General features: G+C 33.6%; 49 protein-coding genes and 1 pseudogene (2 of these 50 running past the window's edge). 30 read left to right on the plus strand and 20 right to left on the minus strand.

The genetic code is table 11. The features are described 5' to 3' along the window. Positions 1-192, minus strand: partial view of a 30S ribosomal protein S7 gene (gene rpsG / locus ABTV69_RS01995; protein ID WP_026727879.1) — the beginning only. 285 nt of this gene lie to the left of the window's left edge; 192 of the gene's 477 nt are visible here — the first part of the coding sequence; its start codon is at positions 190-192; the stop codon falls past the left edge of the window. Between the two features lie 24 nt (positions 193-216). Further along, positions 217-600, minus strand: coding sequence for a 30S ribosomal protein S12 (rpsL, locus tag ABTV69_RS02000; RefSeq protein WP_007136570.1), 384 nt, complete (start codon positions 598-600; stop codon positions 217-219). Between the two features lie 182 nt (positions 601-782). Here rpsL and ABTV69_RS02005 point away from each other — a divergent pair, with 182 nt between their 5' ends. The 5 genes from ABTV69_RS02005 to ABTV69_RS02025 all read left to right on the plus strand — a co-directional run bounded on the left by ABTV69_RS02005 (position 783) and on the right by ABTV69_RS02025 (position 8,958). Next, the gene (locus tag ABTV69_RS02005) at positions 783-2,483 is read left to right on the plus strand and encodes a hypothetical protein (RefSeq protein WP_433833781.1); all 1,701 of its coding nucleotides are present in this window, start codon (positions 783-785) and stop codon (positions 2,481-2,483) included. Between the two features lie 84 nt (positions 2,484-2,567). Continuing rightward, entirely contained in the window at positions 2,568-5,693 is a 3,126-nt protein-coding gene (locus tag ABTV69_RS02010) for a SusC/RagA family TonB-linked outer membrane protein (RefSeq protein ID WP_433833783.1), read from the plus strand. Positions 5,694-5,705: 12 nt separating this feature from the next. Continuing rightward, positions 5,706-7,280: a SusD/RagB family nutrient-binding outer membrane lipoprotein gene (locus ABTV69_RS02015; RefSeq protein WP_433833785.1), complete on the plus strand. Its 1,575-nt coding sequence runs from the start codon at positions 5,706-5,708 to the stop codon at positions 7,278-7,280. A gap of 87 nt (positions 7,281-7,367) precedes the next feature. Further along, complete coding sequence (gene rlmB, locus ABTV69_RS02020; RefSeq protein WP_433833787.1) at positions 7,368-8,102, plus strand: 23S rRNA (guanosine(2251)-2'-O)-methyltransferase RlmB; 735 nt, start codon at positions 7,368-7,370, stop codon at positions 8,100-8,102. 52 nt (positions 8,103-8,154) lie between these two features. Further along, entirely contained in the window at positions 8,155-8,958 is an 804-nt protein-coding gene (locus ABTV69_RS02025) for a DUF2490 domain-containing protein (RefSeq protein WP_433833789.1), read from the plus strand. A 1-nt stretch (position 8,959) separates the two neighbouring features. Here ABTV69_RS02025 and ABTV69_RS02030 read toward each other — a convergent pair whose 3' ends face one another. Both ABTV69_RS02030 and ABTV69_RS02035 read right to left on the minus strand, forming a co-directional pair. Then, complete coding sequence (locus tag ABTV69_RS02030; RefSeq protein ID WP_433833791.1) at positions 8,960-9,463, minus strand: hypothetical protein; 504 nt, start codon at positions 9,461-9,463, stop codon at positions 8,960-8,962. Positions 9,464-9,510: 47 nt separating this feature from the next. After that, positions 9,511-10,287, minus strand: a complete 777-nt coding sequence (locus tag ABTV69_RS02035; protein ID WP_433833793.1) for a rhomboid family intramembrane serine protease — start codon at positions 10,285-10,287, stop codon at positions 9,511-9,513. A gap of 172 nt (positions 10,288-10,459) precedes the next feature. Between ABTV69_RS02035 and ABTV69_RS02040 the strand changes: the two genes are divergently transcribed. After that, positions 10,460-11,737, plus strand: a complete 1,278-nt coding sequence (locus tag ABTV69_RS02040; RefSeq protein WP_433833795.1) for a replication-associated recombination protein A — start codon at positions 10,460-10,462, stop codon at positions 11,735-11,737. A gap of 14 nt (positions 11,738-11,751) precedes the next feature. Here ABTV69_RS02040 and ABTV69_RS02045 read toward each other — a convergent pair whose 3' ends face one another. Genes ABTV69_RS02045 through radC form a run of 3 tightly spaced genes read right to left on the minus strand, consistent with a single transcriptional unit; the run spans position 11,752 to position 13,946 of the window. Further along, positions 11,752-12,564, minus strand: a complete 813-nt coding sequence (locus ABTV69_RS02045; RefSeq protein ID WP_433833797.1) for a hypothetical protein — start codon at positions 12,562-12,564, stop codon at positions 11,752-11,754. Positions 12,565-12,566: 2 nt separating this feature from the next. Beyond that, entirely contained in the window at positions 12,567-13,253 is a 687-nt protein-coding gene (locus tag ABTV69_RS02050; RefSeq protein ID WP_433833799.1) for a YjjG family noncanonical pyrimidine nucleotidase, read from the minus strand. A gap of 3 nt (positions 13,254-13,256) precedes the next feature. After that, on the minus strand, positions 13,257-13,946 hold the full coding sequence (gene radC, locus ABTV69_RS02055) for a RadC family protein (RefSeq protein ID WP_433833801.1): 690 nt from the start codon (positions 13,944-13,946) through the stop codon (positions 13,257-13,259). Between the two features lie 106 nt (positions 13,947-14,052). On the opposite strand from radC, the pseudogene ABTV69_RS02060 reads away from it, so the two are divergent. Then, positions 14,053-14,681, plus strand: a pseudogene (locus ABTV69_RS02060) (DUF1287 domain-containing protein). Positions 14,682-14,772: 91 nt separating this feature from the next. On the opposite strand, the gene ABTV69_RS02065 reads toward ABTV69_RS02060, so the two are convergent. Beyond that, complete coding sequence (locus tag ABTV69_RS02065; RefSeq protein ID WP_433833803.1) at positions 14,773-16,128, minus strand: UDP-N-acetylmuramate--L-alanine ligase; 1,356 nt, start codon at positions 16,126-16,128, stop codon at positions 14,773-14,775. Positions 16,129-16,343: 215 nt separating this feature from the next. Between ABTV69_RS02065 and ABTV69_RS02070 the strand changes: the two genes are divergently transcribed. Beyond that, positions 16,344-19,142 (plus strand): MG2 domain-containing protein, encoded by a 2,799-nt coding sequence (locus ABTV69_RS02070; RefSeq protein ID WP_433833805.1) that lies wholly within the window; start codon positions 16,344-16,346, stop codon positions 19,140-19,142. Positions 19,143-19,210: 68 nt separating this feature from the next. Then, positions 19,211-22,843 (plus strand): alpha-2-macroglobulin family protein, encoded by a 3,633-nt coding sequence (locus ABTV69_RS02075; protein WP_433833807.1) that lies wholly within the window; start codon positions 19,211-19,213, stop codon positions 22,841-22,843. A gap of 187 nt (positions 22,844-23,030) precedes the next feature. Here the strand turns inward: ABTV69_RS02075 and ABTV69_RS02080 are convergent, their stop codons facing one another. The 5 genes from ABTV69_RS02080 to hpt all read right to left on the minus strand — a co-directional run bounded on the left by ABTV69_RS02080 (position 23,031) and on the right by hpt (position 29,161). Next, positions 23,031-25,175, minus strand: a complete 2,145-nt coding sequence (locus ABTV69_RS02080) for a S46 family peptidase (RefSeq protein ID WP_433833809.1) — start codon at positions 25,173-25,175, stop codon at positions 23,031-23,033. Between the two features lie 236 nt (positions 25,176-25,411). Then, positions 25,412-26,413 carry a GTPase ObgE gene (gene obgE / locus ABTV69_RS02085; RefSeq protein WP_433833811.1) on the minus strand — a complete coding sequence of 334 codons (1,002 nt, stop codon included), beginning with the start codon at positions 26,411-26,413 and terminating at the stop codon, positions 25,412-25,414. Between the two features lie 104 nt (positions 26,414-26,517). Beyond that, positions 26,518-27,792, minus strand: coding sequence for a hemolysin family protein (locus tag ABTV69_RS02090; protein WP_433833813.1), 1,275 nt, complete (start codon positions 27,790-27,792; stop codon positions 26,518-26,520). Positions 27,793-27,991: 199 nt separating this feature from the next. Then, positions 27,992-28,564: an adenylate kinase gene (locus ABTV69_RS02095; RefSeq protein WP_433833815.1), complete on the minus strand. Its 573-nt coding sequence runs from the start codon at positions 28,562-28,564 to the stop codon at positions 27,992-27,994. 66 nt (positions 28,565-28,630) lie between these two features. Next, complete coding sequence (hpt, locus tag ABTV69_RS02100) at positions 28,631-29,161, minus strand: hypoxanthine phosphoribosyltransferase (RefSeq protein ID WP_433833817.1); 531 nt, start codon at positions 29,159-29,161, stop codon at positions 28,631-28,633. Between the two features lie 187 nt (positions 29,162-29,348). On the opposite strand from hpt, the gene ABTV69_RS02105 reads away from it, so the two are divergent. The 9 genes from ABTV69_RS02105 to ABTV69_RS02145 all read left to right on the plus strand — a co-directional run bounded on the left by ABTV69_RS02105 (position 29,349) and on the right by ABTV69_RS02145 (position 39,097). After that, on the plus strand, positions 29,349-30,623 hold the full coding sequence (locus ABTV69_RS02105; RefSeq protein ID WP_433833819.1) for a PQQ-dependent sugar dehydrogenase: 1,275 nt from the start codon (positions 29,349-29,351) through the stop codon (positions 30,621-30,623). A 399-nt stretch (positions 30,624-31,022) separates the two neighbouring features. Next, positions 31,023-33,014: a TonB-dependent receptor gene (locus ABTV69_RS02110; RefSeq protein ID WP_433833821.1), complete on the plus strand. Its 1,992-nt coding sequence runs from the start codon at positions 31,023-31,025 to the stop codon at positions 33,012-33,014. A gap of 22 nt (positions 33,015-33,036) precedes the next feature. Continuing rightward, positions 33,037-33,588 carry a hypothetical protein gene (locus tag ABTV69_RS02115; protein WP_433833823.1) on the plus strand — a complete coding sequence of 184 codons (552 nt, stop codon included), beginning with the start codon at positions 33,037-33,039 and terminating at the stop codon, positions 33,586-33,588. A gap of 219 nt (positions 33,589-33,807) precedes the next feature. Continuing rightward, a complete protein-coding gene (locus tag ABTV69_RS02120) occupies positions 33,808-34,962 on the plus strand; it encodes a 5-(carboxyamino)imidazole ribonucleotide synthase (RefSeq protein ID WP_433833825.1) in 1,155 nt (384 codons plus the stop codon). A gap of 108 nt (positions 34,963-35,070) precedes the next feature. Then, positions 35,071-35,556 (plus strand): 5-(carboxyamino)imidazole ribonucleotide mutase, encoded by a 486-nt coding sequence (gene purE, locus ABTV69_RS02125; RefSeq protein WP_110305564.1) that lies wholly within the window; start codon positions 35,071-35,073, stop codon positions 35,554-35,556. Between the two features lie 159 nt (positions 35,557-35,715). Beyond that, positions 35,716-35,943 carry a hypothetical protein gene (locus ABTV69_RS02130; protein WP_433833827.1) on the plus strand — a complete coding sequence of 76 codons (228 nt, stop codon included), beginning with the start codon at positions 35,716-35,718 and terminating at the stop codon, positions 35,941-35,943. Further along, on the plus strand, positions 35,943-36,230 hold the full coding sequence (locus ABTV69_RS02135) for a type II toxin-antitoxin system RelE/ParE family toxin (RefSeq protein WP_433833829.1): 288 nt from the start codon (positions 35,943-35,945) through the stop codon (positions 36,228-36,230). Before ABTV69_RS02130 ends, ABTV69_RS02135 begins: the two co-directional genes overlap by 1 nt. Before the next feature lie 36 nt (positions 36,231-36,266). Beyond that, on the plus strand, positions 36,267-38,294 hold the full coding sequence (locus tag ABTV69_RS02140; RefSeq protein WP_433833831.1) for a M3 family metallopeptidase: 2,028 nt from the start codon (positions 36,267-36,269) through the stop codon (positions 38,292-38,294). A 143-nt stretch (positions 38,295-38,437) separates the two neighbouring features. Beyond that, positions 38,438-39,097, plus strand: a complete 660-nt coding sequence (locus ABTV69_RS02145; RefSeq protein WP_433833833.1) for a SanA/YdcF family protein — start codon at positions 38,438-38,440, stop codon at positions 39,095-39,097. A gap of 101 nt (positions 39,098-39,198) precedes the next feature. Here ABTV69_RS02145 and ABTV69_RS02150 read toward each other — a convergent pair whose 3' ends face one another. Further along, positions 39,199-40,461, minus strand: a complete 1,263-nt coding sequence (locus tag ABTV69_RS02150; RefSeq protein ID WP_433833835.1) for a cation:proton antiporter — start codon at positions 40,459-40,461, stop codon at positions 39,199-39,201. A 138-nt stretch (positions 40,462-40,599) separates the two neighbouring features. Between ABTV69_RS02150 and ABTV69_RS02155 the strand changes: the two genes are divergently transcribed. The 6 genes from ABTV69_RS02155 to ABTV69_RS02180 all read left to right on the plus strand — a co-directional run bounded on the left by ABTV69_RS02155 (position 40,600) and on the right by ABTV69_RS02180 (position 44,636). Further along, positions 40,600-41,103: a GbsR/MarR family transcriptional regulator gene (locus ABTV69_RS02155; RefSeq protein ID WP_433833837.1), complete on the plus strand. Its 504-nt coding sequence runs from the start codon at positions 40,600-40,602 to the stop codon at positions 41,101-41,103. 63 nt (positions 41,104-41,166) lie between these two features. Beyond that, positions 41,167-41,907 carry a YqjF family protein gene (locus ABTV69_RS02160; RefSeq protein WP_433833839.1) on the plus strand — a complete coding sequence of 247 codons (741 nt, stop codon included), beginning with the start codon at positions 41,167-41,169 and terminating at the stop codon, positions 41,905-41,907. Between the two features lie 27 nt (positions 41,908-41,934). Continuing rightward, positions 41,935-42,192, plus strand: coding sequence for a hypothetical protein (locus ABTV69_RS02165; RefSeq protein WP_433833841.1), 258 nt, complete (start codon positions 41,935-41,937; stop codon positions 42,190-42,192). Continuing rightward, complete coding sequence (locus ABTV69_RS02170; protein WP_433833843.1) at positions 42,168-42,752, plus strand: hypothetical protein; 585 nt, start codon at positions 42,168-42,170, stop codon at positions 42,750-42,752. Before ABTV69_RS02165 ends, ABTV69_RS02170 begins: the two co-directional genes overlap by 25 nt. A 243-nt stretch (positions 42,753-42,995) precedes the next feature. After that, positions 42,996-43,901, plus strand: a complete 906-nt coding sequence (locus ABTV69_RS02175) for a TIGR01777 family oxidoreductase (RefSeq protein ID WP_433833845.1) — start codon at positions 42,996-42,998, stop codon at positions 43,899-43,901. A gap of 246 nt (positions 43,902-44,147) precedes the next feature. Next, positions 44,148-44,636, plus strand: coding sequence for an SRPBCC family protein (locus ABTV69_RS02180; RefSeq protein WP_433833847.1), 489 nt, complete (start codon positions 44,148-44,150; stop codon positions 44,634-44,636). Positions 44,637-44,996: 360 nt separating this feature from the next. On the opposite strand, the gene ABTV69_RS02185 is transcribed toward ABTV69_RS02180, so the two are convergent. Further along, positions 44,997-45,812, minus strand: coding sequence for a hypothetical protein (locus tag ABTV69_RS02185; protein ID WP_433833849.1), 816 nt, complete (start codon positions 45,810-45,812; stop codon positions 44,997-44,999). Positions 45,813-46,005: 193 nt separating this feature from the next. Between ABTV69_RS02185 and gcvP the strand changes: the two genes are divergently transcribed. From gcvP to ABTV69_RS02215, 6 genes are all read left to right on the plus strand, one after another. After that, positions 46,006-48,855 (plus strand): aminomethyl-transferring glycine dehydrogenase, encoded by a 2,850-nt coding sequence (gene gcvP, locus ABTV69_RS02190; RefSeq protein WP_433833851.1) that lies wholly within the window; start codon positions 46,006-46,008, stop codon positions 48,853-48,855. 447 nt (positions 48,856-49,302) lie between these two features. Further along, on the plus strand, positions 49,303-50,361 hold the full coding sequence (locus ABTV69_RS02195) for a 3-oxoacyl-ACP synthase III family protein (protein WP_433833853.1): 1,059 nt from the start codon (positions 49,303-49,305) through the stop codon (positions 50,359-50,361). Positions 50,362-50,643: 282 nt separating this feature from the next. Further along, complete coding sequence (locus tag ABTV69_RS02200; protein ID WP_433833855.1) at positions 50,644-51,165, plus strand: methyltransferase; 522 nt, start codon at positions 50,644-50,646, stop codon at positions 51,163-51,165. Positions 51,166-51,258: 93 nt separating this feature from the next. Next, positions 51,259-52,107, plus strand: a complete 849-nt coding sequence (locus ABTV69_RS02205) for a glycosyltransferase (RefSeq protein WP_433833857.1) — start codon at positions 51,259-51,261, stop codon at positions 52,105-52,107. A gap of 79 nt (positions 52,108-52,186) precedes the next feature. Then, positions 52,187-52,933: an MlaE family ABC transporter permease gene (locus ABTV69_RS02210; RefSeq protein ID WP_433833859.1), complete on the plus strand. Its 747-nt coding sequence runs from the start codon at positions 52,187-52,189 to the stop codon at positions 52,931-52,933. Beyond that, a complete protein-coding gene (locus ABTV69_RS02215; protein ID WP_433833861.1) occupies positions 52,933-53,694 on the plus strand; it encodes an ABC transporter ATP-binding protein in 762 nt (253 codons plus the stop codon). The genes ABTV69_RS02210 and ABTV69_RS02215 overlap by 1 nt, the downstream gene beginning before the upstream one ends. 120 nt (positions 53,695-53,814) lie before the next feature. Here ABTV69_RS02215 and ABTV69_RS02220 read toward each other — a convergent pair whose 3' ends face one another. The 5 genes from ABTV69_RS02220 to ABTV69_RS02240 all read right to left on the minus strand — a co-directional run. Next, entirely contained in the window at positions 53,815-54,411 is a 597-nt protein-coding gene (locus ABTV69_RS02220; RefSeq protein ID WP_433833863.1) for a SprT-like domain-containing protein, read from the minus strand. A gap of 19 nt (positions 54,412-54,430) precedes the next feature. Further along, positions 54,431-54,799 (minus strand): four helix bundle protein, encoded by a 369-nt coding sequence (locus ABTV69_RS02225; protein WP_433833865.1) that lies wholly within the window; start codon positions 54,797-54,799, stop codon positions 54,431-54,433. Between the two features lie 29 nt (positions 54,800-54,828). Continuing rightward, positions 54,829-55,506: an SDR family NAD(P)-dependent oxidoreductase gene (locus ABTV69_RS02230; protein ID WP_433833867.1), complete on the minus strand. Its 678-nt coding sequence runs from the start codon at positions 55,504-55,506 to the stop codon at positions 54,829-54,831. 35 nt (positions 55,507-55,541) lie between these two features. Next, positions 55,542-56,519: a M20/M25/M40 family metallo-hydrolase gene (locus ABTV69_RS02235; RefSeq protein WP_433833869.1), complete on the minus strand. Its 978-nt coding sequence runs from the start codon at positions 56,517-56,519 to the stop codon at positions 55,542-55,544. A gap of 136 nt (positions 56,520-56,655) precedes the next feature. After that, positions 56,656-57,671, minus strand: partial view of an acyl-CoA dehydrogenase gene (locus ABTV69_RS02240; RefSeq protein ID WP_433833871.1) — the 3' portion only. The gene runs 127 nt beyond the window's last position; the window shows 1,016 of its 1,143 coding nt (coding positions 128-1,143); its start codon lies beyond the right edge, outside the window; it ends in the stop codon at positions 56,656-56,658.

Consider the following 57,671-nt stretch of genomic DNA (forward strand, 5'->3'; position numbering starts at 1 on the left):
CCAGATCTCTAATGAAGTTTTCTCATCATTTTGCTTTTTAGTTTCAATGATATCAATAGCATCATAAAATACTTTAAAAGCTGTAGATTTCTTACCATCCCACATTAAGTTGTTCACAAAACGTGTTACTAATTGGTCATTAAACCTTGGATCCGGTAAAAGTGGTCTTTTCTTTGCCGCTCTTTTTCTCATGTCTTTTTCTTAAAAGTTTTTAAATTACTTTTTTGCTTCTTTTGGGCGTTTAGCACCGTACTTAGATCTTCTTTGCGTTCTTCCTGCAACACCTGACGTATCAAGAGCTCCACGAACGATATGATATCTAACACCTGGTAAATCTTTTACCCTTCCACCTCGCACTAATACTATCGAGTGCTCCTGTAGATTATGTCCTTCTCCTGGGATGTAAGCGTTCACCTCATTACCATTTGTCAAACGTACACGCGCAACTTTACGCATTGCAGAGTTTGGTTTTTTTGGTGTAGTAGTGTAAACACGCGTACAAACCCCTCTTCTTTGAGGACAAGAATCTAAAGCAACCGATTTACTCTTCTTAGTGATCTGAGTTCTTCCTGTTCTTACTAATTGTTGAATTGTTGGCATAATTAATACTAAAAATTATTATGTTTATTAAATTCCCGCTTTTTACGGGGTTGCAAATGTATAAAATATTTTTCACTATACAAACGTTAAATCATTAATTTTCAACAACATTATTTATATCTATGATTTCACAGAGAAACATTAGATATTTGCTTTACATTTAACTAACAAAACAATTGCATTTGAAACAATTACATTACATACTCATTTTACTCTTCTCATCAAATTGTTTTGCACAATCTTTCTACCTTAATATAAATGGAATTGACAAAAAACAAAAACAAACCATTGATTCGATTCTTTACACAAAAAAACACCCAAACATCAAATCATTAAATAACGAAATTTCATCCGTCACAAATAGACTTGCAAAACAGGGCTTTACCGACTCTAAAATACTAGCAAACAAACAGATAAACGACAGCACATTCAACATTTTATTAGACTTAAAAACTAGAATAAAAGAAGTACATATATATATAGGTATAAATAGTTTTTTTTATGACGCAAAAAGCACAGCAAAAGACAGCATAATCATACCTTATTCAGAACTTGAAAATTTCTTAAATAACAAAATAGCAGACAATGAAAAAGCTGGATTTGCATTTTCGAAAATCAAACTAGAAAACATCAAAAAAAAGAATTCAATAATTTACGCCGACTTAAATCTTGATTCCGAAAAAAAAAGAACACTAAATTCCATTATTGTAAATTACACAAATCCGGCTTTAAAAGATTATTTCCCCAAAGGAGCACTAAAACAATTAAACAAAAAGTATCTAAACAAAACTTTTAACCAAGAAACCGTAAGGCAACTTTACGACGACATTAACAGATTTGAATTTGTTTCCCAATCAAAATACCCAGAAATTCTATTCGCCCCAGATTCAACTAAAGTCTTCACCTATTTAGAAAAAAGAAAAGCAAACAATTTTGATGGTTATATTGGCTTTTCTAATGATGAAAATAAAAAGCTTATCTTAAATGGATATCTGGATATTTCATTAACCAATATTCTTCGAGCTGGAGAAAAATTTTCTTTATACTGGAAAAGCGACGGAAATCAGCAAAAAACTTTCAATACAAAACTTGAAATCCCATACCTATTTCAATCTTCATTAGGAATAAAGGCGCAATTAAATATCTTCAAACAGGACAGCACATTTCAAAACACAAAAACAGACATCAATCTTGGCTATTACCTCAATTACAATTCCAAAATCTACCTCGGTTATCAATCAACCGAATCAAGCGATATTCAAAACATCAACAATTCATCCATTAGTGATTTCAACAACTCATACCTCACCTCGACATATGAATACCGAAGAATAGATTCGAACAACAATCTTATGCCCGGAAAAGCATTTCTAAATTCTACTATAGGATTTGGAAACCGAGACACAAATAGCGATCCTGAAACGGCAGATCCGAGCAAACAATTTTACATAAATTTAAATGCCGTCTATAATTTTGAGCTTAATAACAAGAATTTCATTAACATAAATTCTCAAAATTTCTATTTAGACAGCAAAAATTACATTTTGAATGAATTATTTCGATTTGGCGGAATGAACTCAATTAGAGGATTTTCAGAAAATAGTCTTCAAGGGAACTTTTATTCTGCAATTCTTACAGAATACCGATATATGTTTTCAAAAAGCGCTTACATCCATTCTATTGCGGATTACGCTATATATCAAGACTTAACCAATGTTTCAAATCCTAAAAAAATTAAGAATTTAATAGGAATTGGAATAGGTGCAGGAATACAAACAAAAAACGGAATTTTGCGAATTATTCTCACGAATGGCCACCAAAATCAGCAAGAAATACAATTATATAACACTATCGTAAACATATGTTATAATGTTAAATTTTAAAGTTTGCCAAAAAAAGATTTTTATTTATTAGGAAAGTTAACAAATTATTAAGAGTTTTGCGATACTAATTCAAAATATTTAAAAATGAAACTAAAGTTCAATGGATTCTTAGTACTTTTCTTAGTACTAGTTGCGCAACTTTCTTTTGCGCAAGAAAGAGCTGTTTCGGGAACAGTTTCTGACAATGCAGGAATGCCTCTTCCAGGTGTTAGTGTATTAGTTAAAGGAACTAAAGCTGGAACGCAAACCGATTTTGATGGTAAATTTTCTATCAAAGCATCACCAAGCCAAGTATTGGTATTTAGCTACATTGGGATGAAAACTCAAGAGATAGCTGCAACTTCAACTACAGTAAACGTTAAATTAGCTGACGCTTCTGTGGAATTAGAGAGTGTAGTAATTACAGCTGCACTTGGTATTAAAAGAGAGAAAAAATCTATTAGTTATGCTGCTCAAGATTTAAAAGGTAGCGTTATTAGCGAAGGAGGACAAACTAACGCGGTATCAGCTTTATCTGGTAACGTTGCAGGTTTACAAGTAACTGCTCCTTCTACAATGGGAGGTTCTACAAGAGTTGTAATGAGAGGTGTTGGATCTGTAACAGGTGAAAACAGACCTTTGATCGTTATTGATGGTATCCCATTAGATAATGGTAACTATAACACTTCAAACACTCAAAGAGGTGCTGGTGGTAGAGATTATGGTGATGCTTCTGCAGATATTAATCCAGATGATATCGAATCTGTAACTGTACTTAAAGGAGGTCCTGCTGCTGCTCTTTACGGAAGTAGAGCTGGTAACGGTGCTATTTTGTATACTACTAAATCTGCCAAAAAAGCTGGAGGAAAAGCTGAAATTGCTTTCAATACAGGTATTACATTCGAAAATGTATACATCATGCCAAACTTACAGCATGAATACGGAGGAGGTAGCTCTTCAACTATGCAACAACAAGTTATTAATGGACAAACTTACAACATTGCTGACTATGCTACTGACGAAAGCTGGGGACCAAAATACGATGCTAACTTAAAGTATTTACCTTGGAATGCATTTGATCCAGAATTTTCTAATGATTACTTAAAAGAAAAATCTTGGGTAAATCCACAAAATGATGTAAGATCATTCTTTAATACTGGTATTACAAGAAACAACTCTATCTCTTTCTCAAAATCTACGCAAGATGCAGGAGTTAGATTCTCTTTTGCTAACCAAAAAACAGAAGGTATTGTTCCAAATTCATCTTTAACAAAAAATACTTTCTCTATCAATGCTAACGCTAAATTAAGTGACAAACTTAAAGTAGAAGGGATGGCAACTTACGTTCAAACAAGAGGTTTCAACAGACCTGAGGTTGGATACGGTGACAATGGTTTAGGTCAAAAATTCTTCCAATGGGGTCAAAGACAATTGGATTACAATGAATTAAAAGACTATAAATTAGCAAATGGCGCTCAAAGATCTTGGAACAGAATTGCTTGGGATGACGCAACACCTAACTACTCTGACAACCCTTACTGGATCATCTATGAGAATACATCTAATGATACTAGAAATAGAATTTACGGTAATGGAAAACTTACATACAATTTCACGCCAGAATTATACGCTGTAGGTAACGTTTACGCTGACGTTTACAGCTTGAATATCACAGAAAGAGTTGCAATTGGCTCACAAGCAACTGCAAGCTATACTCAAAACGCTAGAACTTTAACAGATTTCAACTACGAAGCTCGTTTACACTACGACAAAAAATTCGATAAATTCAGTATCAATTCTTTCGTTGGAGCTAACCGAAGAAACTATAACTTTTCAAGACTTACTGGTCAAACTGTAGGAGGTTTAGTACTTCCTAACATCTACAACTTATCAAATAGTGCAAGCCCTGCTCAAGCAAGTAACTTTGATGAGAAAAACAGAACTAACAGTGTATACGGTTTTGTGTCTTTAGGGTATGATGATTTCTTATTCTTAGAGGTTACAGACAGACAAGATTGGTTTAGTACGGTTATAAAACCAGTAAACTATGCTTCTGTTACGGGTAGTTTCATTTTCTCAGAATTAACTAACATATCTTGGTTAAACTATGGTAAAATTAGAGGAGGTTGGGCTCAAGCAGGTAATGCTGCTGCAACTTACGCTCAAGCTAGTTACGCAGTTATTGGAACATCTTTCCAAAACGACCCTAGATACAGCCAGCCAAATACAGCTGGAAACCCAGATCTTAAACCAGAGTTAAAAACGACATCTGAGGTAGGTTTAGAGTTAAGCTTATTTGATAGAAGATTGGGAATTGATTTCACTTACTATGATGTAGTTACTACAGACTTAATTACTCCTATCGAATTTGACGCATCTACAGGTTACCCTTTTAAAACATTCAACGCTGGTAAATTAGAAAACAAGGGTATTGAGACAACTGTAACAATCAACCCTGTTAGAACTCAAGATTTCAGATGGGATATTACTTGGAACTTTGCTCATAACAAAAACAAATTGTTAGAATTAGTTGATGGTACTAACGAATTAACTCTTGCAAACGCACCATTCCAAGCTAGATTATTAGCTGTTGTTGGTCAGCCATACGGTCAAATCTACGGAACTGACTTTACATATGACGCTAACGGAAACAAAGTTGTTGATGCAGATGGAGCATATATTCCTTCAGCTCAAAAATCTTTAGGAACAGTTACTCCTAAATACAACATGGGACTTAGAAACAACTTTAAGTATAAAAACTTAAACTTCGGTTTCTTAATCGATATGCAAGAAGGTGGAAGCTACTTCTCAACTTCACACATGTGGGGTCACTATTCTGGTATGTTAGAGCCGACAGCTGCTAACGGTATCAGAGAGAATGGTATCGTAGTTGATGCAGTTTACGAGGATGGAACAAAAAATACATCTGTATTACCTGGTCAAGCTTGGGCACAACAACACTACGGACTTGACAAATTAAACGTTTTTGACGCTAGTTATATCAAATTAAGAGAGGTAACTCTTGGGTACCAACTACCTAAAAAAATCATTGGACCATTTGCTGACATAAGATTCTCTCTTTTCGCTAGAAACTTATTTACTTGGGGCTTAGATTGGAAAGGAATGGATCCAGAGATGGCTTCATATGGTAGTGGTAACACACAAGGTCTAGAAGGAGGTTCTTTACCATCAACTAGAACATACGGAATGAATCTAGAATTAAAATTCTAAAACAAAATTAAGATGAAAAAAATATTCATATCAATATTATCAGCTGTAGCATTACTTACCACTACGGTAAGTTGCGATGATAACTTAGAAGAAATCAACAAAAACCCAAATGCGCCAGATATTACTCAGGTTACAACTTTCGGGCTTTTTAATGGTGCTAATTACAACTTAATGACAGACTCAAGAGGAAGCTTTTCTTCGGGTAGAATGGCATTACCTTGGGTACAATATTCTGCTCAAAGAAACTATACTGAGGAAGATCGTTTTCAGTTTAGAGAAACTACAAATAAAAGTTTATGGACTAACTATTATATAAGTGCTCTTGATTATAAAACCATTATCGATCTAAATACTGATCCTAAAACTAGAGCAACGAACGAAGCTTACGGAAATCCGAACAACCAGATTGCAGCTGCCAGAGTTATGTTAGCCTATACTTTTTTACAAATAGTTGATGCTTACGGGGATGCTCCTTACTGGTCATACGGAAACAATGATCCAGATTTCCAAGCATTACAAATTGAAAAATATCTTAAGCCAAAATTTGCTTCTCAAACTAAGATCTACGCTGATCTTATGAAAGAATTGAAAGAAGCTGCAGCAATGGTTGTTACAACTGAACCTTCAGTATTTACAAGAGGTGATAAACTTTTTGGAACACCTGCAAAACTTATCAAATTTGCTAACTCTTTAAGATTACGTATCGCTACAAGAGTAAAAGGAGTTGTTCCAGGAGCTGAAGCCCATATTACTGAGGCAATTGCTGGAGGAGTAATGACTTCTAATGCAGATACAGTTGGTTTAACTTACCAAAAAGATGATATCCTTCCAAGTCCATTCTACAGAGATTTTTATCTTGATAATAGAACTGACTTTGCTATCGCTAACACTTTTGTTGACTTGTTAAAAGGAAATTTAGGAAATTTTGGAGTTGACCCAAGGTTACAAAAATATGCAGCTCCTAAAACAGCAACTAAGGCTGCTGTTAAAGCTGCAAGCTATGCTGAAACAGATGACCTGACTCAGTATGTTGGTATGCCTTACGGAATTACTAGTGCACAAGCTGCTGGACAAAGACCAGGTACGTCTTTCTGGAGTTCAAATGTATTAAAACAAGATTACAGAGAGATCTTAATGGAGTACGCCGAAGTTGAGTTCTTATTATCTGAAGCTAACGGATGGAGCAATACAAACTATGTAAACGGAGTAAGAGCTTCGATGACTCGTTGGGGAGTTACTGCTGCAAAGATTGATGCTTACATAGCTACTTTACCTGCTGCAAACCAAGAGAATGTAATTACTCAAAAATACATCGCTCTTTTCATGCAACCTTACGAAGCTTTTGCTGAATACAGAAGAACAGGATACCCTGATACACTTCTTCAGCCAGGCCAGTCTTACGCTTTCAATGTACCACAAGCTGGAGAAACAACTTATACATTTGTTGCATTGAACAATTTAACAGCTATGCCTGCTAGATTTACTTACCCAGTAAGTTTACAACAGTTAAACGGTGAAAACCGTCAAGCTGCTGCTGATGCAATTGGTGGTGACGAATTAGACACTAAACTAATCTGGGCTAAATAATTCTTATTTAAACCAAGATAAATACTTAAACCGCTCTGTTAATTCAGGGCGGTTTTTTTATATAAACATATTACCTATATTTGTCCAATGGAAAAAGAACATCAAATATTTGGCATTAGAGCCATCATAGAAGCGATTCAGGCAGGAAAAGAAGTAGACAAAGTTTTCATACAGAAAGAAATCTCTGGAGAACTTATGAAAGATTTAATGAAGGTAATGAAACGTGCAAACGTTAACTTCTCTTACGTTCCTGTAGAAAAACTAAATCGCCTTACGCCAAACAATCACCAAGGTGCGGTAGCAACCATCTCTCCTATTGGTTTTATTGACTTAGAACATTTAGTTGAATCTACAATTGAATCAGGCAAAAAACCTCTTTTTCTAATATTAGATCAAGTATCAGATGCTAGAAACTTTGGTGCTATCATTAGAACAGCTGAATGCACAGGTGTAAACGGAATCATTATACAGAAAGCTGGTTCAGCTCCTGTAAACGGAGATACGGTTAAGACTTCTGCCGGAGCAGTATTCAATGTGCCTATTTGTAAAGTTGAACACATAAAAGACGCTATCTTCTATTTGCAAGGTTCGGGAGTTAAAACCGTAGCTGCAACCGAAAAAACAGATCAAAATATTTATGATGTATCATTATCAGAACCAGTGGCTATCATCATGGGGTCTGAAGATCGAGGAATAAACCCTTCTGTTTTAAAAATAGTAGACGAAAAAGCAAAGTTGCCAATGTTCGGATCAATAGGATCTTTGAACGTATCTGTTGCTTGTGGTGCTTTTTTATACGAAGCCGTTCGACAAAGAACTTAAAAAACACATTGAAAGATTAAGATGCGAATGAATAATTAAATACCTTTAATTAATGCTTTCAAAATCTAATTCAAAATCAAAAGTTGTCCTACTCTGTTGTCTGTTTGTAATTTTATCAATTGCAAACAGCTACGGACAAAATACTACCTACAATCAGTTTTGGAACGAGTTTCAGTTCAACCAGACACTAAGCAAAAAATGGGCAACTGAAATTGACGTGGCCGCAGCCTATAGCAGTACTGAATCATCACCAAACTTATTCGAAAACACAATTCAGAGATCCCTTAGAGGTTGGGGTCATTATTACTTTTCGCCGAGATGGAAGTTTTCAGCATTTGTTGCCTATTTCAATAATCGAGATGTTCCAGAAATTGGCCAATTTGAATCTCCAGAATGGCGTTTTGCTCTTCAAAGCATTTACTACTTTCATAAAACAGGCTACACCTTAAGCACAAGAATGCGTGGTGAATATCGTCATATGCAAAATGAAGATGGTGATTATGAAAACATTTTTAGATACCGCCAGCAGGTTAAATATATGCAACCCATTAATAGCAAACTTTTAAGAGCAGGAGTTGTATATGCAATTGCATCAGACGAGCTTTATTTCAAATCTGGGGCAAAAGTTACAGGAGAAAGTTTCTTTGATCGAAATCGGCTAAATATTGGTGCTGGTTATTTATTTTCTGATGATTTTCAGGTTGAACTAACCTATTGTAATGAGTATCTTCCGAGAAATAGTGGAAATCAAACTACCAATGCTGCTTCACTTACCATAACTTTCAATAATCTATTTCGAAATCTTCAAAAGAAAATAGCTCCTAAAAAAGAACCAGAAGCAAAAGAGGAAGAATAAGTTATTTTTCTTCTTCCTTTAAAAAACATTTAAGCTGTTCCACAATAGCATCTTTATGAAGTTTAAAATTGTAGCTTCTCACAAATTCTGTACCCTTCATATTGATTTCAGCACTAACGGCTTCATAGGTAGAAAACGCTTCGATATCTTTAGCATCTATCAAATAAAGAACCTGCATAATAGAATCGTTGCGTCTATATTGCGTATCGTAATGTGTTAACTTATATGTTTTGTTATTTGCAAGATGCATTATCAAATCATCTTTAATTTTCTTCCCTTCCTTCTTTTCGGGAAAGGGTGTAGGTTGTAACCCAACAAGATAATGTTCCTTGTCGGTAACAATATTAATTTTTAACGATTTTGATTTTGTAGAATAAAAGACTGCCGGCTCAAAATAGTACACCATACTACCGTCTGGCTGTACCCTATTTTTAATATCACATTGAGCGATGCCTGTTGCATTAAAAACAAAACACAAAAACAAAACTAAAAAATTCATTTTCATAATGCTCAAAATTAAATTGTTATACTAACAAATTTACTCTTTTTATTTTAAAGCAAATTAGTGCCCGTTTCTTCTTCTTGTTCGGGCTTCTTAATAAAAATGTAATTTACCGGATAACTAGACGAAAAATAATCCATCTCCTCCTCTTCATTTTCGTGAGAAAAAGTGATAAAATTTCCGTTTTCATCAAAATGCCTCATGAAAGGGTCATTACTTGGATCAAAATCTGGGCGTTGCCAATCGTAAACAATTGGTTTAGCATATTCGGGCGCTTTGTAAAATAATGTTAGCGCAAAACCTGTAATAAGTCCTGCCAAATGTCCTTCCCAAGAAATAGATTGGTCAATATCTGGAAAAACATACCAGATCATTCCACCATAAAGCAAAATTACAGTTAGCGATAGTGCTACCAATCTATAATATTTAGTTTGTATTCCTTTAAAGAAAATAAAACTAACCAGAACATAAATTAATCCGCTGGCGCCAATGTGAAAATTCTCTCTTCCTACAACCCAAGTAATCAATCCTGAAAATACAATTCCGTACATAATAACTCCAAAGGTTTGTTTAGGATAAAAAAACTGCATTGCCGCCAATAGTATTAGCATTGGAATACTATTATTATATAAGTGATCTAAATTTTCATGAATAAACGGACTAAACAAAACGCCTCGTAATCCTATGAAATCTCTTGGATAAATTCCGTACCGATAAAAATCAAAATCAAAGCGAATCTGAAGCCAATATACGATCCATAAAAAAAGGACAAAAAACAATGGAAGTCCAACAACTGAATTTGAAAACTTAAAATTAATATCACTCATAGTTTTGAAATAATATTTAAAAGAACTCAAAAAACTTTCCAAAAATATTTTACTGATAATTTGTCATATGAGAGAGCAGAAATTGTCTCAAATCAGAACAATCACTCACTCTGTGTACTGTTTTAACTTTTGAATGGACGAAATTTAAATCTTAAAATAGTAATTTTGCATTATGGAAGCACCTTTAGCAGAGCGTATTCGTCCGCAGAAATTAGATGATTATATAAGCCAACTACATTTGGTTGGACCAACTGGTTCTTTGACACAGCAAATTTCAAAAGGAATAATTCCTTCACTAATTTTCTGGGGGCCACCTGGTACCGGTAAAACAACCTTAGCTCAAATTATTGCTCAGGAGTCCAAAAGACCTTTTTATATTTTAAGCGCTATAAACTCTGGCGTAAAAGATATTCGTGATGTTATTGAAAAGGCTAAACAAAGCGGCGGACTTTTTACGGCTAAAAATCCTATTCTATTTATTGATGAGATTCATCGATTCAGTAAGTCTCAACAAGATTCACTTTTGGCTGCAGTTGAAAAAGGCTGGATAACCTTAGTAGGTGCTACAACCGAAAACCCAAGTTTTGAAGTTATTCCTGCATTATTGTCACGTTGTCAAGTTTATATACTAAACGCGTTTACAAAAGCCGATTTAGAAGCTCTTTTGGAACGTGCTATGAAAACTGATGCTTATTTATTGACAAAAAAAATAAATCTAAAAGAAACAGAAGCCTTATTACGCATTTCCGGCGGAGACGGGAGAAAACTTTTAAATGTATTTGAGCTTGTTATTAATGCTTCTGCAGGTGATGAAATTACAATTACTAATGATCGTGTTTTAGAATTGGTACAACAAAACACAGTTCTTTATGATAAAACTGGAGAACAACATTATGATATTGTTTCTGCATTTATAAAATCTATTCGCGGAAGCGATCCTAATGGGGCTGTATATTGGCTGGCGAGAATGATTGAAGGTGGAGAAGAAGTCAAATTCATTGCTAGAAGAATGCTGATTTTGGCAAGTGAAGATATTGGAAATGCAAATCCAACAGCACTTATAATGGCCAATAATACTTTTCAGGCCGTTACTACAATTGGATATCCAGAAAGCCGAATTATATTAAGTCAATGTGCCATTTATTTAGCTACCTCACCAAAAAGTAACGCTTCTTATATGGCTATTGGAAACGCACAGCAATTGGTAAAACAAACTGGCGATTTACCCGTACCTATTCATTTGCGAAATGCTCCAACCAAATTAATGAAAGAATTAGGATACGGAGATGAATATAAGTATTCTCACGATTACGCAAATAATTTTGCAGAACAAGAGTTTCTGCCAGATGCTATAAAAGAAACGGTTCTTTATAATCCTGGGAACAATTCTAGAGAGAACAGTACCCGCGAATTTTTAAAGAACCGTTGGAAAGATAAATACGGTTATTAAACCATATTTTATTTTTAGAATTTAACTACAATTTTTTCAGAAACCAATTTATCATTTTGATAAGATTCGAAATACCAGTTACCGTCTTCTTTCAAGATTAAAGAGCCTTGAATGTTATCTTTTGTAGCGATAAAAACATTCGTTTGTGAAGTTTTAAAAAGCTTCATAACTACTTTTGGAGTTTTATCAATTAACTGATAACCTGATTCTGTCGGTTGTGCATACAATAGATTTGGATCTTTTAAATCTGGAGATGGAGCCACAACTACCAATTGTGAAGATTGCGCTGAAGGAGCACTTGTAACTACAGCCGCAGCAGCAGGAGATATTTTTGGAGAAGTAGCTGCCAAAGTCTCTGCAGTAACTTTTGTTCCAACTGGAGTCTTAGCAGGTGTTGCAGCGTTTCCGCTATATTTATAATGCAATGCGTAAATTGATTTAAAAGCATTGTCTAGGCATTCTTTATAAGCAACTTCGTATTCTTTTTCTTTACTTTTACCTACTTCAGAGGTATAAACAAGTTGACCGTAACAGTCTTTCAATTCGATATAAAGTTTAGTAGCCAAAAAAGCATTGTCTTTTTTTACATCAATGTATAAAACCTGACAGCGATCTGTTAGACCATCTGGAAGTTGTTCGTTTGTATAATAAGCTTCAAAACCAGCCTTTACTAAATTTGACTTTGTCATTGTAGCCAAACGATATTGATTATCTGTTTTCATAAAATCATATCTCAATGGCACAATTACAGCTCTGTAATCATTAACAGACTGCGCAAATCCAACAACTGAACATAAAATGGCAGTAAGTAAAAGTTTAATTTTCATAATTATAAATAGTTTTTTAGTTCTAATAAATGGTTAATTTGTTTATAGTTTTCAGAAACATCAAGTTTCTTTTCATTAAAGAAAATCGCATCTAGTCCGGCATTCAAAGCTCCATTTACATCAGCTTCAAAATCATCTCCAATCATGACACTTTTTTCTTTTGAAGTGTTTGCCAGCTTTAACGCATAATCAAATATAATATTATTTGGTTTTTTAACACCTGCTAATTCAGAATTTGTAATCGTACTGAAATAACTCCCAAGCGAAGCATTATTTATTTTCTTTTCCTGCACTTGAGCAAATCCATTCGTGATGATATGAAGTTTATATTTTGGTTTTAGATATTCTAAAACTTCAATTGCTCCATCAAAAAGGTAATTGTTATCGGTAAGAAACTCTATATAATCATTTGCAATTTCCAAAATATTCTCATCAGAAACTACATAATTTAAAGCATCAAAAGAAAACCTCAAACGATTGTAACGTAGTTCTTGATGTGTAATTTTGTCATTCTGATACAATCTCCAACATTCTTGATTGATCGGAATATATTCTTTAATAAAATCCTGAGTAATGATTTCTTGATATTTACTTTTAAAAATTCGATCGAAAGCCATTTCTGAGTTTTTATCGAAATCCCAAAGCGTGTGATCTAAATCAAAAAAAATGTCTGTAATATTGGTATTCATGTATTAAAAAATTCCTTCATCTACAAAACTATAATATTTTGATTCAGTTATAATCAAATGATCTAAAACTTTAACATCTAATACTTCTCCTGAGGTTTTAATTTTCGTTGTAATTTGTCTATCAGCATTACTTGGCAGTAAAGCACCCGAAGGATGATTATGGCACAGAATCAAGGCTGTAGCGCCGTTTTCAAATGCCAATTTAAAAACCAAGCGTACATCTACTATTGTTCCTGCAATGCCGCCTTTACTCAATTGCGTTTTACAAATCACTTTATTGGAATTATTAAGAAAAAGCACCCAAAATTCTTCATGCGGTAGCTCGCCTATAATTGGTTGCATTAACTCAAAAACCGATTTGCTAGAAGTTATACTTTTTAATTTTATTACCTCTTCACTTCTTTGTCTTCTTCCTAATTCTAAAGCAGCTACTATAGCAATAGCTTTAGCCTCCCCTATTCCTTTAAATTGCATTAATTGAGAAATAGACATTTTGCCTAAAGCATTTAGATTTTTTGAAGATGCTAAAATTCTTTGGCTTAAAGCAACAGCAGATTCATTCCGGCTTCCTGATCCAATTAAGATCGCTAATAATTCAGCATCACTTAAAGCGACTTTTCCTTTAGCCATTAATTTTTCTCGAGGTTTATCGTCTTCTGACCAATCTTTTATAGCAAAATGACCTTCATTCATAATCATAAAATTTAGGAAGCGAATATAAATCAAAAACAAGAAAAATCTTTCAAATATTGACATGCATTTTGAAAGTTATTATATTTAAAAAATAAAACTTTTGAAAATGAAATCATTACAATTCAATCTTTTATTCTTTATTTTCATTTTATGCCAACAAAAAGAATCAAAAGCTTTGGTGGTTTCAAATTATGCTGAACCTAAAAATTTCTCTGAAAAATTATCCCAAGCTGCTATCTCAATAATTGATCCGTCGATTGATTATGATCCAGCTTATTTTAAAATTGACTATCCAAACGGAGATATTCCAAAAGGAAAAGGTGTTTGTACCGATGTTATAATTCGTTCGTATCGAATTTTAAATATCGATTTGCAAAAGAAGTTCATGAAGATATGACTGAAAATTTTTCTCTGTACCCAAATCTAAAAAAATGGGAAATGACAAAAACCGACACCAATATAGATCACAGAAGAGTTCCTAATCTAGAAGTATTTTTTGAAAGAAAAGGCACAAAATTACCTGTAACTCAAAATGCGTCTGATTATAAAACTGGAGAATTGGTAACTTGGATGATCCATGATAAACTTCCTCACATCGGAATTATAACCAATAAAAAATCTAAAGATGGAAAACGTAATTTAATTGTTCATAATGTAGGAGGCGGACAAGTTTTAGAAGATTGTTTGTTTGAATATAAAATCGTCGGGCATTTTAAATACGAAAAAGCTAATTAGAAAATGTGGCAATTAGAAAATGAGATAATTCAAAAAAAAATGTGCCAACTGCAAAGCAATTGACACATTATCTCATTGACTAATTTTCTAATTATTGAATCAATCCTTTTACCTCGTCAAAGTTTAAACCTCCGTAATTTCCTGAACTCATTAATAAAAGTGCAGCATTGTCTAAATTCAAATTGAATAAATACTCTTTAAATTCAACTGGATTTGTATAAATAATTAAATCTTTTCTGTTGAATGCTGTAGCGATTTGCTCATAAGTTACTTCTTCCAATTGTTTGATTTTTACCGCGTCTGGCGAATAAAAAACAACCGCAACATCTGCATATTCTAAAGCCCCTTCGTATTCTTTTAAAAATTCAGCATTTAAACTGCTATACGTGTGTAATTCTAAACAAGCTACTAAAGTTCTGTTCGGATATTGTTCTTTTACCGCTTTTGTTGTTGCAGCCACTTTACTTGGCGAATGCGCAAAATCTTTATACGCTACCTTTCCTTTTCCTTCAGCAATTTTCTCTAAGCGTTTAGAAGCACCTTTAAAACTTGCAATTGCTTCGTAGAAATCAGCTTCGTCAACACCCATATTTTGACAGATCCATTTTGCTCCTGCCAAGTTATTTAAGTTGTGCGCTCCAAAAACTTCAATTGGCATATCGCCTTCTGGAGTTTTTAATAATGTAACGCCATCATTTACCGAATATTCTGGAGTCGAATACGCAATTTTTCTAATCGGATTTGTCGCTGCTTCAGCAACACGTTTTACTTCAGAATCATTTTCGTTATAAACTAAAATTCCGCCGTTTGTAATTTTTTCGATGAAAATCTCAAACTGCTCCACATAATTTTCATAAGTCGGGAAAACATTAATATGATCCCAAGCAATTCCAGAAATCAAAGCAATGTTTGGTTGATACAAATGAAATTTCGGACGTCTATCAATTGGTGAAGACAAATACTCATCGCCTTCTAGCACCATAAAATCATTTTCTTCGGTCAAATGTACCATGGTATCAAATCCTTCCAACTGTGCTCCTACCATATAATCGACAGCAATATTATGATAATGCATTACATGAAGAATCATCGAAGTAATTGTGGTTTTACCATGAGAACCGCCAATTACAACACGCGTTTTATTTTTAGATTGTTCATATAAAAATTCAGGATACGAATAGATTTTCAAACCTAATTCTTGCGCTTTTAATAATTCAGGATTATCAGCTTTTGCGTGCATTCCTAAAATAATAGCATCAATATCTGAAGTAATTTTTTCTGGAAACCAGCCCATTTCAGCAGGAAGAATTCCTTTTTTCTCTAATCTTGATTTTGAAGGTTCAAAAATAGCATCATCACTTCCTGTAACTTGGTACCCTTTATTATGTAATGCTAATGCCAGATTGTGCATAGCGCTTCCGCCAATGGCGATGAAATGTGTTTTCATTTAAAATGTTTAATCGTTAAACTGTTTAATCGGTTAATCGAAATGGCAAATAACTAATCAAACTTCGTAATTATTCTTCAAAAATAAGGAAATATAATATGTCACATTTGGTTTTGGAGATAAATTAGTACTTTGTACGAAAATTATTTTTAAATAATTCATCAAGGCTCCCAACCTTTTTTGAATTTTAAACATCTTTAGATTAAACTCTTTCTATGAAAAATATACTTTTTGTATTCTTATTGGTTTCTTCGGTGCTTTTTGGTCAGCAAAACGATAAAAAATGGGACAATGTTATTGGTCTTGAAAATGAAGGAAAAGTAAAATCTGCCAATGAAATTGTCTCTTCAATTTACAAAAAAGCAATAAATCAGAAAGATGAAGTCCAAATGATAAAATGCTTTTTTTATCAATCTAAATATTTACAGATTTTAGATGAAAATGCACAAACAAAAATTATAAATAATCTTAAAACAGATATTAATCGAGTTTCTACACCATCAAAAGCAATTTTGAATTTGGTTTATGCTAAATGCTTATCTGATTATTATAATCGAAACAATTATAACATTAATCAAAGAACCAATGTTACCGAATTGGATGATGATTTTTTAAAATGGACTAAAAGTAACTTTGTTTCTCAGATTGATCTTGCTTTAAAAAATTCTTTGGAAAATGAAGCAATTCTCAAAAATACCCCACTAACAAAATACGAAGCTATTTTTGATTATTCTACTATAGAAAAATTCAAAAAATTAAATCTCTTAAATTATGTTATTGCCGAAAACATCTCTATCCAATCACAAAAAATTAGGTTATACGAGATCAATAAAAAGGATTTAGTAGCTTATAAAAAAGGATTTCTAGGAAGTGCAAATGATTTTATAAAATCAAATTTTGATTCTGTTTCTAATGAAAATCTTAGGGTAGTTTTGAAACTTTATCAAAAACAAGAAATTAATAATCCCTCATCCGAAAACATCTGGCAAAGAATTCTGTTCAGTAAAACTTTGGTTGATTTTGATGAAGAATATATCAAAGCATTGACATCATTTCAAAAAAACACAAACGATACTGTTGTAATTCAAAACATTCAACTTCAAAAAGCATATTATCTAAATGAGAGCGTTTCAAAAGCAACAAATTCTGATCATAAAATAAAAGCTGTCGCTATTTTAGATAGTGTTATAAAAATCAACAACAAATCTAATGCATACAAATTTGCCATTCAAACAAAAGACAATATTCTTTTAAAGGATTTAAACGTTCAGATTCGAAAATATATTTACAACAAAGAAAACACAAGGGCATACATTCAGTACAAAAATGTCGAAAATCTAAAAATTTCATTTTACAAAATCAGTCAGACAGAACTTCAGCAATTTATAAAATACAATTTGCCAAAAGAAACTATCAAAGACAGTATTGTTTACAACAACAAACCAATTGCGACAAAATTATACTCACTTAAAAATAATAAAGATTATCTGCAATATTCGACAGAAGTTATCCTTCCCAAACTAGAAACAGGATCTTATTTAGTTTATTTTGAAAGCGAATCTAGTTCAGAAAACCTAAAAGCATCTGCTTTCGAAACGATAACGGTTTCTAATTTTATTGTGATTGCTTCTCAAAATAATGTTTCTGAAAATTACCAAGTTTTAGATCGAAAAACCGGACAGCCGTTAGAAAATGTAGCCATTACATCTCCATCTTTTAACATTAAAACCGATAAAAATGGTATGGCGGTGTTCAAAAAAGTAAATATCCAGAATTTTAATAATGAAACAATTACTTTATCATCTTCAAATGACACACTTAGTCTTTCTAAAAATTACATTCAGTACAATAAGGAATATGGTGACAAAACAAATGAAAAAATAGAATTTGATGGTGAAGTAAAATTTTATTTAGATCGAGCTATTTATCGTCCTGGACAAACTGTATTTTACAAAGGAATTGCTTTTCAAGAAATAAAAAACAAGGCCTCGATTGTTCCTTATACCTCATTTGACATTATTATAGAAGATATTGATTCTAATGAAATTAAAAAAATTCAAGCAACTACTAATGAATTCGGATCATTTTCAGGAGAATTTGCTTTGCCCAAAACAGGTTTAACTGGTAATTTTTCTATTAGAGCAGAAGAGCCTATAGATTATGAAAAAGATAAAATATACGATAAAGAAAAAGAAGAACATCCTTTTTGGGAAAATGTAAGTCTCAAAGATTCGAAAACCTATTTTAAAGTTGAAGAATATAAACGTCCAAAATTTGAAGTTACATTTGACCCTAAAAAAGACAGTTTCAAGCTTGATCAAGCTATAAAAGTACATGGAAATGCTAAAGCTTTTGCAGGAAGCAACATTTCTGATGCGAAAGTAACCTATAAAGTAATCCGAAAAACAAATTATTCTAGAGAGTATTACTCACAAGAAAGCGAAGTATTAGAAACAGGTGAAACGAAAACTGATGCTTCAGGGAAATTTACAGTTGATTTTATTGCAATTCCTTCTAAGAATGCAGTAAAAGAAAAACTTCCTGTTTTTTCTTATGATATAGAAGCGACAGTAACTGATATTAATGGAGAAACTCATGATGCGAAAACCACAATAAAAATTGGTTATCACGATTTAGAATTAAATGCATTAATAGCAAATGAAATTACTACAAAAGATAAAAACGAAATCAAACTAACTAGTACAAACCTTAATGGCGAATCAAAAGAAATTGAGGGAGAAATAAAAATTTATTTTCTAGCTCCTCTTTCTTCAAAATTCAAATCAAGAATTTTTCCTCAACCAGATATTAAAAGTATTTCTGACTCAGAATTTGAAGCATTATTCCCATATGAAAACGACAATTTAATAGACTTAAAAACAAGTGAAAGCTTATTATTTTCGAAAAAAATTAATACTCCAAAAGATCAAAATTTTGCACTAGATTTTATTTCCAATTATACATCTGGACATTATAAAGTTGTCTTTTCTGCAAAAGATAGTTTTGAAATTTAATTGAGAATATTTCCAACTTTAAACTTATCCAAAGCAAAGATAAATTCGATAATAGCCGTTTATGCACAATGGAACAAATAAATTCTGATGCGGCAAAAGATGGTTTTGCTTTAATAAAATTTAAATCTGTTATTCCTGATCTTTATTTAACTGTAACTGCAAATTTTGATGGGGAAGTATTTTCAGAAAACACATATCATATTGAAAACCACGAAACCACAATTAAAATTCCTATAAAAAAAGAATTTGAAAAAGCAATCTCTGTCGATTTTATAACTGTATTTGAAAACGAGAAATTTGACAATACGATGGTTGTTTTTCTAAAAACAAAAGCACCAGAATTAAAATTTAATGTAGAAACTTTTAGAAGTAAAATACAGCCCGGAGAAAATGAAAATTGGTCGTTTAGATTGACTGGAATATCAACCAAAAATGAAGCTGAAGTTTTGGCTTCAATGTATGACAGCTCTTTAGATCAATTTACTACAAAAAACTGGGAAACTTTATATAATAGGCAATACAATATTTCTAGAAACCATAAATCTGTTTTAGGAAATGAAAGAATCTACAGTTACATTAATAACTTAAATGCTCCCCAAAAAAATATTGAGATTAAAAATGAAAATATTAAACTTATATGGTTTGGTTTTGATTTCAACAATCAAAATTACAATGCACTCTATCTCCAAAGAGAATACCAACGACAATTAACCAAAAAAGCAAAAAAACCTTTAAATGCTAAAATGATTTCTGGTATTGTATTAGATCAGTATAATCTCGAATTGCCAGGGACATCTATTACAGTTAAAGGAACTCAAAGAATTACAACAACGAATTTTGAAGGATATTACGAAATTGAAGCGAGTGAAAATGAAGAACTTGTTGTTTCTTTAGTTGGTTTTAAAAGTAAAATTGTTAAAGTTTCAAAGAGCAAAACAATTGATGTCGTATTGCAAGAAGAAAATTCTTCAAACTTAAAAGAGGTCGTTGTTACGGCTTATGGCACTTCTCAAAAGAAACGATCTTTATCAGCAGCAGCAAATTACATGGTTGTACAGGAAGACAATAGTGTATATAATACAGCAGGTATAGAAGATGTTTTAAACGGAAAAGTCTCTGGCGTAAGTATAAGTGACTCAAAAATAATGATTCGGGGAATGGCTTCAGCGCCAAACGCAAAACCATTATTTATATTAGATGGAAAAATTGTAACCGATAGTGTTATTTCCAATTTAAATCCCAATGACATTTTGAATATGTCTGTGATAAAGGAAAATGAAGCAAAAGCTTTGTACGGAAGCAGAGCCGCAAACGGTGTTATCATTGTAACTTCAAAAAAAGCAATGGAAGAACTAACACAAGTAAAAGCAAGAAAAAATCTTTCTGAAACTGCTTTCTTTTATCCACATTTAAAAACGGATGCAAAAGGAAAAGTAAGTTTCAATTTTACTTCTCCTGAAACTTTAACCGCTTGGAAATTGCGCTTATTGGCTCATAATAAAGATGCAGTTTCGGGTTATTTAGAAAAAAGCGTTATCACTCAAAAAGAATTAATGGTTTTACCGAATTTTCCAAGATTTTTTAGAGAAAAAGATACTATTGTAATTAGCGCTAAAATTTCAAATGTTACCGCTGAAGCGAAAACAGGAATTGCAAGCCTACAGTTTTTTGATGCTGAAACGATGCAGCCAATCGATGCTAAAATGCTGAATGCGAAAAACATTAAAAACTTCACAATTCCAGCTTTCGGAAACACAACTACAAATTGGACTATTGCAATTCCAGAAGGATTGCAAGGTGTTCAATATAAAATCGTAGCCAAATCGGGTAATTTCTCAGATGGAGAAGAAAACATTCTTCCTGTTTTAACCAACAATATGCTCGTTACAGAAAGTATCCCTGTTTGGGTTCGTGAGAATTCAACTAAAGAATACACTTTTGATAATTTAAAAAACAATAATTCAAATACTTTAAAAAATCATCAATTCACACTGGAATATACTTCTAATCCAACTTGGATTGCCGTTCAATCATTGCCTTATTTAATGGAATACGAACACGAATGTGCCGAACAAACTTTCGCACGTTATTATGCGAATGCTTTGGCTTCAGAAATTATTTCGAACAATCCGAAGATTGCGACTGTTTTTGAAAATTGGAGAAAAAGTGGAAAACCAAATTCTAAATTGGAAGAAAACGAAGAACTGAAATCATTAATCTTAGCCGAAACACCTTGGCTAAATGATGCTCAAAGTGAAGATGAAAAGAAAAAAAATATGGCTCTTTTATTCGATTTAGAAAAAATGAAAACTTCTCAAGAAGCTACTTTTGACAAGTTAAAACAAAAACAAAAACCATCTGGAGGTTTCGGTTGGTTTGACGGAAACGATGAAAGCGAATATATCACAAGACACATTCTGGCTGGTTTAGGTCATTTACAAAAACTAAGTAAAGACAGTGTTTCTAAAATCGATGAAATTTCCAAAACTGGAATTCCATTCTTAGACAATAAGTTTTTAGAATATTATAAAACAAGAACAAAAAATTTAAAAGCAACCCATAAGTTAATTTGGATTAATCCGTATTCTGATCTTCATTATCTATATACAAGAAGTTTTTATTTAGAAAAACATCCTCTTTCAGACACTTTAAAAAAAGCAACAAAACTGTATTTGGAAACTGCCAAAAAAGACTGGCTGAATTATTCTATTTATGAAAAAGGTTTAGCAGCTTTGACTTTAAATCGTTTTGGAGAAAAAGAAAGCGCTAAAAAAATCATTGAAAGTTTAAAAGAGACTGCCTCAAATAACGAAGATTGGGGAATGTATTGGCTTGCCAATAAGCCAGGTTGGTTTTGGTATCAAGCGCCAATAGAAACTCAGGCATTATTGATTGAGGCTTTCGCCGAAATAACGAACGATACTAAATCTGTAGACGCGATGAAGGTTTGGTTATTGAAAAACAAACAAACTAAGAACTGGCCCACAACAAAATCAACAACCGAAGCCATTTATGCATTACTAATGCAAGGAACAGATTGGCTTTCTGTGAAAGATAATACTGTAATTAAATTGGGAGATGAAAAAATCATAACCAAAAAAATGTCAGAAAACGAAAAAGAAGCCGAAACAGGTTACATCAAATTAAATTGGAAAGCTGAAGAAGTAAAGAAAGAAATGGCTTCGATTAAAATTCAAAACAAATCTAAAGTTCCAGGTTTTGGCGGTGTGTATTGGCAGTATTTTGAAGATTTAGATAAAATTAAAAACAATTCAGGTTCTGTTTTATCGGTTTCAAAAGAATTGTATTTAAAGAAAAGCACTGTAAAAGGAGAAACTTTAGAAAGAATTACAAGCAAAAATCCTTTAAAAACAGGAGATTTAGTTACGATTAGATTAATTATCAATTCTAAAGAAGACACAGAATATATTCATTTAAAAGATATGCGCGCTTCTTGTTTTGAACCTGTAAATGTACTTTCGCAATATCAATACAAAGATCGATTAGGATATTATATGAGCACAAAAGATGCCGCAACACATTTCTTTTTCGATAAAATAAACAAAGGAACTTACGTTTTAGAATATGATATTCGAGCAAATAACAGCGGAGAATTCTCAAACGGAATCACAACAATTCAAAGTATGTATGCACCAGAATTTGCGAGTCATACAAAGGGGATTCGGGTAAAGGTAAATTAAATTCCAATTTTGAAATTTCAAATTCCAAAAAAAAGAAAAACCTTTTGTCAGGCTGAGCGAAGTCTAAGCACTTCCGGACTTAAAAGCCTTCGACTTCGCTCAGGATGACATCCATTATAACTACAATTAAGCATAAAAAAACCCGACAGTTTAAAACTGTCGGGTTTACTTTTATCTAAACTTGAGATTATTTAGCAATCGTCAATTCATCGATAATGTTTTTAGCACCAGCGTATTTGTCGATAATCCAAAGTACATAACGAATATCTACGTTAATAGTTCTTTGTAATTTAGAATCGAAAATTACGTCTCCTGCCATAGCTTCGATATTTCCGTCAAAAGCAATACCGATTAATTCTCCTTTTCCGTTAAGAACTGGCGAACCAGAATTTCCACCTGTAATATCGTTATCAGTTAAGAAGTTTACTGGCATATATCCTGCTTTATCAGCATATTGTCCGTAATCTTTTTTCTTGTTTAATTCTAATAAACGAGCTGGCAAGTCAAATTCCTGATCTCCTGCTTTGTATTTTTTAACCATACTTTCCATTGTAGTATAGTTATTAATTTTAGCATCGTTACGAGGATCTGCAGGTAAAGCGCGAACTTTTCCGTAAGTCAACCTCAACGTAGAGTTTGCATCTGGATATTGAATTGCGTTCAATTTAGACTCTCTTAAACCTTCTACCAATTTACGGTAAGCAGTTGCAAAACCGTCATCAGCTTTTGCTTGGTCGTCTGTTTTAGAACGGTATTTTGTCAATAAATCGTTAGAAATAATATACAACGGATCGTGTACAATTGCCAATGGTTTTGGATCAGCCAAAAATGCTACTACTTTTTCTTTATTTGTAAAATAACTAATCTCTGTTGCTTTTGCTACATCTGCAGTAAAATCGCCATTGTTAGCTGTTTTCATTTTTGCAACTTCTGGAGCAATTCCGTACTCTGCACCTTTAGAAGCGTATAAATTCAATTGCGCTGCAAAGATCTCTTTTTCTAAAGGAGCATTAAACTCACCATAGATTGACTCAACCATAGCATTGATTTTAGGAAGCATTTCAGCTTTTTTAGCATCATTTTCTTTGTAATAAGCTATTAATGCATTTCCTAAATTAGCTGGTCCAGTTGCATAACTTGAAGTACGTAAAAGCTGCATCAAATAATTATCATGACGTGCTTTTAAGTTTGTTTCTCTGTAATAATCGTTAATAGTAGGAATTACATTCTCATATTTTTCTTTGTTAGCGGGTTTGCTTGCCCACTCGTAGAATTTATCTTCTTGTTCTGCTTTTGTATCTACAGTTCCAGCTTTTGTTAAAGCGTCGATCATACCTTGACGGTTTTTCCAGTAATTTGCTGTCGAAGCATATTTAGAAGCGTACTGTAAACGAACAGTTGCATCTTTATCCATATACTTTTTCATAACGTCCATTCCTGTTTTTGCACCTTCAACCCAAGCAGGATAAGCATATTTAATGTTTTGCTCGATTCCGCCTGCTGGCATCCAACGGTTTGTTCTACCTGGATAACCTAAGATCATGGCAAAATCATTTTCTTTTACGCCTTTTAAACTTACTGGCAAATAGTGCTTTGGTTGCAATGGCACATTGTCTTTAGAATATGCAGCAGGATTTCCATCTTTATCTGCATAAACTCTAAACATAGAGAAATCTCCAGTTTGACGTGGCCACTCCCAGTTGTCTGTATCTCCACCAAATTTACCAACGCTTTCAGGAGGAGTTCCCACTAAACGAACGTCTGTGTAATCTTGGTAAACGAAATAGTAATATTCATTTCCTTGAAAGAAAGGACGAACAGAAACAGTGTATTTTCCGTTCTCACTATTTTCTTTTTCGATTAAAGCAATTTCTTGCTGAATAACTTTGTTTCTTTCTGTTTCTGTCATTGTATCATTTACTTTTGACAAAATTCTTTTCGAAACATCATCCATACGCACGAAGAAACGAACGTATAATGATTTTGGCTTCATTTCGGCACTTTTGTCTTTTGCCCAGAAACCATCTTTCAAATAGTTTTGCTCAGCTGTTGAAAGTTCAGCAATTGCATTGTAACCACAGTGGTGGTTTGTTAAGACCAAGCCGCTTTTAGAAACAATTTCAGCTGTACATCCTCCGTTAAATTGTACAATTGCATCTTTTAAACTGTGATGGTTAATACTGTAAATTTCTTCAGCTGTCAATTGCAAGCCCATTTTTTCCATATCTCTATGGTTCAATCTTTCGATAAACATCAAAAACCACATCCCTTCATCAGCTCTCATCGGGAAAGCCATAAGGCACATGGTCAAGAATAAAATTACTTTTTTCATGTTATTTTGTTTAAGTGATGCGAATATAAGCCATTTTGACAATTATTTCATCTTACAGAAACCTAAAATTAAATTTGACAAGAGATTTCCAGCGGTTTATTACGAATTTAACATTCTTTCAAACAAAAAAAAGGTGTTCAAAATTGAACACCTTTTTGGTTTGTAAGTTACTACACTGCTAAGTTTCTAAAAGTCTAAGTTTTTCTTTGAACTTAGTAACTTAGAAGCTTAAAATTTTATTCGTTAAGCATTTTCCAAAGTCTGTCTTTCAAATCTGTTAGACCTTGTTGCGCAACAGATGAAATAAACATATAAGGAACACCTTTGAAAGAAACATCTAGCTCTGCTTTCAATTCAGCTTTCAATTCATCATCCAGCATATCGCATTTTGAAATTACGACAAGACGTTCTTTATCCAGCATTTCAGGATTATACTTTGTTAATTCGTTTACCAAAATATCATATTCTGCTTTGATGTCTGCTGTATCAACAGGAATCAAAAACAATAATGTAGAGTTACGCTCGATATGACGCAAGAAATAATGTCCAAGACCTTTTCCTTCAGCAGCTCCTTCAATAATTCCAGGAATATCGGCAATTACAAAAGACTGAAAGTCTCTATACGCAACAATTCCTAAGTTTGGTTTTAAAGTCGTAAACGGATAATCTGCAATTTTTGGCTTTGCCGAAGTCAATACAGACAATAAAGTAGATTTTCCAGCATTCGGAAAACCAACTAGGCCAACATCGGCCAAAACTTTAAGTTCCAGAATCACATCCATTTCTATTCCAGGCAAACCTGGTTGTGCGTAACGAGGTGTTTGGTTGGTAGAACTTCTAAAATGCCAGTTCCCTAAACCTCCCTTTCCTCCTTTTGCCAGAATCTTTTTTTCTCCGTGTTCTGTAACTTCAAAAAGTGTTTCACCAGTTTCTTTGTCTTTTACAACAGTTCCCAGTGGCACTTCAATAATTTTATCTTCTCCGTCTGCTCCTGTGCTTCTATCAGAACCTCCATCTCCACCGTGACCTGCTTTAATGTGACGCGCAAACTTTAAATGAAATAATGTCCAGAGTCCTTTATTTCCAACTAAATACACATGTCCTCCACGGCCACCGTCTCCACCGTCTGGACCACCTTTTTCAATAAATTTCTCTCTATGTAAATGCGTAGAACCTTTTCCTCCTTTTCCGGAAGAAACATATATCTTAACGTAATCTACAAAATTCCCTTCTGTCATTGTTTTTGTTTATCTGTAGTTCCAAATTTCAGGTTTCACGTTTCAAGTTTACTGACATTGCTGCTAACTTGAAACTTGAAACATTAAACTTGAAACAAATTTCTCTACTCTTTTAATGCTCTTACAAGCACTTTGTCAATCTTAACACCGTCCATGTCAATAACCTCAAGAACGAATTTCTGCCAAACCAATTTCTCTCCTTCTTTTGGAATATGAGAAAGCTCGGTCATAATCATTCCACTTACGGTATTTACTTCGTAATCGTTGGTTAATTCGTCCAACTCAAAATACGTCAAGAAGTCGTGCAACGAATAATGCCCGTCAACCAACCACGAACCATCTTCTCTTTCTATAAGTTGGAATTCATCTTTATAGAATTCCGCCGCATCACCTACCAAAGCCTCTAAAATGTCATTCAATGTAATCATACCTTGAAAAACACCATATTCATCTGAAACTAAAGCATAATGAACACCTGTTTTTTTGAAATTTTCTAAAGCTTTATAAGCTGTAGTCTGTTCCATCAAATAAGGTGCGTCAGATAATATTGAATTCAAATCGAAATTATCATTTTCGATATTGGCAAAAATATTTTTAAGTGTTACCACACCTACAATATCGTCGTAATTGTCATTGTAAACAGGATAAACGGCATGAAGATCCTGAACAACCAATTCTTTTATTTTTTCTTTATTGGCTTTTAACGGCAGCATGTCAACCGACTTGCGGTGTGTCATTAAAGAATTTACTTTTCTGTCTCCAATATGGAACACACGCTCCACAATATCTTGTTCAATTTCTTGAACTTCTCCTACTTCTGTTCCTTCTTTAATAATGGCTTTAATTTCTTCCTCCGTAACTTTTCCGTCAGCAGTTGGTTTTATTTGAAAAACATTCAATAAAAAATCTGTTGAAGAAGTCAATAACCAAATAAAGGGTGCCGTAATAATCGAAATCACCTTCATTGGCATTGCAACCATTTTTGCAATTGCCTCTGGATAATTTAATCCGATTCGTTTTGGAAGCAATTCTCCTAGAACCAATGAGAAGAAAGTTAAAACTACAACTACAATTCCCACTGCAATTGAATGTGCATAAGGTTTTAAAGCTGCAAAACCTGCGACAAATAGTTCTACATCGGCAGTAATTTTGTCACCAGAATAAATACCCGTCAAAATTCCGATTAAAGTAATTCCGATTTGTACTGTAGATAAAAACTTATTTGGGGAATTGGCTAAATCGAGTGCTGTTTTAGCACTTTTATTTCCTTTTTTTGCAGCGGTTTCAAGCCTGTTTTTACGGGCAGAAATCAAAGCAATTTCAGACATGGAGAAAACTCCGTTTAATAGAATTAGAAAAAATATAATTAGTATTTCCAATTGATAGTGGATTCGTTATAAAATGGTCTCGTTAATAGTAATTCGTAATCGTGATTTTTAGCTGTTACTTAAAAAACTAATTTTTCTAACCTTAAGACAGTGATTCTTAAAACATCTTAAGAAGCTAGTTTTATGGTTAGAAAAATAGTTCTTTGCGTTCCCGATAAATCGGAATGAAACGTGCAGCTGGAATAAGCTTCTACAAATTATCTATAACTGACGTTAATCGCTCTGTAATTTGTTCGATAGTTCCAATACCATCTACAGCATGAAACTTACCTTGTTCTTTATAATATCCAATAAGAGGAGCTGTTTTCTCATTGTACTCTTGGTATCTTACACGAATTTTTTCTTCGTCTTGATCGTCAACTCTTCCGCTTGTTTTTCCTCTTTCTAATAGACGCTTTACCAAAATTTCGTCATCAGCTTCTAAAGCAATTGTTGCTGTTACGCTAGATCCGATTGTTGGCAAAAATTGATCTAAAGCCTCAGCTTGATTGATTGTTCTTGGATAACCGTCGAACAAAAATCCTGCTGTATCTGGGTGTTTTTTTACCTCATCAATTAACATTGCAGTTGTTACTTCGCAAGGAACTAATTCTCCATTGTCCATAAAAACTCTTGCTTTTTTCCCTAGTTCAGTATCATTTTTTAAATTGAAACGAAAAATATCCCCTGTTGAAAGGTGTGTTAAATTATATTTTTCTTTTAAAAATTCTGCCTGAGTTCCTTTTCCTGCACCAGGCTTTCCAAATAAAACGATGTTAATCATAATTGAAATAAGTGTTGTTACTTCTGTCTTTCAGAAGTCTTTAAATGAATATATAGTTGTGTTTTGTTATTCTGCCAATTTGTAAACTTCCGTAAGGTTTCGTCCTAACCCATCATAGTCTAAACCGTAACCTACAATAAATTTATTCGGAATACGGATTCCGATATAATCGATTTTAATATCTTTTTTATACGCTTCTGGTTTAAAGAACAAGGTTGCAATTTTAAAATGCTTTACATTTTGCGCTTTAAACAAGTGCTTCAATTCTTCTACAGTATTTCCGGTATCTACGATATCTTCGATCACGATTACTGTCCTTCCTGTAAGATCATGACTGATACCAATTAATTCTTTAACCGATTCGGTACTTTCTGTTCCTTCATATGAAGCCATTTTAATGAATGAAACTTCACATGGTTTTTTATATTTTTTCAAAAAATCTGACACCACCATAAAGGCACCGTTCAAAACTCCAATAAAAATTGGCGTATCATCTCCAAAATCGTCTTCTACTTGAGTAACCAGTTTAGTCAAAGCAAAATCAATTTCTTTAGCCGAAATAAACGGAACAAATTGTTTATCGTGAAGTTGTATCATTATTTTTCTTTTTAAAATAATGGACAAAGATAAAGAATTAGAACTTAACAGCTTCTATCAAAACAAACTGTATTCGAGATATTTTTTTAGAATGTTAAATATCAGTTAATGTTTACAAATTATTTTATAACACTGTCTGATTTTTCAGTAAATTGTTGTGATATAATTATTTAACTCCGAAACATCAATGAAAAAATCCATAACCCTACTTTCTATACCATTATTAGCCTTACTAACTGCCTGCAATGGACAAGTAAAAAAAGAAGAAAAGGAAGCCTTAGCCAAACAGCCAGGAAATGTAGTAAAAACTGCCATTGGCGAAATTACCCTCCCGGCTCCCTACGCAACGGAATCTAAAACCAACAATAGTAAGGTGATTGGTTGGCCTACGGGCAAAGCGCCAAAAGCACCTCAAGGTTTTACAGTTACTAAGTTTGCAGACGGATTTGAGAATCCGCGTTGGACATATATTGCTCCCAACCAAGACATTTTTGTGGTCGAAAGCGGAACTCGCAGCAGTAAAAATCAAATTACAGTATTAAGAGATAAAGATAAAGATGGAAAATTTGAAACCCGCCAAGTTTTCATTTCTGGACTAAACAAACCTTTCGGCATGTTGGTTCTCAAAGACTTTTTCTACATTGCCAATACCGACGGACTATACCGTTATCCCTATAAAAACAATCCGTTAAAACTGGAAACTAAAGGAGAAAAAATCCTAGAACTTCCTGCGGGCGGCTATAACAATCACTGGACAAGAAATTTATTAGCCAATCAAAACGGAAGCAAAATCTATGTTTCTGTCGGTTCTGGAAGTAATAATGGAGAAAACGGAATGGACAAAGAAGTGCGTCGCGCCGCAATTCTAGAAATTAATCCTGACGGAACTGGTGAAAAAATCTTCGCGTCCGGACTGCGAAATCCTGTAGGAATGGATTGGAATCCAGTAAACAAAGAATTATGGACTGCGGTAAACGAACGTGACGAATTGGGAGATGACTTAGTTCCCGACTATATAACAAGCGTAAAAAAGGATGGTTTTTACGGATGGCCTTATTCTTATTTTGGAAGTATTCCTGACCCAAGAATGAAAGGCGAAAGAAAAGATTTGGTCGAAAAAACAATTGTTCCAGATGTTCCTGTCGGTGCCCACACCGCTTCCTTAGGATTGGCTTTTTATACAAAAGATGCTTTTCCTGCAAAATATAAAAATGGTGCTTTTATTGGTCAACATGGTTCTTGGAACCGTTCTAAAATTTCGGGTTACAAAGTTTTATTTGTTCCTTTTAAAGACGGAAAACCATCAGGAAAACCAGAAGATTTTTTAACCGGTTTTATTTCTGATGAAAATAAAGCAGAAGTTTACGGACGTCCAGTCGCTGTAACGGTAATGAATGATGGATCGCTTTTAGTAAACGACGATAGTGGCAATACCATTTGGAAGATCACTGCTAATAAATAAATTCCAAATTTTCATCCCAATCCCTAAGGACGGTAGCAATTACCAAAACTAGTTCTTAAAAAACATAAAGAAAATTTTAAACACATAGAAACATAGTCCCTAAACTGCGGGATTGTTTAAAAAGATGTTATTAAAAAATCTCGTTTTTTCGCATAGTTCAATATGCGAATTTAAATTAGTGAAACGCCTTTTTTGCCTCAATCAATACTATGTTTCTATGTGTTAAAAATAAATTCCAACAGCACATCTGCTGAGAAAAAATTCAAAATCCAAAATCGCTATTTAAATTTTATGCTTTTCAAAAAATATTTTCTTCTTCTTTTTGCATTCATTGTTTTTCAAAATCTAACTGCACAAGAAAAAGAAGTCCAAAATATTGACTCAATTAAAACTCAAAAATTGAACGAAGTTTTAATAAGTCCGCTTCATATTAATCGTGATTTGCAAAATAGTCCCGCTTCAATTGGCATTTTATCCGAAAAAGAATTACTTCGAAATAATACTACTGATATTAGTAATGTCATCAATACCATTCCTGGTGTTTTTATGCAATCTTCCAATATTACGACAACCCGAATTTCGATTCGAGGCATTGGTGCGAGAACTCCGTATGGAACGAATAAAATTCGAGCTTTTTACGGAAGCATTCCGCTAACTTCTGGGAACAGCGAAACCGTAATTGACGATATCGACCTTCAAAATATCAATCAAGTTGAAATTATAAAAGGACCACTTTCGAGTGTTTACGGCGCTGGATTGGGCGGTGCGATTTTAATTGCGCCTCAATCTTCAAAAGAAAATTATCAAGCTGAAGTCGGTTCGGTTTTTGGTTCTTACGGATTATTGAAAAATAGAATCAGTTTTGATTTGAATGAAAAAAACGCTTCTCTAAATCTGAGTTATCACAATTTAAAAACAAAGGGTTGGCGTCAAAACAGCGCTTACAATCGAGAAGGAATTACTTTGGGCGGAGAATTGTTCCGAAAGAAAAATAGCAAACTGACTTACTTTTCGAATTACACTTATGTGAAAGCGTATATTCCGAGTTCGATCAACAAAACGACTTTCGAAAATAATCCGCAGGCTGGCGCGCCGACTTGGGTTGCTTCACAAGGTTTTAAAGAATATAAATCGACTTTGGGCGGACTGGCATATGATTTTGAAATTAATGATCATTTGAATAATTCGACTTCGATTTTCATTAATTATAAAGACAGCAACGAACCGCGCCCATTCGATATTTTACGTCAATATACTTTTGCTTCGGGCGCAAGAACGCAGTTTTCTGGAGATTTTAAAATCGGAAAAATCAATAATCAATTTATTGCTGGATTGGAGTATTTCAGAGATAATTACAGCGGCAATACATTTCAAAATTTATATCTACAAAATAATGGAAACGGAAGTTTGCAAGGTGATCAGCTTACAGCGACCAATCAGAAAAGACATTTTTACAATATTTTTTCGCAAATCAGAACGTTGCTTTCTGATCGATTTGAAATTCAAGCAGGTTTAAATTACAACAAAACCAAATTTGAACTTCAAAATGATTTTCCCGCTTCCGCGAATAATCCGACGGAACATTATAGTTATGATGGCATTTTTTCGCCGCAACTTTCTTTTTTGTTCAAGCCAAATGAAATTCAGACTTTTTATTTTTCTGCAAGCCGAGGATTTTCTCTTCCAGCAACCGAAGAAACTTTAACGAGCACAGGAAATATCAATCAAAACATAAAACCAGAAACGGGTTATAATTTTGAATTGGGAAGCAAACTGCATCTTTTCAGCAAAAAATTATATGCCGAAATTGCGGTTTACCGAATGGAAATTAAAGATTTATTGGTTGCCAAAAGAATCGGAGACGATCAATACGAAGGTGTAAATGCTGGAAAAACGTTTCATGAAGGAATCGAAATTGCCTTAAACCACAATTGGCCCATTAATCGAATTTTCAATTTGAATTCTTATATAGGAACATCAATCGGGAATTATGAATTTAAAGATTTCGTCGATAACGGAAATGATTATTCCGGAAATAAATTAACGGGAGTTCCAGCCAATACCGCAAGCGCTGGCTTTAATTTAAACACGAATTCAGGATTTTATTTTGCGGCCGATTTCCAGTTTACAGATAAAATTCCGATGAATGATTCAAACGCCAATTTCTCCGATTCTTATTCCTTATTGAATTTAAAAACAGGTTATCAATTTGAGATTCTGTCAAATTTAAAAGCCCATTTAGATGCCGGAATCAATAATGTCGCGAATGAAAAATACGCTTCGATGATTTTGACGAATGCGACTGGAATTGGAAATGCGCAACCAAGATTTTATTATCCCGGATTACCTATAAATTATTACGGAATTGTCTCTCTGAATTACGTATTTTAGCATAGTACTTAATACTGTGAAAATGTTGTCTGAATTACAAAAAAAGCTGGATTACGTAAATGCTTATAGAGAAAATCGACTAGAAGCAGCACAGTATGTCTTGGAAAATCCTGACCTTTTCAGTGAATTAGTTTCCATTTGTTTTACGCCATCAGACAAAAACAATCATAAGGCCTGCTGGATTTTAGAATTTGTTTCTTACGAAGAATTGCTTTGGCTCCAGCCCCATCTTGATTTTTTCTGTTCAAATTTGAAAATCTTAAAAGATGAAAGTTCGCTTCGTCCGATTGCAAAAGTGACACAGCTTCTGGTGAAATCGCATTACAAGAAAAACGAAAACTGCATTAAACTCTCCGAAGAAAACCTTCAAGATTGTATTGAAGCAAGTTTTGATTGGTTGATTAATGATGTGAAAGTTGCCACAAAAGCCTATTCAATAAGAACTTTATACATTTTAGGAAATCATTACGACTGGATCCATCCCGAATTGAAAGTCATTATCGACAAAGATTTCGGAGATCATTCAGCCGCGTACAAAGCCGTCGCAAAAGAAGTTTTGAAGAAAATAAAATAGATTTTGTTTGCCACAGATTAAAAGGATTAAAAATGATTTTTTAAGGTTGCCACGAATTACACTAATTTTCACTAATTGCAGTGCGTTAAAAAATTTGTGCTAATTCGCGTAATTCGTGGCAAAAAAACAAAATTCTTTTAATCCTCTTAATCTGTGGCTAAAAACTAAATTTTGGCTAAAAAAAGATTAAAAAGTATCTTTGCAAAAACACAACGCAAAATGAATTATTTTTCTTCTGATTTTAAATTAGGAATATTAGGTGGCGGACAATTAGGTAAAATGCTTTTGTTCGACACTAGAAAATTTGATATACAAACTTACGTTCTAGATCCAAGCGACGAAGCGCCGAGTAAATTTGCCTGCAATAAATTCTTTCAAGGTGATTTAATGGATTATGATACGGTTTACAATTTCGGAAAACAAGTCGATGTTTTGACTTTCGAAATCGAATTGGTAAACCTTGAAGCTTTGACGCAATTAGAAAACGAAGGCTTAAAAGTATATCCATCTCCAAAAACCTTAAAAGGAATTCAGAATAAAGGAACTCAAAAAGACTTTTATACAGAAAGTAATATTCCAACTGCGTCTTATTTACGATTTGAAAATCCAGCGCAATTGCAAAAATCAGTTGGAAACAATGAAATCACGATTCCGTTTGTATGGAAATGTACCGAATTTGGTTATGACGGAAATGGCGTAAAAGTAATTCGTCAGATTTCAGATTTAGATAATCTTCCAAATGTAGAGTGTATCGCCGAAACTATGGTTCCGTTTAAAAACGAATTAGCCGTAATTGTCTGCAGAAATCCATCTGGAGAAATTAAAACCTATCCGGTTGTAGAAATGGAATTCCACCCGGAAGCCAACCAAGTTGAATACGTAATCTGCCCAGCAAGAATCGACGAAAAAGTTGCAGAAAAAGCAAGAGCAATTGCTTTAAATGTTTCTGAAAAATTCAATCACGTTGGACTTTTAGCGGTTGAAATGTTTCAGACTCAGGATGACGAAATTTTGGTTAACGAAGTTGCTCCTCGCCCACACAATTCGGGGCATTATTCTATTGAAGCAAGTTATACTTCACAATTCGAAAATCATTTACGCGCTATTTTAGATCTTCCATTAGGAAACACAGATAGCAAAGTGGCCGGAATTATGGTAAACTTAGTCGGTGCCGAAGGTTATTCTGGAAATGTCGTTTATGAAAATATCGAAACCATTTTAGGTTGGAACGGTGTTACGCCACATATCTACGGTAAAAAACAAACGCGTCCTTTTAGAAAAATGGGGCACGTAACTATTGTGAATGAGAATATGGCTGAAGCAAGAAGAATTGCTCAGGAAGTTAAGAATACTATTCGAGTGATTAGCACTTAAGCTAGTTTTCAGTCGCAGTCACAGTTTTACAGTTTATAACAAAATATTTTTTAAGTCTCAGCAACAACTTGAAACCTGAAACTTAAAACTTGAAACAAAAATAAAAACATGAGCAAAGTAGCTATTATAATGGGAAGCATCTCAGACATGCCAGTTATGCAAGATGCAATCGACATATTAAAACAATTCAATGTTGAAGTTGAAGTAGATATTGTTTCGGCACACAGAACGCCGGAGAAATTATTCGATTTCAGCAAAAATGCACACAATCGCGGGATTTCGGTAATTATTGCCGGTGCGGGCGGTGCAGCACATTTGCCAGGAATGGTAGCTTCGATGTCTCCGCTTCCTGTAATCGGAGTTCCAGTAAAATCAAGCAATTCGATTGATGGTTGGGATTCTGTTTTATCGATTTTACAAATGCCAGGCGGCGTTCCTGTTGCAACCGTAGCTTTAAACGGAGCAAAAAATGCGGGAATCTTAGCAGCACAAATCATCGGAAGCCATGACAAAAAAGTTTTGGACACGATTATTGCTTATAAAGAAGAATTGAAAGCAGCGGTCAATAAAGCGGCTGAAGGATTGAAAAAGTAATTTCACAGAGATACACGAAGAAGCACAGAGACACACAAAATTTTGTGAATCTCTGTGTTTTTTCTTTGTGAGCCTTTGCGAAATAGTCTGCCTCAGAATTATTAACTATTCGTTATAAAAATTTCTAAAAGAAAAACTTAACTTTGAGAAAAAAGCAAAATGAACATTCAAACTTCTAAAATAGAGCTGGCTAAAATTATTTTAGACATTGATAATCCTGACTTGATCAAGGAAATTGTTGATTTTATCCAATCCAAAGAAAACCTTTCTGAAGAGCAAAAAAGCAAGATCAACGAAGCCATTTATTCTTTAGAAAACAATGAAGGAATCCAACATGATGCTGTTATGGAGGAAACCAAAAATCGTTATTCTAAGTACTTCAAATAATGAATGTAATTTGGGCTCCACAAGCTAAAAAAGACTTTTGGAACAACATTGATTATCTGGAAGCAGAATGGTCTGAAAAAGTCGCTTTTAATTTTATTCAAAAAGTAAATACCACAATTGAACTTTTACAAAATGACAATGTTTTATTTATCAAAACGAATTACAAAAGCGTTTATAAAATTGTCATCACCAAACATATTTCACTTTTTTATCGCATCAATAACAACAATCTAGAATTACTTCGTTTTTGGAATAATTTTCAGAGTCCGGAGAAATTCAAACTATGATTTTCTAATTTATATTTTTAAACATTATACTTCAAAATGAGCGTATTAACACAATATTTCAATACCAAACATAACACCGCACCTTTTTCGCAAATTAAAATCGAAGATTACGTTCCGGCTTTTCAGGAAGGAATTGCTTTGGCTAAAGCCGAAATTGATGCGATTGTAAATAATCCAGAAGCACCGACTTTTGAAAACACAATTGTCGCAATGGATTATTCTGGCGATATTTTAGATCGTCTTTCTAGTGTTTTCTTCAATTTGCATTCGGCTGAAACGAATGACGAAATGCAGAAAATTGCTCAGGAAGTTTCGCCTTGGCTTTCAGAATTCGGAAATGACATTCGTTTAAATACTGAATTGTTTGCGAAAGTAAAAGCAGTTTACGATCAAAAAGAAAGTTTGAACCTCAACCCTGAACAAACGACTTTATTAGATAAAAAATACAAAAGTTTTTCTAGAAACGGAGCGAATTTGCCAGAAGACAAGAAAAATCAATTAAGAGAAATTGACAAAGAATTATCAAAATTGAGTTTGCAATTTGGCGAAAATGTTTTGGCAGAAACCAACAATTTCGAATTGCATTTAACGGATGAAAAAGATTTGTCTGGTTTACCAGAAGGCACAATCGAAGCCGCTAGATTATTAGCAAAAAATCAGGAAAAAGAAGGCTGGATTTTCACTTTAGACCATCCAAGTTATGTTCCGTTTTTGACTTATGCTGATAATCGCGAATTGCGTAAAAAAATGGCAATTGCTTTTGGCGCAAAAGGTTTTCAAAACAACGAATTTGACAATCAAGAAATTGTTTTAAAGATTGCTAAACTTCGTCATGAAAGAGCCAATTTATTAGGTTATAAAACGCATGCGCATTTTGTTTTAGAAGAAAGAATGGCCGAAAGTCCAGAAAAAGTATTTTCTTTCCTAAATGATTTATTAGCAAAAGCAAAACCAGCCGCTCAAAAAGAATTTGCAGAACTAACCGCTTTCGCAAAAGAATTAGACGGAATCGAGCAATTGGAAAAATGGGATGGTGCTTATTATTCTGAGAAATTAAAACAACAGCTTTTTAATTTAGATGATGAAAAACTAAAACCTTATTTCCAATTAGAAAAAGTTTTAGACGGTGCTTTTACAGTTGCTAAAAAATTGTACGGTTTAACGTTTACTGAAGTTTTTGATATCGATAAATACCACGAAGAAGTAACAACTTATGAAGTTCGTGATGCTAAAAATGATTTAGTTTCGATTTTCTACGCTGATTTCTTCCCAAGAAAAGGAAAAAGAAATGGCGCTTGGATGACTTCATTCAAATCGCAATATGTAAAAGACGGCGTAAACGAAAGACCACATATTTCGAACGTTTGCAACTTTACAAAACCAACCGAAACAAAACCTTCGTTATTGACTTTTAATGAAGTAACTACTTTATTTCACGAATTCGGTCACGGATTACACGGAATGTTGGCTGACACGGTTTATCCGAGTTTATCTGGAACTTCTGTTTATTGGGATTTCGTAGAATTGCCAAGTCAAATTATGGAAAACTGGTGTTACGAACCAGAAGCTTTGGCTTTATTTGCGAATCATTACGAAACGGGAGAAATTATTCCGATTGAGTATGTTCAGAAAATCAAAGAAAGTGCAAGTTTCCAAGAAGGTTTGGCAACATTGCGTCAGTTAAGTTTCGGATTATTGGATATGGCTTGGCACGGACAAGATCCAACGAATATTAAGGATCTTAAATCCTTCGAAACCGAGCAATTTGCAAACACGCAATTGTATCCAGATGTAAAAGAAAATGCGATGAGTACAGCTTTTTCACATATTTTCCAAGGCGGATATTCTTCTGGATATTACAGCTACAAATGGGCCGAAGTTCTAGATGCTGATGCTTTTGAATATTTCCATGAAAATGGGATTTTCAACGAAGAAATCGCTAAAAAGTTCAAAGACAATGTCCTTTCTAAAGGAGGAACAGAACACCCAATGACTTTATACAAACGTTTCAGAGGTCAAGAACCAAAACCTGAAGCTTTGTTGAAGAGAGCGGGACTTCTTTAATTTCTGATTTTAGATTTCTGATTTTAGATTAAATTCTGATCACTATAATTTTAGATTAAACCGAAGCTTTTCACTTCGGTTTTTTTATTTGATTTTGTCTAACTATCTTAGTATTTTTAAATCTTTATCTTACAAAATTTATCTTGAAAAAATATTTTAAAATAGCGTTTTACCTTATCATTATCGGATTGGTTGCGATTATCGCCATCAATTATTATGTAACCTCTTCTACTAAAACCAAGATTTATTACTCGGTGAAGAAGTTCCCAAAGAATGATGTCGGAATTATTTTTGGAGCTGGAATTAATGGAAATCAACCAAGCAAATATTTAAAAGACCGACTTGATGCAGGAATTATGCTTTGGAAAGCAAAACGTATCAATAAAATTCTGCTTTCTGGAGATAACGGCCGTGAAGAATATGATGAATTGACTGTAATGAAGAATTACTGTTACGATCATGGTGTTGACACCACAAAGATTTTTATCGATTATGCTGGTTTCGATACATATTCAACAATGTATCGTGCGAAACATATTTTCAAAATAAAAAGAGCCACTTTGATTTCTCAGAAATACCATTTAAATCGCGCGATTTACATCGGAAATAAATTGGGCGTAAAATCAGTTGGATATTCTGCAAATAAAGGAGAATATTTAGGCTACAATTATGTTCAATTCAGGGAATGTCTTTCTAGATGTAAATCTTTTTTTGATGTTTTAAGAAATCGCGAACCGAAGTTTTTAGGCGGAGAAATTAATATTAATGGAGAATCTAATTATTCTAAAGACGATAAACGATAAAAAACAAAACCCTACAAAAGAACTTGCAGGGTTTTCAGTTTAATAATCTAAGACAAAGAATAGAAATCTTTTTTCTTGCTTCTTGTCTCTTTCCAAATTCTTTACTCTTTCTCCAAAACTCTTTTAGCCAATTTCCCAACAGTCAATCCTTGAACTACAATTGAAAACAATACGACAATATAAGTTACCTCTAAAAGCAAGTTTTTATATTCGCTCTCTGGCATAGAAAGTACCAATGCAATCGAAACTCCACCACGAATTCCTCCCCAAACCAAAACCATCAAAGAACCTTTGTTGTATGCCGATTTGATTCCGAAGAATTTAAAAATGTCGAAGAATTTCCAAGGCAAAACAATCGAAGTTAATCTTGAAAACAATACAATAAAAATAGCTACAAAACCGGTTAGTAATTGTTTATTCAAATCTGGCAATAAAAGCAATTCAAAACCAATAAATAAGAATAAAACAGCATTTAGGATTTCGTCTATAAGTTCCCAAAACTTTCCCAGATAATCTTTAGTCACTTCACTCATGGCAACTTTTTTACCATAATTTCCAATAATTAATCCGGCTACTACCATAGCAAGCGGACTAGAAACGTGCAATGCCTGAGCAACTAAAAAACCTCCTGTTACGATAGAAAGTGTTATTAATACCGAAACTTTATAATCATCTACCTTTTTCATAACTCTTGAAGCAGTAAATCCGAAAACCGCACCTAATAAAAGTCCGCCGATTCCTTCTTCTATAAACAACCAGGTGATTGAACCAAAAGTCGCATCGAATGTTGGATCGGTTGCCATTTTTAGAACAACAGCAAACATTACTACTGCTACTCCATCGTTAAACAAAGATTCTCCAACGATTTTGGTTTCAATTCTCTTAGGAACTTTAGCTTCTTTTAAAACGCCCAAAACAACGATTGGATCCGTCGGTGAAATCAAAGTTCCGAAAACGAGACAAAAAATATAAGGTATATTAATTCCTAAAAGTGGTGCAATGTAATAAAGCAACATCGAAATAATTAAAGCTGATAATACTACGCTAACTGTAGAGTAAATCATAATAGACACTTTTTGCTCTTTTAAATCGGCCATATTTACGTGAAGAGCTCCTGCGAATAAAAGAAAGTTCAACATCGCTCCCATTAGGATTTCGTTAAAATCAAATTCCTTTATTAAATCAAAAAAATGTTTGGTAGTTGCAGGAAAATAAGAATCTCCCAAAAGACGAATTCCAACTGAAACCAGCATCGCAATAATCATAATTCCGATGGTTCCCGGAAGTTTTAAAAATCTTAAATTCAAATAGGCGAAGAAAGATGCTAGTACAATAAGCACCGAAAAAGTATAGTATAATTCCATAAAAAGTGATTTTTACAAAAATAGCTGTATCATCAGCTAATCAAAAATTTGACGAGTCGAATTAACATAACTTTATTATTTGTTAAATATGTTTCAAATATTTTTGAAAGTTTAAAAACTTTTACTTACATTTGACACATGGAATTCAAAGAGGCAAAAAATAAGTTCGTTCAGTCTTGGGGAGCATTAGGTTCTCAATGGGGCATTAATAAAACCATGGCACAGATTCATGCTTTATTAATGGTTTCAAACGAAGCTGTTTCTATGGAAGACATTATGGAAGAATTGCAAATTTCCCGCGGAAATGCAAGCATGAACTTAAGAGCTTTAATGGATTGGGGAATTGTCTACAAAGAATTTAAAGCTGGAGAAAGAAGAGAATTCTTTACAGCTGAAAAAGATTTGGACGAATTGGCCGTGAAGATTTCGAGAGAAAGAAGCAAAAGAGAAATCAAACCGACTCTTAAAATTTTAAAAGAGGTTTCATCTATTGATGTAAAAGATTCTGCAGAAGAAAAACACTTCGTAGATCAAACCGAAAAGTTGTATGATTTTGTTTTGAAAGTAGACAACATGTTAGACAAAATAACAGAGATGAACGAAAACTGGCTAGGTCGTATGGTTATCAAATTACTCAAATAAAAAAATTTAAATTAAACTTTCATTTTTTTCTGAAAGTTTAAAAATATAAAAACAATACTTATCATGGATTTCTTAAATGCAGAATGGAAAAATTTAGCCTTATTCAATTATGAAGTTGATCATGAGGTTTTAGAGAAATATGTTCCCGCTGGAACTGAAATTGATATTTGGAACAACAAATGTTATGTTAGTTTGGTTGGCTTTATGTTTAAAAACACCAAAGTTTTAGGATTTAAAGTTCCGTTTCACATCAACTTTGAAGAAGTGAATTTGAGATTTTATGTCAAACGTTTTGAAAACGGAGAATGGAAACGCGGCGTTGTTTTCGTGAAAGAAATTGTTCCGAAAAAAGCGATCACTTTTATTGCTAATACTTTGTATCAGGAGCATTACGAAACTCAGAAAATGAGACATGAAATTATCGAAAGTGAAAGCACAAACACTTTTATATATCAATGGAGAAAAGATAAAGAATGGAATACAATTCAGTTAGAGACTAAAAACATCTTAACTGAAATTGAAGTTGGTTCTGAAGCTGAATTTATTACTGAACATTATTTTGGTTATACAAAAATCAACGCTGAAACCACTTTTGAATATGAAGTTACTCATCCGAGATGGGAACAATTTGAAGTTTTAAATCATCACATTGATATTGATTTTGGAAAAAATTATGGAAGTGATTTTAAATTTCTTCAAAACCAAAAACCGGTTTCTGTTTTCTTAGCAAAAGGATCTAAAATTACGGTTAAAAATAAAAGAAAGCTTCAGCAGATTCCAGTTGAAAAAGAATTATGCGCTTAGAATTAATCAACCTAAAAACCTAAAATTATGAAAACGCTCGAAAATCAAACTTTGCTTTATGATGAAGATTTTCCGCTTTGCAGTTTATATACCACAGGATTTGTAAAAAGCGGTATGTTGGATCAAAACGGAAGAAAATCTTATTGCCAGTTATCTGAGGAAGAGCAAAATTTTGTTGATTTAAAACGTGCTCCAAACGAAATCGCCTTGGTCGATAATAAAACTAAAACGGTAACGTACGGAATTGATAGTTTGATAAAGTGGTCGGTTTTTCTTTTCCGCTAATTGAAAAAGTTACAACCATAAAACCGATTCATTTCGTTCTGAAAAAGTTATATTCTTTTGTTTCTTATAATAGAAAAGTCATTATTCCAGGAACTGTAAAAGAGGAAAATAAATTACAATGCACACCTGATTTCAATTATAAATATAGATTTCTGTTCATCGGATTCGCCTTAACAATTACAACTGTTGTCTTGTTCGGATATTCTAGTTTGATTTTGAATTTTCCAAAAAGTACCGTTACAAGAGAATTAAGTTTAGCTTTTGGACAAATTGTTTTTCAAGTATTATTCCTTCTAAAATTGGAGAAACAAACTGTTATCAATTATGCAGGAAATTTAATGACGGTTTCTTTAATGGGAAGTTTGATTCTAACACCGATTTTACTTTTGAGTCAATTTGTTCAAATTCCTCAGATGATAATTTTAGGTTGGTTTGGAGTAACGGTTTTGATTATGTTTTTGGAACATTTCAGGAGAATTAAAATTATAAAACTTCCTTTTTATTTATCTTTCACTTGGATTCTTTACAGAATTATTGCTCTGTTTTTAATTTTAAATTAATCAAAAGTTATTCGCCACGAATTACATCAATTTGCACGAATTTGATTTTAACTTAAATCTGCTTAATCTGCGAGAGTAAATTTTTCACGCAGATTTAAAATGATCAAAGCAGATTAGACAGATTTATAAATTTCGATCTGCACAGATCTGCTAAAATCAGCAAAATCTGCGTGAAATCAAAGCCAAAGCAAGGAGAAAATTAGAGCTAATTCGCGTAATTCGTGGCAAAAAAATCACACAACAATGACCAAACTTATTATAGCAGCAGGAACTGGATTTTTAGGACAGGTTTTAGTAAATCATTTCAGAAATAAATTTGATGAAATTGTAATTCTAACCCGAGGGAAATCAAAAACGGAAGACGGAATTAAATATGTAAACTGGAACGCTAAAACATTTTCTGGTTGGGAAAAAGAATTAGAAAATGCATCGGTTTTAATTAATCTTGCTGGAAAATCGGTGGATTGTCGTTACACGAAAGAAAATAAAAAAGCCATTTTATGGTCTAGAATTGACAGTACCAAAATTCTGAACAAAGCGGTTTTAAATTGCCAAAATCCACCGAAGCATTGGCTGAATTCATCAACCGCAACTATTTATCGTTTTTCATTAGACAAACAAATGGATGAAGTTGACGGCGAAATCGGAAATGACTTTTCTATAAATGTCGCTTTGTCTTGGGAAAAAGCATTCTTTAAAACTGAAACTCCGCAAACTTTAAAAACGGCTTTACGAACTTCTATAGTGTTAGGAAAAAACGGCGGTGCTTTGATTCCGTTAAAGACTTTGGCAAAAATCGGTTTTGGAGAAAAACAAGGAAGTGGAAATCAGTTTGTGAGTTGGATTCATGAAGAAGATTTCGCCAATGCGGTTGATTTCATTATCCAAAAAGAAATGACTGGCGTTGTAAATGTGGTTTCACCCGAACCAATCCGAAATGTTGATTTTATGGAAAAACTTCGAAAAGCAGTTGGCTTTCCATTTGGGATTCCTTTAAATAAATTCTTTCTTGAAATTGGTTCTTTTTTCATTCGAACCGAAACGGAATTGGTTTTAAAAAGCAGGAATGTGATCCCGAAACGACTTCTGGAAAAGGGTTTTCGATTTAAGTTTGGAGATATTGATGAGGCTTTAAAAAATTTATTATAGAACCTCAATTCACATAATATTGTCATTTCGACAAAGGAGACCCGAGCGATAGCGAACAGGCGAAGCAAATCTCCGCGAGTAGCTCCGCACAGAATCGCCAATCTTTATAGAGTTTCTTGTGGAGATTTCTCCTTCGTCGAAATGACAAGATTGCGGAAAAACTTTGTCAAAGTTTGAAACTTTGACAAAGTTAAACTCTACAATTCGTAACGAATAAAAACCTGTCGGGTTTAACTAAGTAAAAAAATGACAGAAATAAATCTAACCACAAAAATAAACGCACCAAAACAAATCGTTTTTGATGCATCCAGAAATATCGATATTCATCAAAAATCTGCAAGAAAATCACAAGAAAAAGCAATTGCGGGAATAACTTTTGGATTAATTAATTTAAATGAAACGGTAACTTGGCGCGGTAAACATTTCGGTTTTTATTTGACTCACAAAAGCAGAATTACTGCAATGAATTTCTATGATTATTTCGTGGACGAAATGGAAGAAGGAAAATTCAAATCTTTCAAACACGAACATTTTTTTGAAGAAGAAAATGGAATGACCATCATGAAAGATAAATTGCAATATGAAACGCCATTCGGAATCTTTGGAAAGTTATTTGATGTTTTATTTTTAAAAAAACATCAAACTAAATTTCTTTTGAACAGAAATAAAGTTTTGAAAGATGTTTCAGAAACAGATTATGAATTGCCTCCAGCTTCAGCTGGAGGAGAAATTTAATCGAATGTTTTGGCTTTAGCCGAACTTGAGTTTTGGCTAAAGCCAGATTAGAAACATCTATTAACCTCCAGCTAAAGCTGGAGGCAATTGAACACTCTATAAATTCTAAATTTCAAACATAGCAAAACCCATGCAAAATACGAAGCAAAGATCGCGTCCCAATGGTTAAAACCATTGGCTATCTCCACAATATTGGATCGTATTAAATTTTGAAAATGATTTTTCTCGTTTTACGGTTTGCGTGAGGGATAGAAGCTGGCTACCGAAGTAGCGCGTATAGCCCGACAGCATCCCGATAAAAGGGCGAATAAGCGCAACGTGAATTAGCCCTTTTATCGGGATGGTGGCACGTCCAAAAAATCATCTAAAGAAAACGACCATCAACCACCAAAAAATCGGCACGCTTTCTACCCAAAAAGAAGTATAATATTTCGAACGATTCGTATTTGCAAAAGCAATAAACAACATCAACATTACAACCATTATCAAATTTATAATGGCATCATGAATATTAAATGTTGAAACAAAAATCTCTAAAAACCAAAACGGAATCAATAACAAAAATCCTAAAAGTTTGGTTTTCTTCACTCCGATGGTCTGCGGAACGGTTTGCAAATGCGGATCGTCATTGGCTAAATCTAAAATTTCGAAAACCAAAATCAGCACAAAAACCAAAATAAAACGCTGAATGCATTTAATAAAGAAATCCATAGTAGATGGAAGTTCGGCATTTATTAAAGGCAAAACCAAAGTCGCGCCCACCCAGCAAAGTGCTACAATATAAATTTTTACTCCTGCCCAATTTCTGGCATTTCTTCTGTTCGGAAAAAACGGTAAAGTGTACAATGCGGTTATAGCAAATATTCCAACGGAGACAATCTGTGTGATTCTTTTGAGATGAAAAAAATAATAACCAACCAAAATCACTGAAATAAAACTCAAAGCGGCAATAATTTTCAACTGTGTTCCTATCGGATTTTTCTTTACACGAACCAGTGCATCATATTTTACGAAATTATATCCTACAATAGTTCCGAAAAAAACAAACAATGCCATTGGCTCATCATACTGAATATGAAACACATGAAATGTAATTCGGACCAAAGCATAACACGACAAAGCCACGTGAATACTGCTGTTTAAATAAAAATCGAATATTTGTTTTAGAAGTTTCATAGCTCAAATCTAATCAATTGGTAACAAATCAACTCTTTAGTTAGAAATTTGATAAAAATTGAAGTTAAAAATACCTATTAAATTATTAATAATACTTAATTTTGCGGCACAAAAAAACAACACATTTACTTTTAAATGTTATTCGCCTCGTAAATAGCCGAATCACATTCATTTAAAAACATTAGATAGCTACATGAAAACAGATGCTTTTGCTTTAAGACACATTGGTCCAAGAGAAACTGATCTTCAGCACATGCTGAAAACTATTGGAGTTGATTCGATTGAACAACTTGTTTATGAAACACTTCCAGATGATATTCGTCTAAAAGCGCCGTTGAATTTAGATCCTGCGATGACAGAATTCGAATATGCAAATCATATTCGTGACTTAGGGAAGAAAAATAGAACATTTAAATCATATATTGGTTTAGGTTATCACCCAACTATCGTTCCGGCTCCAATTCAAAGAAACATCTTCGAAAACCCAGGATGGTATACAGCTTACACGCCTTACCAAGCAGAAATTGCACAAGGTCGTTTAGAAGCTATTTTAAATTTCCAAACTACAGTTATCGAGTTGACTGGAATGGAAATTGCCAATGCATCTTTATTAGATGAAGGAACTGCTGCTGCAGAAGCTATGGCGTTATTATTTGACGTTCGTACTCGTGATCAAAAGAAAAACAATACACATAAATTCTTCGTTTCTGAAGAAATTTTACCACAAACTTTATCTGTACTTCAAACGCGTTCAACTCCAATCGGGATTGAATTAGTTGTTGGAAACCACGAAACATTTGATTTTTCAAATGAATTCTTTGGAGCTATTTTACAATACCCAGGAAAATACGGTCAGGTAAACGATTATAGTGCTTTTGTTGCTAAAGCAAAAGAAAATGAAATTAAAGTGGCTTTTGCTGCTGATATTTTATCATTGGCAACTTTGACTTCTCCTGGAGAAATGGGAGCTGCAGTTGTTGTTGGAACTACACAACGTTTTGGTGTGCCAATGGGTTACGGTGGTCCTCACGCTGCTTACTTTGCAACTAAAGACGAATACAAAAGATCTATGCCAGGTCGTATCATTGGAGTTTCTGTTGATGCAAACGGAAACCGTGCTTTACGTATGGCTTTAGGGACTCGTGAGCAACACATCAAACGTGAAAAAGCGACTTCTAACATTTGTACTGCTCAGGTTTTACTGGCAGTTATGGCTGGAATGTACGCGGTTTACCACGGACCAGAAGGTTTGAAATATATTGCAAACAAAGTTCATGCATCGGCGGTTACAACTGCTGAGGCTTTAAATAAAATTGGAGTTTCTCAAGTTAACTCAGCTTACTTTGATACTATTTTGGTAAAAGCTGATGCTCAAAAAGTAAAAGCAATTGCGGAGAAAAACAAAGTAAACTTCTTCTATCCTGATGCTGATACGATTTCAATTTCGTTAAACGAAACGACTTCAATTGCAGACATCAACCAAATCGTTGCGATTTTTGCTGAAGCTTTAGGAAAAGAAACTGTTTCTGTTACGGAATTAACTGAGGCTAGCCAATTACCAGCTTCATTAGAAAGAACTTCATCTTTCTTAACACATGATGTTTTCAACAATCATCATTCAGAAAGCCAATTGATGCGTTACATCAAAAAATTAGAGCGTAAAGATTTATCATTGAATCACTCGATGATTTCATTAGGTTCTTGTACGATGAAATTAAACGCCGCTTCTGAAATGTTGCCTTTATCAATGCCAAACTGGAACAGCATTCACCCGTTTGCACCAGTTGACCAAGTTGAAGGTTACCTTACAATGTTGAAAAGATTAGAGCAGCAATTAAATGTAATTACAGGTTTTGCTGGAACAACTTTACAGCCAAACTCTGGAGCACAAGGTGAATATGCTGGTTTAATGGCGATTCGTGCTTACCACTTATCAAGAGGCGACGAGCACCGTAATGTATGTTTGATTCCTTCATCGGCTCACGGAACAAATCCTGCTTCTGCAGCGATGGCCGGAATGAAAATCATTGTTACGAAAACAACTCCAGAAGGAAATATTGACGTAGAAGATTTAAGAGAAAAAGCGATTGAACACAAAGATGATTTATCTTGTTTAATGGTAACGTATCCTTCTACTCACGGCGTTTTTGAATCTTCAATTATCGAAATCACAAAATTAATCCACGAAAACGGTGGATTAGTATATATGGATGGTGCAAACATGAACGCACAAGTTGGATTAACAAATCCTGCTACAATTGGCGCTGACGTTTGTCACTTAAACTTACACAAAACTTTCGCTATTCCTCACGGTGGTGGTGGACCTGGTGTTGGACCAATTTGTGTGAACGAAAAATTAGTTCCGTTTTTACCAACAAACCCAATCTTAAAAGTTGGTGGTGAGCAAGCAATTACAGCTATTTCATCTGCACCTTACGGATCTGCTTTAGTATGTTTGATTTCTTACGGTTACATCACAATGATGGGTGCTGAAGGATTAAAAAGCGCTACTGAGCACGCAATCTTGAATGCAAACTACATGAAATCTCGTTTCGAAGGTCACTACCCAATTCTTTACACAGGAGAATGCGGAAGAGCGGCGCACGAAATGATTTTAGATTGCCGTGCATTTAAAGAAAACGGAATCGAAGTAGGTGATATCGCAAAACGTTTAATGGATTACGGTTTCCACGCTCCAACGGTTTCTTTCCCAGTTGCAGGAACTTTAATGATCGAGCCTACAGAATCGGAAGATTTAGCAGAATTAGATCGTTTTTGTGATGCACTGATCTCAATTAGAAAAGAAATTGACGCAGCAACAGCTGATGACAAAAACAACGTATTGAAAAATGCACCGCATACATTAGCCATGTTAACTACTGATAACTGGGATTTCCCTTATACAAGAGAAAAAGCAGCATATCCATTAGATTACATCGCCGACAATAAATTCTGGCCATCTGTTCGTCGTGTAGATGATGCTTATGGTGACAGAAATTTAGTTTGTAGCTGTGCACCAATTGAAGCTTACATGGAAAGCTAAAAAATAGTTTTTCTACACATATTTAAAAACCCGACAGATTTAAAAGTTTGTCGGGTTTTATTTTTTGTTTCAAGTTTCAGGTTTCACGCTATGTAGGCAACTTGAAACCTGAAACTTGAAACTTTTTTTAAACTTCGGTAGCTTCCTCCTATCCCTCACGCTATCAAAACATAAAGAAGAATCGGGTTTATAAAAACATAACTTTTTGTTATGTTTTTGTGAAATTATCTCAATAAAACAACCATATTCCTCAAATTTGAGAGCATCAAAAATTGGCTTCAATCGTTTGAAATCTAGGAAATATTAAAAAATCATTAAAAGAAACACAATATATCATCCAAAAAATTGTTATTTCATAATTATATGCATGCATACTATTTTTTATGATAGTTATCATAATATTATTTATACATTAGCGCTAAATTTATCGGATAATTAAAGGGAAAAATGAAAATAAAAATAATTGGTATTGGAAGTTACATTCCTAACCTAGAAGTTAAGAATACAGATTTTGACAAACATATTTTTTTAAATGAAGATGGAACTCCATTTGGCTACCCGAACGAAGTCGTAATTAAGAAATTTAAAGGTATAACCGGAATTGAAAACCGCCGTTATGCCGAACCACAATATACTGCTTCTGATTTAGCATTTTTCGCTGCGCAAAAAGCAATCGCGAACGCAGGAATTGATGCTGAAACTTTAGATTACATTATTTTCGCTCATAACTTTGGCGATGTAAAAACAGGAACACATCAAACCGATGTTTTACCAAGTTTAGCAACAAGAGTTAAAAACAAATTAGGAATCAAAAATCCTAAATGTGTGGCTTACGATATTCTTTTTGGATGTCCAGGCTGGATTGAAGGCGTGCTACAAGCGAATGCTTTTATCAAATCTGGAATGGCAAAAAGAGTAATGGTAATCGGAGCCGAAACCCTTTCAAGAGTTGTAGACGATCATGATCGTGATTCTATGATTTATTCTGATGGAGCCGGAGTTTCAATTCTTGAAGCCTCAACTGATGACGCTGGATTATTAGCTTACGAAAGTGCTACTTATGCAAATGATGAAGCCAATTATCTTTTCTTCGGAAAATCATATAATCCAGATTTAGATCCGGATATCAAATACATCAAGATGTACGGTCGCAAGATTTACGAATTTGCTTTAAGCAATGTTCCATGCGCGATGAAAAGCTGTCTAGATAAAAGCGGCATTTCAATTGATGAAGTGAAAAAAATCCTGATTCATCAAGCCAACGAAAAAATGGATGAAGCGATTATCGAACGTTTCTACAAACTTTACGATAAAACACCGCCGAAAGATATTATGCCAATGAGTATTCACGATTTAGGAAACAGCAGTGTTGCAACGGTTCCTACTTTATACGATTTGATTTTACAAGGAAAAATAGAAAATCACGAGATCAATAAAGGCGATGTTTTAATTTTTGCTTCAGTTGGAGCAGGAATGAACATTAACGCGTTTGTTTATAGATACTAAAATAATCTCGCAAAGACGCGAAGTCACAAAGTTTTTTTTAACCATATAGGTCATATAAGTTCAGTTAAGTGAAAACTTAAAATATCTTATATTACTTATATGGTTATTTTTTTTGCTCAATACTTTGCGACTTCGCTCCCGATAGCTATCGGGATTACGAGAAATTCATTTTTAAACTTAGCATCGTAACTGAACACTAAAAACTGAACACTGATTACTTTTTTAGTATATTTGCGACCTAATTAAAATCAAGAACGAGAGATCGATTCGTTCGCCATAACTATGTACGAAAAAACGTTTCCGAATAAAAGATTCAAACTTACTTTAGAGTTTTTACAAAAGCACGTTAGCACATCAGAAACCATTTTTGATTTTGGAGTTCCAAATCCGTTTTCTAAAATAATGGAAGAAAATGGCTATACCGTAAAAAATACTAAAGGCGAAGATTTAGACAACGATCATACGGCGCTACAAACAGAAGATTATACTGTTTTTACGGCATTTGAAATTTTCGAACATTTATTAAATCCGTATACTATTTTACAAAATGTAAAATGTGACAAATTGTTAATTTCAATTCCATTACGTTTATGGTTTTCACCAGCGTATCGTTCTAAAACAGATATGTGGGACAGACATTACCATGAATTTGAAGACTGGCAATTGGACTGGCTTTTAGAAAAAACAGGCTGGAAAATCACAGACCGCTTACAATTTACACATCCGGTAAAAAAGCTTGGATTAAGACCATTATTAAGATATTTCACTCCAAGATATTATATTGTGGTGGCAGAAAAAATTTAGATTGTAGATTTTAGATTAACGATTTTAGATTTCTGATTTTAGAACCAGGTAAAACCAATCTAAAATCTAAAATTTAAAATCTAAAATTTTTATATGAAGTATTATATCGTTATACCCGCACACAATGAGCAAGATCTAATTGGTCTTACCTTGCAATCTTTGGTAACCCAAACTGTTTTGCCTTCGAAAATTGTGGTTGTAAATGACAATTCTACTGATAAAACAGAAGAAGTGGTATTGGGATTTGCAAAAGAGAATCCATACATCTCTGTTGTCAATAAAACTTCAGATGCGATACATATGCCTGGAAGTAAAGTAATTCAGGCTTTTCAAAAAGGTTTTGAAACTTTAGATCAGGATTACGATATTATTGTAAAAATCGACGGTGATTTAATTTTCCCTCCAAACTATTTCGAAACCATCATCAAACATTTTGAATCTGATTCAAAAATCGGAATGGTGGGCGGATTCTGCTATATTGATAAAAATGGCGAATGGGTTTTAGAAAACCTAACCGATAAAGATCATATTCGCGGAGCCTTAAAAGCATACAGAAAAGAAACCTATCAACAAATTGGCGGGTTACGTCCAGCAATGGGTTGGGATACCATAGATGAATTGCTTTGCAAATATTACGATTGGAAAATCGTTACCGATCAGTCTTTACACGTAAAACACCTTAAACCAACGGGAGCCAACTATAACAAAACAGCCCGTTACAAACAAGGCGAAGCTTTTTACACTTTAGGATATGGCTTTTGGATCACGGCAATTGCCTCGGCAAAACTGGCGATGATGAAGAAAAAACCATTCTTATTTTTAGATTATATAAGAGGCTTTTGGAAAGCAAAAAAAGCAAAAACACCTTTATTGGTTACACCAGAACAGGCTAAATTTATTCGAAACTATCGTTTCAAAAAAATGAAAGAAAAGTTAATTTGATTGACAAAACGGTTGAAAAACCAGAACGCATACCCCAAAACTCATAACTTCTTTTTACCTTAGCCAATATTTAAAAATTATGATGCTAATTCGTTATTTATCCCAAATCGGGAAATATTTTTTAATGCTGAAAGAGATTTTCAACAAACAGACCAAATGGCCTGTAATGAAAAATTTAATTTTCAAAGAAATTGACGACTTAATAATTGACTCTCTTGGAATTGTCTGCTTTATATCTTTCTTTATTGGAGGAGTTGTTGCTATTCAGACAGCCTTAAATTTAACTAATCCTTTAATTCCGAAATATCTAATTGGTTTCGCTACACGTCAATCTGTAATTTTGGAGTTTGCCCCTACTTTTATTTCGGTAATTATGGCTGGAAAAATGGGATCATACATTACTTCAAGTATCGGAACAATGCGTGTTACAGAACAAATTGATGCTTTAGAAGTTATGGGAGTTAACTCTGTAAACTATCTTGTTTTTCCAAAAATTATAGCGCTATTAATGTACCCTTTTGTAATCGGGATTAGTATGTTTTTAGGAATTTTTGGAGGATGGCTTGCTTGTGCTTATGGAGGATTTTCAACTGGTGCAGATTTTATTATGGGAGCTCAGAAAGATTTTATTCCCTTTCATATTACGTATGCCTTTATCAAAACTTTAATCTTTGCCATGTTGTTGGCAACAATTCCGTCTTTTCATGGTTATTACATGAAAGGTGGCGCGCTAGAAGTTGGTAAGGCAAGTACAACATCATTTGTTTGGACATCTGTTACTATTATCCTTCTAAATTATATATTAACTCAATTATTGCTAGGATAATGATAGAAGTAAAAAATATAGAAAAATCATTTGGTGACAGTAAAGTTTTGAAAGGCGTTTCGACGGTTTTTGAAACAGGTAAAACCAACTTGATTATCGGACAAAGTGGATCTGGAAAAACAGTTTTATTGAAAACGTTGCTAGGAATTCACACCCCAGACGCAGGAACAATTGAATTTGACGGAAGAGTTTATTCGGATTTGGACAAAGATGAGAAACGTGAGTTAAGAACTGAAATTGGAATGGTATTTCAAGGCAGTGCATTGTTTGACTCTATGAGTGTTGAAGAAAATGTAGCTTTCCCATTGAGAATGTTTACCAACAACACTAAGTCACAAATCAAAGAACGCGTTGATTTTGTTCTAGAAAGAGTAAACCTAGTTGATGCTCATAAAAAATTGCCTTCTGAGATTTCTGGAGGTATGCAAAAACGTGTGGCAATTGCTCGCGCCATTGTAAATAATCCAAAGTATTTGTTTTGTGATGAACCTAACTCAGGTTTAGATCCGAATACTTCGACTTTAATTGATAACTTAATTCAGGAAATTACAAAAGAATACAACATTACAACCGTAATTAATACTCACGATATGAACTCTGTAATGGAAATCGGTGAGAATATTGTTTTCTTAAAGAAAGGTCTTAAAGCTTGGCAAGGAACGAAAGAAGAAATCTTTACGACCGACAATGAGGCCGTAGTTAAATTTGTTTATTCTTCAAACCTTTTCAAGAAAGTTCGTGAAGCTTATTTGAAAGGCTAAAGTCTTTTAAAATTTAAATATTAAAAATCCCAAATTCCAATTGCAAAACTTGGAATTTGGGATTTTTAATATTCGATTGTTCCCTCCCACTTTGGAATTTGGAATTTCAAAAATTAGGATTTAATTTATAAGTTCCACTTCCGCATTCGGATTAAAAAGATATGTTTTTCCTGAACTTATTTCGATACATTCGAAACGTTTGGTACGAACGGCCAATTTCTTAAAGACTTTTCCATTTTTGATCCTAAATACGCTTCCATATGGAATTTCAAAAACATAGTTCTTATCATTATCCTTGTCGTATTGTTTCAAAGCCAAAGACAAAGTGGTATCGGTATCACTACTCGCCGAAGGATTCTTGAAATGTCTTGCCAACAAAGGCAATATTTGTCCTGGAAAGATTTCTGGTCGAATAAAAGGAACCATTAAACGCTGAAAAGTAAATTTCCATTCATTTCCATGTGGTTTTATATTTCGCCCAAACTTTTCAAAAGCAACCAAATGTGCAATTTCATGAATGAGCGTTATCAAAAAACGGTACTTATTTAAACTAGCATTAACTGTAATTTCATGCTTACCACTTGGTCCTCTCCTATAATCACCATGACGCGTTTGACGCTCGTTTACAATTTTCAAATGAACCTGATTGGCCACTATCAAATCAAAAACGGGTTTTACAGCATGTTCGGGAATGTATTTAGCTAAAGTGTCGCTCAAAAGAATTATGAATTATAAGTTATGAATTATGAGTTATCAGTTTCTTTTTGGTTGTAATTATTATGCTTCTGATGATTTTTAAAACTTCATTACATTGCCGATAAATGGAATCAAATTCAATTAAAAAAATATAATTTGTTTCTTTTAATATTTCAAGCCAGGACATTGATTCATCGCATTCTTTTTGCGCAATTGACAATTTATGTATAAAATCAGGCTTACTTTGCGCATTAACAGCTTCTCTAACATTTGCTCCAACCGAAGTAACAGAACGCAGAAATTGTTTACTAATTACGAATTCTTTCTTTTCGGACACAAACCATTTATAAAAATTAACTCCTCTAACAGCTAATTCAAAACTTTTGGTTTTCACAATACTCTCACTCATAACTCATAATTCATAACTAATAATTAATTTTAAGGGTTCGTTGACGAAACTTCAAGCACTTTTCCGTTAAAATATTTATTTCCATTAAGCGTAAAATCATAAATATAAGTTGCCATTCCTTCAGCCGAAATTGGGGCTTGATATCCTGGAAAAGCCTCATTTAGCATTTCAGTTTGAACAGAACCCAAAGCCAAAACATTAAACGAAATTCCTTTTTCTTTATACTCTTCCGCTAATAATTCAGTTAACGTAATTACAGCTCCTTTACTAGAACTGTAAGCCGCCAATCCAGCAAATTTTAAACTACCACGAACTCCACCAATCGAACTAATTGTAACGACATGACTTCCTTTTTCTAAATAAGGAATACAAATGCGAGTTAAATTGGCAACAGCAAAAACATTAACTTTATAAATATGTTCAAAATCTGCCTGAGTAGTTTGTTCAAAAGGTTTTAAAAGTAAAGCCCCAGCATTATGAACTACTGCATCTACTTTTTTCCAAGTAGAAGAAAGAAAGCTTTCAACCTGATTTAACGCAGTTACATCTGCTAAATCAACAGACAGACAAGTTATGTTTTGATGTTGTAATAATGCTTGCGGTATTTTTCTAGAAATGGCCAAAACTTGATGACCAGCCTCAGCAAATTTCAAGGCTAATTCATAACCAATTCCTCTGCTTGTTCCTGTAACGATAATATTTTTCATTCCACAAAAATAATCAAATGCTGTAAAACAGCCTCTTATTTGTTCATGGTTATTTCCTGAGTTGGCGAAACCGCAATTTTTGTAACCGCAGGCAATAATTCTTGAGTAAATGCTGTGATATGCGAAATATCCATTAATTTGAATTCATCTGAAACATGGTGATAGTAATCAAAGTTTTCAAAATCAAAAGTACTTAGAGATTGGCATGGTTTTCCGAAAGCTTGAAAAAAAGAATAATTATCTGAACGATAGAACAATTTATATTCTGCTTCTTTTGGCAAAAATCCGATGGTGTTTTTTCCTGTGTATTCGTTTATTTTTTGCGCCATATTCGATTTATCAAAACCAGTTATATAAGCTAAGAAATCTCTTTTCATCGGAACACCAATCATTTCGATATTCAATTGTGTATAAAGATTAAAGTTTTGCTTTTTCAATTTCTCCACTAAACTTTTAGAACCCAACAGCCCTTTTTCTTCCCCAGCAAAAAAGACAATTAATATACTGCGTTTGTTGGCTTTAGTTTGGCTAAAATATTTTGCCATTGCAGCTACAGAAGTCACACCTGAAGCATCATCGTTTGCACCATTATTAATTTTATCCGCCTGATCTTTTGCCTCAATACCAATATGATCGTAATGCGCACTCAATACGACAAATTCTTTTTTAAGTTCAGGATCTGTTCCTTCTATCATGCCAACAATATTAAACGCTGGAGAATCAAAATTGGTTAATGTATCTCGGTAAGTTTTAAAATACGGTTTTATTTTATTTTTCTTCAAAAAGTCTTCTAAGAAAACCGCAGCTTTTTCAATTCCTTTAGTGCCTGTTTCACGACCTTCCATTTCATCAGAAGAAAGGTATTTTAAAAAATCTGAAATTTCATTTTCCTTTACTTTGTAGGTAACTGTTATTGGTTTTGAATCTGATTTTACTTCTTTCTCATTTGTAGTTGAAGTTCCCGATTTGCACGCAAAAAAAATAAATGGAAGTAAAAAATATAGTTTTCTCATGGTTTTGTTTTTTTTATTGATGATTTAAAATAAAATTTAATTGGACTATAAACTTATGAAAAGTAAAAGAATATTCATAAAAAAACCCTTTCGAACTAAAAGTCAAAAGGGTTTCAAATCTATTTAGAATCCAATTTTATCCAGCGATAACTGCTCTTGAAATTACGATTTTCTGAATTTCAGAAGTTCCTTCATAAATCTGAGTAATTTTTGCATCACGCATTAAACGCTCTACATGATATTCTTTTACATATCCATTACCTCCGTGAATCTGAACTGCTTCTACAGCTGTGTCCATTGCAACTTGCGAAGCAAAAAGTTTTGCCATTGCTCCACTTACATCGTAATTTTTGTGCTGATCTTTGTCCCAAGCCGCTTTCATACATAAATGACGAGCCGCTTCTATATTTACAGCCATGTCTGCCAATTTGAAAGCAATTGCTTGATGGTTACAGATTTCAGTTCCAAAAGCTTTTCTTTCTTTAGAATATTTCAAAGCCAGTTCATAAGCGCCAGAAGCAATTCCTAAAGCTTGAGAAGCAATACCAATTCTACCTCCAGCAAGCGTTTTCATTGCAAATTTAAATCCGAAACCGTCCTCGCCGATTCTATTTTCTTTTGGAACTTTCACATCAGAAAACATTAAAGAATGTGTATCAGATCCGCGAATTCCCATTTTTTGTTCTTTAGGACCAACTGAGAAACCTGGCATATCTTTAGTCATAATCAAAGCATTAATCCCTTTGTGCTTTAATTCTGGGTGTGTTTGTGCAATTACCAAATAAACAGAAGCAGTATTTCCGTTTGTAATCCAGTTTTTTGTACCATTAACCAAATAATGATCTCCCATATCTACTGCAGTTGTTTTTTGAGAAGTTGCATCACTTCCTGCTTCAGGTTCGCTTAAACAAAATGCTCCATGAATTTCTCCAGAAGCCAAACCTGGCAAATATTTTTGTTTTTGTTCTTCCGTTCCATATTCTTGCAATCCCCAGCAAACTAACGAATTGTTTACTGACATTACCACAGAGGCAGAAGCGTCTACTTTAGAAATTTCTTCCATTGCAATAACATAAGAAATAGCATCTAAGCCACTTCCCCCATATTTAGGATCAACCATCATTCCCATAAATCCAAGCTCACCCATTTTTT

The sequence above is a fragment of the Flavobacterium anhuiense genome, from assembly GCF_050990855.1.
Taxonomy (GTDB): domain Bacteria; phylum Bacteroidota; class Bacteroidia; order Flavobacteriales; family Flavobacteriaceae; genus Flavobacterium; species Flavobacterium anhuiense_C.

Coding starts and splice junctions, on each gene's coding strand:
- rpsL (WP_007136570.1), bottom strand. CDS start 600: ATGCCAACAATTCAACAATTAGTAAGAACAGGAAGAACTCAGATCACT.
- ABTV69_RS02010 (WP_433833783.1), top strand. CDS start 2,568: ATGAAACTAAAGTTCAATGGATTCTTAGTACTTTTCTTAGTACTAGTT.
- ABTV69_RS02015 (WP_433833785.1), top strand. CDS start 5,706: ATGAAAAAAATATTCATATCAATATTATCAGCTGTAGCATTACTTACC.
- rlmB (WP_433833787.1), top strand. CDS start 7,368: ATGGAAAAAGAACATCAAATATTTGGCATTAGAGCCATCATAGAAGCG.
- ABTV69_RS02025 (WP_433833789.1), top strand. CDS start 8,155: ATGCTTTCAAAATCTAATTCAAAATCAAAAGTTGTCCTACTCTGTTGT.
- ABTV69_RS02030 (WP_433833791.1), bottom strand. CDS start 9,463: ATGAAAATGAATTTTTTAGTTTTGTTTTTGTGTTTTGTTTTTAATGCA.
- ABTV69_RS02035 (WP_433833793.1), bottom strand. CDS start 10,287: ATGAGTGATATTAATTTTAAGTTTTCAAATTCAGTTGTTGGACTTCCA.
- ABTV69_RS02040 (WP_433833795.1), top strand. CDS start 10,460: ATGGAAGCACCTTTAGCAGAGCGTATTCGTCCGCAGAAATTAGATGAT.
- ABTV69_RS02045 (WP_433833797.1), bottom strand. CDS start 12,564: ATGAAAATTAAACTTTTACTTACTGCCATTTTATGTTCAGTTGTTGGA.
- ABTV69_RS02050 (WP_433833799.1), bottom strand. CDS start 13,253: ATGAATACCAATATTACAGACATTTTTTTTGATTTAGATCACACGCTT.
- radC (WP_433833801.1), bottom strand. CDS start 13,946: ATGAATGAAGGTCATTTTGCTATAAAAGATTGGTCAGAAGACGATAAA.
- ABTV69_RS02065 (WP_433833803.1), bottom strand. CDS start 16,128: ATGAAAACACATTTCATCGCCATTGGCGGAAGCGCTATGCACAATCTG.
- ABTV69_RS02070 (WP_433833805.1), top strand. CDS start 16,344: ATGAAAAATATACTTTTTGTATTCTTATTGGTTTCTTCGGTGCTTTTT.
- ABTV69_RS02075 (WP_433833807.1), top strand. CDS start 19,211: ATGGAACAAATAAATTCTGATGCGGCAAAAGATGGTTTTGCTTTAATA.
- ABTV69_RS02080 (WP_433833809.1), bottom strand. CDS start 25,175: ATGAAAAAAGTAATTTTATTCTTGACCATGTGCCTTATGGCTTTCCCG.
- obgE (WP_433833811.1), bottom strand. CDS start 26,413: ATGACAGAAGGGAATTTTGTAGATTACGTTAAGATATATGTTTCTTCC.
- ABTV69_RS02095 (WP_433833815.1), bottom strand. CDS start 28,564: ATGATTAACATCGTTTTATTTGGAAAGCCTGGTGCAGGAAAAGGAACT.
- hpt (WP_433833817.1), bottom strand. CDS start 29,161: ATGATACAACTTCACGATAAACAATTTGTTCCGTTTATTTCGGCTAAA.
- ABTV69_RS02105 (WP_433833819.1), top strand. CDS start 29,349: ATGAAAAAATCCATAACCCTACTTTCTATACCATTATTAGCCTTACTA.
- ABTV69_RS02115 (WP_433833823.1), top strand. CDS start 33,037: ATGTTGTCTGAATTACAAAAAAAGCTGGATTACGTAAATGCTTATAGA.
- ABTV69_RS02120 (WP_433833825.1), top strand. CDS start 33,808: ATGAATTATTTTTCTTCTGATTTTAAATTAGGAATATTAGGTGGCGGA.
- purE (WP_110305564.1), top strand. CDS start 35,071: ATGAGCAAAGTAGCTATTATAATGGGAAGCATCTCAGACATGCCAGTT.
- ABTV69_RS02130 (WP_433833827.1), top strand. CDS start 35,716: ATGAACATTCAAACTTCTAAAATAGAGCTGGCTAAAATTATTTTAGAC.
- ABTV69_RS02135 (WP_433833829.1), top strand. CDS start 35,943: ATGAATGTAATTTGGGCTCCACAAGCTAAAAAAGACTTTTGGAACAAC.
- ABTV69_RS02140 (WP_433833831.1), top strand. CDS start 36,267: ATGAGCGTATTAACACAATATTTCAATACCAAACATAACACCGCACCT.
- ABTV69_RS02150 (WP_433833835.1), bottom strand. CDS start 40,461: ATGGAATTATACTATACTTTTTCGGTGCTTATTGTACTAGCATCTTTC.
- ABTV69_RS02155 (WP_433833837.1), top strand. CDS start 40,600: ATGGAATTCAAAGAGGCAAAAAATAAGTTCGTTCAGTCTTGGGGAGCA.
- ABTV69_RS02160 (WP_433833839.1), top strand. CDS start 41,167: ATGGATTTCTTAAATGCAGAATGGAAAAATTTAGCCTTATTCAATTAT.
- ABTV69_RS02165 (WP_433833841.1), top strand. CDS start 41,935: ATGAAAACGCTCGAAAATCAAACTTTGCTTTATGATGAAGATTTTCCG.
- ABTV69_RS02175 (WP_433833845.1), top strand. CDS start 42,996: ATGACCAAACTTATTATAGCAGCAGGAACTGGATTTTTAGGACAGGTT.
- ABTV69_RS02180 (WP_433833847.1), top strand. CDS start 44,148: ATGACAGAAATAAATCTAACCACAAAAATAAACGCACCAAAACAAATC.
- ABTV69_RS02185 (WP_433833849.1), bottom strand. CDS start 45,812: ATGAAACTTCTAAAACAAATATTCGATTTTTATTTAAACAGCAGTATT.
- gcvP (WP_433833851.1), top strand. CDS start 46,006: ATGAAAACAGATGCTTTTGCTTTAAGACACATTGGTCCAAGAGAAACT.
- ABTV69_RS02195 (WP_433833853.1), top strand. CDS start 49,303: ATGAAAATAAAAATAATTGGTATTGGAAGTTACATTCCTAACCTAGAA.
- ABTV69_RS02200 (WP_433833855.1), top strand. CDS start 50,644: ATGTACGAAAAAACGTTTCCGAATAAAAGATTCAAACTTACTTTAGAG.
- ABTV69_RS02205 (WP_433833857.1), top strand. CDS start 51,259: ATGAAGTATTATATCGTTATACCCGCACACAATGAGCAAGATCTAATT.
- ABTV69_RS02210 (WP_433833859.1), top strand. CDS start 52,187: ATGATGCTAATTCGTTATTTATCCCAAATCGGGAAATATTTTTTAATG.
- ABTV69_RS02215 (WP_433833861.1), top strand. CDS start 52,933: ATGATAGAAGTAAAAAATATAGAAAAATCATTTGGTGACAGTAAAGTT.
- ABTV69_RS02225 (WP_433833865.1), bottom strand. CDS start 54,799: ATGAGTGAGAGTATTGTGAAAACCAAAAGTTTTGAATTAGCTGTTAGA.
- ABTV69_RS02230 (WP_433833867.1), bottom strand. CDS start 55,506: ATGAAAAATATTATCGTTACAGGAACAAGCAGAGGAATTGGTTATGAA.
- ABTV69_RS02235 (WP_433833869.1), bottom strand. CDS start 56,519: ATGAGAAAACTATATTTTTTACTTCCATTTATTTTTTTTGCGTGCAAA.